Annotated in this window: 41 protein-coding genes and 2 pseudogenes; 18 read left to right on the forward strand and 25 right to left on the reverse strand. The window is 60.0% G+C overall.

Going from position 1 to position 43,238, the window contains the following annotated elements:
• Positions 1-46: 46 nt before the first annotated feature.
• From hisC to AC1DU9_RS18975, 10 genes are all read right to left on the reverse strand, one after another.
• Positions 47-1,099: a histidinol-phosphate transaminase gene (gene hisC / locus AC1DU9_RS18930; protein WP_477810614.1), complete on the reverse strand. Its 1,053-nt coding sequence runs from the start codon at positions 1,097-1,099 to the stop codon at positions 47-49.
• Between the two features lie 2 nt (positions 1,100-1,101).
• Positions 1,102-2,427 (reverse strand): histidinol dehydrogenase, encoded by a 1,326-nt coding sequence (gene hisD / locus AC1DU9_RS18935; RefSeq protein WP_223458720.1) that lies wholly within the window; start codon positions 2,425-2,427, stop codon positions 1,102-1,104.
• A gap of 126 nt (positions 2,428-2,553) precedes the next feature.
• Positions 2,554-3,189 (reverse strand): ATP phosphoribosyltransferase, encoded by a 636-nt coding sequence (gene hisG / locus AC1DU9_RS18940; RefSeq protein WP_008018703.1) that lies wholly within the window; start codon positions 3,187-3,189, stop codon positions 2,554-2,556.
• A 125-nt stretch (positions 3,190-3,314) separates the two neighbouring features.
• The gene (gene murA, locus AC1DU9_RS18945; RefSeq protein ID WP_223458718.1) at positions 3,315-4,580 is read right to left on the reverse strand and encodes a UDP-N-acetylglucosamine 1-carboxyvinyltransferase; all 1,266 of its coding nucleotides are present in this window, start codon (positions 4,578-4,580) and stop codon (positions 3,315-3,317) included.
• Between the two features lie 22 nt (positions 4,581-4,602).
• Positions 4,603-4,842, reverse strand: a complete 240-nt coding sequence (locus tag AC1DU9_RS18950; protein WP_108218211.1) for a BolA family protein — start codon at positions 4,840-4,842, stop codon at positions 4,603-4,605.
• A 114-nt stretch (positions 4,843-4,956) separates the two neighbouring features.
• Entirely contained in the window at positions 4,957-5,262 is a 306-nt protein-coding gene (locus AC1DU9_RS18955) for an STAS domain-containing protein (protein ID WP_477810615.1), read from the reverse strand.
• Complete coding sequence (locus AC1DU9_RS18960; protein WP_223458713.1) at positions 5,259-5,912, reverse strand: MlaC/ttg2D family ABC transporter substrate-binding protein; 654 nt, start codon at positions 5,910-5,912, stop codon at positions 5,259-5,261. Before AC1DU9_RS18960 ends, AC1DU9_RS18955 begins: the two co-directional genes overlap by 4 nt.
• A gap of 11 nt (positions 5,913-5,923) precedes the next feature.
• The gene (gene mlaD / locus AC1DU9_RS18965) at positions 5,924-6,391 is read right to left on the reverse strand and encodes an outer membrane lipid asymmetry maintenance protein MlaD (protein WP_007970271.1); all 468 of its coding nucleotides are present in this window, start codon (positions 6,389-6,391) and stop codon (positions 5,924-5,926) included.
• Positions 6,391-7,188 (reverse strand): lipid asymmetry maintenance ABC transporter permease subunit MlaE, encoded by a 798-nt coding sequence (gene mlaE / locus AC1DU9_RS18970; protein WP_223458710.1) that lies wholly within the window; start codon positions 7,186-7,188, stop codon positions 6,391-6,393. The genes mlaD and mlaE overlap by 1 nt, the downstream gene beginning before the upstream one ends.
• Positions 7,188-7,997 carry an ATP-binding cassette domain-containing protein gene (locus AC1DU9_RS18975; protein ID WP_108218207.1) on the reverse strand — a complete coding sequence of 270 codons (810 nt, stop codon included), beginning with the start codon at positions 7,995-7,997 and terminating at the stop codon, positions 7,188-7,190. The genes mlaE and AC1DU9_RS18975 overlap by 1 nt, the downstream gene beginning before the upstream one ends.
• Before the next feature lie 276 nt (positions 7,998-8,273).
• Between AC1DU9_RS18975 and AC1DU9_RS18980 the strand changes: the two genes are divergently transcribed.
• The 10 genes from AC1DU9_RS18980 (at position 8,274) to AC1DU9_RS19025 (ending at position 15,389) form a co-directional block, all read left to right on the forward strand.
• Complete coding sequence (locus AC1DU9_RS18980; protein WP_223458707.1) at positions 8,274-9,248, forward strand: KpsF/GutQ family sugar-phosphate isomerase; 975 nt, start codon at positions 8,274-8,276, stop codon at positions 9,246-9,248.
• Complete coding sequence (locus AC1DU9_RS18985) at positions 9,248-9,772, forward strand: KdsC family phosphatase (RefSeq protein WP_007970265.1); 525 nt, start codon at positions 9,248-9,250, stop codon at positions 9,770-9,772. Before AC1DU9_RS18980 ends, AC1DU9_RS18985 begins: the two co-directional genes overlap by 1 nt.
• 7 nt (positions 9,773-9,779) lie before the next feature.
• Positions 9,780-10,352 carry an LPS export ABC transporter periplasmic protein LptC gene (lptC, locus tag AC1DU9_RS18990; RefSeq protein ID WP_477810616.1) on the forward strand — a complete coding sequence of 191 codons (573 nt, stop codon included), beginning with the start codon at positions 9,780-9,782 and terminating at the stop codon, positions 10,350-10,352.
• Entirely contained in the window at positions 10,339-10,887 is a 549-nt protein-coding gene (gene lptA / locus AC1DU9_RS18995) for a lipopolysaccharide transport periplasmic protein LptA (RefSeq protein WP_007986700.1), read from the forward strand. Before lptC ends, lptA begins: the two co-directional genes overlap by 14 nt.
• Entirely contained in the window at positions 10,887-11,612 is a 726-nt protein-coding gene (gene lptB, locus AC1DU9_RS19000) for an LPS export ABC transporter ATP-binding protein (RefSeq protein WP_008054366.1), read from the forward strand. Before lptA ends, lptB begins: the two co-directional genes overlap by 1 nt.
• Before the next feature lie 272 nt (positions 11,613-11,884).
• On the forward strand, positions 11,885-13,378 hold the full coding sequence (locus AC1DU9_RS19005; RefSeq protein ID WP_223458703.1) for an RNA polymerase factor sigma-54: 1,494 nt from the start codon (positions 11,885-11,887) through the stop codon (positions 13,376-13,378).
• Positions 13,379-13,452: 74 nt separating this feature from the next.
• Entirely contained in the window at positions 13,453-13,761 is a 309-nt protein-coding gene (hpf, locus tag AC1DU9_RS19010; RefSeq protein WP_108218201.1) for a ribosome hibernation-promoting factor, HPF/YfiA family, read from the forward strand.
• 12 nt (positions 13,762-13,773) lie between these two features.
• Positions 13,774-14,238 (forward strand): PTS IIA-like nitrogen regulatory protein PtsN, encoded by a 465-nt coding sequence (gene ptsN, locus AC1DU9_RS19015; protein ID WP_223458700.1) that lies wholly within the window; start codon positions 13,774-13,776, stop codon positions 14,236-14,238.
• 2 nt (positions 14,239-14,240) lie between these two features.
• Positions 14,241-15,098: an RNase adapter RapZ gene (gene rapZ, locus AC1DU9_RS19020; protein ID WP_223458698.1), complete on the forward strand. Its 858-nt coding sequence runs from the start codon at positions 14,241-14,243 to the stop codon at positions 15,096-15,098.
• A gap of 15 nt (positions 15,099-15,113) precedes the next feature.
• Positions 15,114-15,389, forward strand: coding sequence for an HPr family phosphocarrier protein (locus AC1DU9_RS19025; RefSeq protein ID WP_223458695.1), 276 nt, complete (start codon positions 15,114-15,116; stop codon positions 15,387-15,389).
• A gap of 74 nt (positions 15,390-15,463) precedes the next feature.
• Here AC1DU9_RS19025 and pmbA read toward each other — a convergent pair whose 3' ends face one another.
• A complete protein-coding gene (gene pmbA, locus AC1DU9_RS19030; protein WP_008018721.1) occupies positions 15,464-16,810 on the reverse strand; it encodes a metalloprotease PmbA in 1,347 nt (448 codons plus the stop codon).
• A 108-nt stretch (positions 16,811-16,918) separates the two neighbouring features.
• Between pmbA and yjgA the strand changes: the two genes are divergently transcribed.
• Complete coding sequence (yjgA, locus tag AC1DU9_RS19035) at positions 16,919-17,443, forward strand: ribosome biogenesis factor YjgA (protein WP_108218197.1); 525 nt, start codon at positions 16,919-16,921, stop codon at positions 17,441-17,443.
• A 48-nt stretch (positions 17,444-17,491) separates the two neighbouring features.
• Here the strand turns inward: yjgA and tldD are convergent, their stop codons facing one another.
• From tldD to mreB, 8 genes are all read right to left on the reverse strand, one after another.
• The gene (gene tldD, locus AC1DU9_RS19040) at positions 17,492-18,934 is read right to left on the reverse strand and encodes a metalloprotease TldD (RefSeq protein WP_046040036.1); all 1,443 of its coding nucleotides are present in this window, start codon (positions 18,932-18,934) and stop codon (positions 17,492-17,494) included.
• A 12-nt stretch (positions 18,935-18,946) separates the two neighbouring features.
• Entirely contained in the window at positions 18,947-19,801 is an 855-nt protein-coding gene (locus tag AC1DU9_RS19045; RefSeq protein ID WP_223458693.1) for a carbon-nitrogen hydrolase family protein, read from the reverse strand.
• A gap of 70 nt (positions 19,802-19,871) precedes the next feature.
• Positions 19,872-23,675 (reverse strand): YhdP family protein, encoded by a 3,804-nt coding sequence (locus AC1DU9_RS19050; RefSeq protein WP_477810617.1) that lies wholly within the window; start codon positions 23,673-23,675, stop codon positions 19,872-19,874.
• 75 nt (positions 23,676-23,750) lie between these two features.
• Positions 23,751-25,208: a ribonuclease G gene (rng, locus tag AC1DU9_RS19055; protein ID WP_007970246.1), complete on the reverse strand. Its 1,458-nt coding sequence runs from the start codon at positions 25,206-25,208 to the stop codon at positions 23,751-23,753.
• 57 nt (positions 25,209-25,265) lie between these two features.
• On the reverse strand, positions 25,266-25,862 hold the full coding sequence (locus AC1DU9_RS19060) for a Maf family protein (protein WP_477810618.1): 597 nt from the start codon (positions 25,860-25,862) through the stop codon (positions 25,266-25,268).
• A 32-nt stretch (positions 25,863-25,894) separates the two neighbouring features.
• Positions 25,895-26,386: a rod shape-determining protein MreD gene (gene mreD, locus AC1DU9_RS19065; protein ID WP_103394147.1), complete on the reverse strand. Its 492-nt coding sequence runs from the start codon at positions 26,384-26,386 to the stop codon at positions 25,895-25,897.
• A complete protein-coding gene (gene mreC / locus AC1DU9_RS19070; protein ID WP_411740700.1) occupies positions 26,386-27,459 on the reverse strand; it encodes a rod shape-determining protein MreC in 1,074 nt (357 codons plus the stop codon). The genes mreD and mreC overlap by 1 nt, the downstream gene beginning before the upstream one ends.
• Positions 27,460-27,650: 191 nt before the next feature.
• Entirely contained in the window at positions 27,651-28,688 is a 1,038-nt protein-coding gene (gene mreB, locus AC1DU9_RS19075) for a rod shape-determining protein MreB (RefSeq protein ID WP_002555108.1), read from the reverse strand.
• Between the two features lie 211 nt (positions 28,689-28,899).
• Between mreB and gatC the strand changes: the two genes are divergently transcribed.
• The 7 genes and pseudogenes from gatC (at position 28,900) to AC1DU9_RS19110 (ending at position 36,016) form a co-directional block, all read left to right on the forward strand.
• Positions 28,900-29,187 (forward strand): Asp-tRNA(Asn)/Glu-tRNA(Gln) amidotransferase subunit GatC, encoded by a 288-nt coding sequence (gatC, locus tag AC1DU9_RS19080; protein WP_007901429.1) that lies wholly within the window; start codon positions 28,900-28,902, stop codon positions 29,185-29,187.
• Between the two features lie 16 nt (positions 29,188-29,203).
• Positions 29,204-30,655, forward strand: a complete 1,452-nt coding sequence (gatA, locus tag AC1DU9_RS19085) for an Asp-tRNA(Asn)/Glu-tRNA(Gln) amidotransferase subunit GatA (RefSeq protein WP_223458685.1) — start codon at positions 29,204-29,206, stop codon at positions 30,653-30,655.
• 146 nt (positions 30,656-30,801) lie between these two features.
• Positions 30,802-32,250 (forward strand): annotated as a pseudogene (gatB, locus tag AC1DU9_RS19090) (Asp-tRNA(Asn)/Glu-tRNA(Gln) amidotransferase subunit GatB); the annotation flags it as partial.
• A gap of 179 nt (positions 32,251-32,429) precedes the next feature.
• Entirely contained in the window at positions 32,430-32,804 is a 375-nt protein-coding gene (locus tag AC1DU9_RS19095) for a septal ring lytic transglycosylase RlpA family protein (protein WP_223458683.1), read from the forward strand.
• A 50-nt stretch (positions 32,805-32,854) separates the two neighbouring features.
• The gene (locus AC1DU9_RS19100; protein WP_477810619.1) at positions 32,855-33,916 is read left to right on the forward strand and encodes a calcium/sodium antiporter; all 1,062 of its coding nucleotides are present in this window, start codon (positions 32,855-32,857) and stop codon (positions 33,914-33,916) included.
• Positions 33,913-34,293 carry a carboxymuconolactone decarboxylase family protein gene (locus AC1DU9_RS19105; protein WP_477810620.1) on the forward strand — a complete coding sequence of 127 codons (381 nt, stop codon included), beginning with the start codon at positions 33,913-33,915 and terminating at the stop codon, positions 34,291-34,293. The genes AC1DU9_RS19100 and AC1DU9_RS19105 overlap by 4 nt, the downstream gene beginning before the upstream one ends.
• 235 nt (positions 34,294-34,528) lie before the next feature.
• Positions 34,529-36,016, forward strand: coding sequence for a PhoPQ-activated pathogenicity-related family protein (locus tag AC1DU9_RS19110; RefSeq protein ID WP_223458676.1), 1,488 nt, complete (start codon positions 34,529-34,531; stop codon positions 36,014-36,016).
• Here the strand turns inward: AC1DU9_RS19110 and AC1DU9_RS19115 are convergent.
• From AC1DU9_RS19115 to AC1DU9_RS19140, 6 genes and pseudogenes are all read right to left on the reverse strand, one after another.
• Positions 36,013-36,954: an AEC family transporter gene (locus AC1DU9_RS19115; protein WP_223458674.1), complete on the reverse strand. Its 942-nt coding sequence runs from the start codon at positions 36,952-36,954 to the stop codon at positions 36,013-36,015. The two genes, AC1DU9_RS19110 and AC1DU9_RS19115, sit on opposite strands and share 4 nt — an antisense overlap.
• A gap of 187 nt (positions 36,955-37,141) precedes the next feature.
• Positions 37,142-38,695 (reverse strand): galactarate dehydratase, encoded by a 1,554-nt coding sequence (garD, locus tag AC1DU9_RS19120; protein ID WP_477810621.1) that lies wholly within the window; start codon positions 38,693-38,695, stop codon positions 37,142-37,144.
• 11 nt (positions 38,696-38,706) lie between these two features.
• A pseudogene (locus tag AC1DU9_RS19125) lies at positions 38,707-40,104 on the reverse strand (MFS transporter); the annotation flags it as partial.
• Positions 40,105-40,240: 136 nt separating this feature from the next.
• Positions 40,241-41,686, reverse strand: a complete 1,446-nt coding sequence (locus AC1DU9_RS19130) for an aldehyde dehydrogenase family protein (RefSeq protein ID WP_477810622.1) — start codon at positions 41,684-41,686, stop codon at positions 40,241-40,243.
• 73 nt (positions 41,687-41,759) lie between these two features.
• A complete protein-coding gene (gene kdgD, locus AC1DU9_RS19135; protein ID WP_007981458.1) occupies positions 41,760-42,671 on the reverse strand; it encodes a 5-dehydro-4-deoxyglucarate dehydratase in 912 nt (303 codons plus the stop codon).
• Between the two features lie 383 nt (positions 42,672-43,054).
• Positions 43,055-43,238: FCD domain-containing protein (locus AC1DU9_RS19140; RefSeq protein WP_477810623.1), on the reverse strand; the 184-nt coding region annotated here is incomplete at its 5' end.

Here is a 43,238-nt window from a genome sequence, read left to right on the forward strand (position 1 = left end):
ACACACCATCGCGAGCAGGCTCGCTCCTACAGGGGGCAGTGGTGGTTTAGAGGTCGCCTAGTCCGTCGATCAGCGCCTGATTCTGCTCTGGCGTGCCGATGGATATCCGCAGGAACTGGGCAATCCGTTCCTGCTTGAAGTGCCGGACGATCACGCCTTGCTCACGCAACTTCGCCGCAAGCCCCGCCGCATCGTGCCGGGGGTGGCGAGCGAAGATGAAGTTCGCCGCCGATGGCAGCACTTCAAAACCCTTCTCCTCTAGCTGTGCAACGACCTTCTCGCGATTCTCGATCACCAACCGGCAGGTCTTGTCGAAATACTCGCGATCGTCGAACGCGGCGGCAGCGCCGACATTGGCCATGCGATCCAGCGGATAGGAGTTGAAACTGTTCTTGATCCGCTCCAGCGCCTCGATCAGGTCCGGATGCCCGACCGCCAGGCCAACCCGCAGACCGGCCAGGGAACGGGACTTGGACAGGGTCTGGGTCACCAGCAGGTTCGGATAACGATCGACCAGCGTGATTGCCGTCTCGCCGCCGAAATCGATGTAAGCCTCGTCGACCACCACCACCGAATCCGGGCTGGCCTTGAGAATCTGCTCCACAGCTTCCAGTGCCAACAGGCAACCGGTCGGTGCGTTCGGGTTGGGGAAAATGATCCCGCCGTTCGGTTTGGCGTAGTCCGCCGGGTTGATCTGGAACTGCTCGTCCAGCGGCACCGCATCGAACTTGATGCCGTACAACCCGCAGTAGACCGGGTAGAAGCTGTAGCTGATGTCCGGGAACAGCAGCGGCTGATCGTGCTGCAGCAAACCGTGGAAGATGTGCGCCAGCACTTCGTCTGAACCGTTGCCGAGGAACACCTGATTGCCTTGTACGCCGTAGTACCTGGCGACGGCTTGCTTGAGCAGATCGCTGTTCGGGTCCGGGTACAGACGCAGGTTGTCATTCAGTTCGGTTTGCATCGCCGCAAGGGCTTTTGGCGATGGGCCGTACGGGTTTTCGTTGGTGTTGAGCTTCACCAGCTTTGCCAGCTTCGGCTGCTCACCCGGGACGTAAGGCACCAGATTCTTGACGAACGGGCTCCAGAATTTACTCATGTTCAGTTCCCCTGCTTGTCGTCAACGATGCGATATTCGGCACTACGGGCGTGCGCGGTCAGCGACTCGCCACGGGCCAGCACGGAAGCGGTTTTGCCCAACTCGGACGCGCCCTGCTCGGAGCAGAAGATGATCGACGAGCGTTTCTGGAAGTCGTACACACCCAGCGGCGAAGAGAAGCGCGCAGTGCCGGAGGTCGGCAACACGTGGTTCGGGCCTGCGCAGTAATCACCCAGGGCTTCGGACGTGTGACGGCCCATGAAGATCGCGCCAGCGTGGCGGATCTGCGGCAGCCAGGCGTGAGGATCGGCAACGGACAATTCGAGGTGCTCCGGCGCGATGCGGTTGGCGACTTCGATGGCTTGCTCCATGTCACGCACCTTGATCAGTGCACCACGGCCATTGATCGAGGTTTCAATGATCGCGGCGCGCTCCATGGTCGGCATCAGCCTGGCGATGCTGGCGGCGACCTTGTCGAGGAACTCGGCGTCGGGGCTGACCAGAATGGCCTGGGCGTCTTCGTCGTGCTCGGCCTGGGAGAAAAGATCCATGGCGATCCAGTCCGGATCGGTCTGGCCGTCGCACACCACAAGGATTTCCGAAGGGCCGGCGATCATGTCGATTCCGACCTGGCCAAACACGTGGCGCTTGGCGGTGGCGACATAGATGTTGCCCGGACCGACCACCTTGTCGACCTTCGGCACGCTTTCGGTACCGTAAGCCAATGCGGCAACGGCCTGAGCACCGCCAATGGTGAACACGCGGTCGACACCGGCGATGCAGGCCGCTGCCAGCACAAGCTCGTTGATTTCACCGCGCGGGGTCGGCACGACCATGACCACTTCAGTGACGCCAGCGACCTTGGCTGGAATCGCGTTCATCAGCACCGACGACGGGTACGATGCCTTGCCGCCCGGTACGTACAGGCCGGCGCGATCCAGCGGCGTGACTTTCTGGCCCAGCACGGTGCCGTCGGCTTCGGTATAGCTCCAGGAGTCCTGCTTCTGTTTTTCGTGGTAGCTGCGCACACGAGCCGCGGCGACTTCCAGGGCTTCGCGTTGGGCCACGGAGATGCGGGTGAGCGCCAGTTCCAGACGCTCACGCGGCAGGATCAGGTCGGCCATGGACTTCACGTCCAGGCCGTCGAACTGACGGGTGAAGTCCACCAGTGCCGCGTCGCCACGCTCACGCACGGCCTTGATGATGTCCAGCACTCGCTGATTGACCGAGTCGTCAGACACACTTTCCCAGCTCAGCAGATGATCCAGATGATGCGCAAAATCCGGGTCAGCAGCGTTGAGTCGGCGAATTGCAGTCGGTGCGGTCATAGCGAGAGCCTCATAGGATTGGCAAAAAACTCAGGCGCCCGAAGCTAGCACTCCATCCGCTTGGGCACCTGAGAATTCTGGCTATGAGGCGGATAGACGGGCGCGACTTAACGTCGCGCGGGTGAATCAGCCGCGGTGTCGAGACTCCACTGCCTTGCGCAGGGTGTCGATCAACGCCTGGATACGGGCGTGCTGCATTTTCATCGAAGCCTTGTTGACGATCAGTCGGGAGCTGATGGCCGCGATGAAATCCTGTGGCTCCAGGCCGTTGGCCCGCAGTGTGTTGCCGGTGTCGACCACGTCGATGATCTTGTCGGCCAGGCCGATCAGAGGTGCCAGTTCCATCGAGCCGTAGAGCTTGATGATGTCGACCTGACGGCCCTGTTCGGCGTAGTAGCGCTTGGCAACGTTGACGAACTTGGTAGCGATACGCAGGCGGCCCTTGGGCTCGACCGCGCCGACCTTGCCTGCAGTCATCAGCTTGCACTGGGCAATTTGCAGGTCCAGCGGCTCGTACAGGCCCTGGCCGCCGTATTCCATCAGCACATCTTTACCAGCGACGCCGAGGTCGGCAGCACCATGTTCGACATAGGTCGGCACATCGGTGGCACGCACGATCAGCAGGCGTACATCTTCCTGGGTCGTGGGAATGATCAGCTTGCGGCTCTTGTCCGGATTCTCGGTCGGCACGATGCCCGCTTCAGCCAGAAGCGGCAAGGTGTCGTCAAGGATGCGGCCCTTGGACAGTGCGATGGTCAACATGGGAAACGTCAGTCCTTATCAAGGTACTCATGCCCGGTCGCAAATGACGCCGGACACACGTCGAGCCGAAAACGGCTCGACTTCAACAAATCAACGGGCACGTCCTTATGCCCATGCAGCGGGTACTAGCCCGGAACGCGACGGATCTTCGCGCCCAGCATCTGCAGTTTCTCTTCGATGCACTCGTAGCCACGGTCTATGTGGTAGATGCGATCGATCAGGGTATCGCCTTCAGCGATCAGTGCCGAGATGACCAGGCTGGCCGAAGCGCGCAGGTCGGTGGCCATGACTGGCGCGCCTTTGAGTTTCTCGGTGCCGGTAACGATAGCCGTATTGCCTTCGACCTGAATCTTGGCGCCCATGCGATGCAGTTCGTACACGTGCATGAAGCGGTTTTCGAAGATCGTCTCGATCACGGCACCGGTGCCTTCGGCAATGGCGTTAAGGGAGATGAACTGTGCCTGCATGTCGGTCGGGAACGCCGGGTACGGAGCGGTCCGCACGTTGACGGCTTTCGGACGCTTGCCGTGCATGTTCAGCTCGATCCAGTCTTCGCCGCAGGTGATTTCGGCACCGGACTCACGGAGTTTTTCCAGAACGGCTTCGAGGATGGTCGGATCCGTATCCTTGACCTTCACACGACCACCGGTCACCGCCGCCGCCACCAGGTAGGTGCCGGTTTCGATGCGGTCGGGCATCACTTTATAAGTGGTGGTGTGCAGACGCTCGACGCCATCGATGGTGATGGTGTCGGTACCGGCGCCGGAAACCTTGGCGCCCATGGCGTTCAGGAAGTTCGCCAGGTCGACCACTTCAGGCTCGCGAGCGGCGTTGGCCAGCACGCTACGGCCCTTGGCCAGGGCGGCGGCCATCATGATGTTTTCGGTACCGGTCACGCTGACGGTATCGAAGAAGAAGTGCGCACCGCGCAGGCCACCTTCAGGTGCCTTGGCCTTGATGTAGCCGCCTTCGACGTCAATGACCGCGCCCATGGCTTCCAGGCCACGGATGTGCAGGTCAACCGGACGCGAACCGATGGCGCAACCGCCAGGCAAGGCAACTTCGGCTTCACCGAAACGGGCAACCATCGGGCCCAGCACCAGGATCGACGCACGCATGGTTTTAACCAGTTCGTACGGTGCGACCAGGGTCTTGATGGTGCGCGGGTCGATTTCGACGGCGAGTTTCTCGTCGATCACCGGTTCAATGCCCATGCGGCCGAACAGCTCGATCATGGTGGTGATGTCGTGCAGGTGCGGCAGGTTGGCCACGGTCACCGGGCCATCGCACAGCAAGGTGGCAGCCAGGATCGGCAGGGCAGAGTTCTTTGCCCCGGAGATGCGGATTTCGCCATCAAGACGAACGCCACCGGTAATAATCAATTTATCCATAAGAATCTCGACGCCCTTGGGCTCAGGTGCGCTCGGCCCAGGCCGTGCTGCTGAAAAATTTCATAGTGACCGCATGGATGCTGCCATCGACGATCCACGGGTTCAAATGGGCATAGACCTGCTGCTGACGCTTGACCGGGCTCAATGCCGCCAGTTCATCGCTAATCACGTTCAGCTGGAAATTGCAGCCTTCGCCCTCGACTTCTACTTTCGTTCCGGGCAGCTTTCCTTCAAGAAAGCTCTTAACTTCGTTGGCCTGCATGCTCAACCTCATTCGGCGCCCTGTGCGCGCGGGTCGGACATCATACAAAAAAGCCCCGCGCCTGCGAACCCCGCCAAGCAGGACTCGGACGGGGGGCTTCTTTATAGATGCGTGTCAGGGGTGCGCCAACAGCTCGGTCATCTCGCTGACCTGAGCGATTTCACGCATGTCTTCCGGCATCCCGCGGATGCTCAGGTCCTTGCCGGCCGCCTGGGCATCGCGGATAAAGCACAGCAGCAACGACAAACCGACACTGCTGGACTTGGTCACCGCCGAGCAGTCGAGCACCAGCGCCGCGGCCGTGCTGGTCTTGATCAGCGCCTTGCCCTGCTCGCGCAGGCCAGGGCCGGTGCGGTAATCCAGCACGCCACTGAGTCGCAGCTCGCCCGCTTCGTCCATCTGGACTGCCGACTCACTCATTGGGCTGACTGCCCTGGTTTCTTGTCGGTGGCTTCCTTGGCCTTGGCGACTTCCCCGGCCCAACCATTGATGGTCTTGTCCAGGTCGTTGCCATTGCGCTGCATCGCATCGGCGAACTGATCGCGGAACAGCTTGCCGATGTTGATGCCGTTGATGATGACGTTACGCAGTTTCCACTCGCCGTTGATCTTCTCCAGCGTATAGGACACCGGATAGATCGCACCGCTGCTGCCCTTGACGGTCATGCCAACGCTGGTACGGTCGCCCGACTCATCCTTGGCCGGATCAACGGTGATGCCCTGGTTGTTGTACTCGAGCAAGGCATTGCCATAGAACTGGAACAGCCCCTTCTTGAAGTTCTCTTCAAAGGCCTTCATTTGCTCAGGCGTGGCTTTGCGCGAGTATTTGACCGTCATGATGCTCTTGGAAATACCCTCGGCATCCACGACCGGCCCGACGATGGTGTTCAGCGCCGCATAAAAGTCTTTCGGATCCTGCTTGTACTTTTCTTTGTTGGCCGCCAGATCGGCCAGCATCCGATTAGTGGTGTCCTGTACCAGATCGTGCGCGGAAGGCGCCGCCACGGCGTGGGACACCAACGGAAACACCGCGAGTATTACCAACAGGCCACGTCGCAAGGTAGAGATCATTTAACAGTTCCTCATTTAGCTTCTTTGCTAACGGTATTGAGCAGGAATTTACCGATCAGGTCTTCGAGCACCAGCGATGACTGCGTGTCATGGATGGTTCCACCATCCTTGAGCAGGGTGTCTTCCCCGCCCACGCTGATACCGATGTACTTCTCGCCCAACAGGCCAGCGGTCAGGATAGATGCAGTAGAGTCCGCCGGAAGATTATCGATGCGTTTTTCCAGCTGCATGGTCACCCGACCGGTGAAACTGTCGCGATCCAGATCGATGGCCGTGACCTTGCCGATGGTCACACCGGCCATGGTCACTTTAGCTCTGACCGTCAAACCGGCGATATTGTCGAAGTAGGCGTAAAGTTTATAGGTATCAGTGCTCGGAGTCGGGGACAGGCCACTGACCCGCAACGCCAACAAGAGCAAAGCCAGGATGCCAGCCAGCAAGAAAAGGCCGACACCGATTTCCAGGGTGCGGTTTTGCATCAGAAATCTCCAAACATCAAGGCGGTCAGAATAAAGTCCAGGCCGAGTACTGCCAACGAGGCATATACAACGGTCTTGGTAGTGGCACGACTGATCCCCTCGGAAGTGGGTTCGCAGTCATAGCCTTGGAATACGGCGATCCAGGTCACGACAAAGGCAAAGACGATACTTTTGATGATCCCGTTGAGCACATCGTCGGTGAACGTCACGCTGTTCTGCATGTTCGACCAGTAGGAACCTTCATAGACTCCCAGCCAGTCGACAGCTACCCACGAGCCGCCCCAGATACCCACCACGCTGAAAATCATCGCCAGCACCGGCAGGGAAATGAAACCGGCCCACAAGCGTGGCGCGATGATGTACTTGAGCGGGTCAACCCCGATCATTTCCAGGCTGGACAACTGCTCGGTGGACTTCATGTTGCCGATTTCGGCGGTCAACGCCGAACCTGCGCGCCCGGCGAACAGCAAGGCAGTCACCACCGGCCCCAGCTCACGCAGCAGCGTCAGCGCCACCATCTGCCCGACGGCCTGCTCCGAACCATAGCTGGAAAGAATGTTGAAGCCCTGCAGCGCCAGCACCATGCCGATGAACACCCCGGAGACCACGATGATCACCAGGGACATCACGCCCACCGAATGCAACTGCTTGATCAGCAGCCCGAAACCGCCACCGATTCCGCCCCGGCCAAGCAAGGCATGGAACAGGAACAAGCTCGAACGCCCGAACACCGCCAACACATCGATGCCGGCCTGGCCAAAGCGGCGAACGCGTTCTATCAATGAAATCCTGCGCATCAGCGCTTCCCCAGAAGATCTGCGCGGTAATCCGTCGCTGGAAAGTGGTACGGGACCGGGCCGTCGGGTTCGCCGGTCATGAACTGACGAATGCGCGGTTCATCCGAGTTCATCAACTCGTCCGGCGTCCCCTGCCCCAACACCTGACCATCGCCCACCACATAAATGTAATCGGCAATGCTCGCGGTCTCGGCCAGATCATGGGACACCACGATGCTGGTGATGCCCAGAGCATCGTTGAGCAAACGAATCAGGCGCACCAGAACGCCCATTGCAATGGGGTCCTGGCCGACAAAGGGTTCGTCGTACATGAGGATCTGCGGGTCGAGCGCAATCGCCCGGGCCAGCGCAACACGGCGTTTCATGCCGCCGGAAAGCTCGTCGGGCATCAGGTCGATGGCACCGCGCAAGCCCACAGCCTGCAGCTTGAGCAGGACGATGTCGCGGATCATTTCATCCGGCAGTTGCGTATGGACCCGCAACGGAAAGGCGACGTTCTCGAAGACATCGAGGTCGGTGAACAGTGCGCCGCTCTGAAACAGCACGCCCATATGCTTGCGTGCATCGAACAGGTCGCTGCGCGACAGTTTTGGCAGATTCTGACCGTTGACCCAGACTTCGCCCCTGGTAGGCCGCAACTGGGCACCCATCAGACGCAAAAGCGTGGTCTTGCCACACCCGGAAGGCCCCATGATGCCTGTGACCTTGCCGCGCGGGATACGGATATCGACATTATTGAAAATGCTGCGCGCACCGCGCTTGAAGGACAGTCCCTTCAGCTCGACCGCGTAGGCGTTATCGGCACTCATCTAAACTCCTTGCGATGCAGCCTCTCACTCGGACGCCTGGCTTTCTGACAAAAGCACATCCCTCCCGGGCAGGCCGAACTGGCGGCGAACTATATCACTGCAAAGGCTGCGCGCCCAAGGCCAAAGCCGGGGCATGTTCAACTGAATGACCGGTTGAAAGCCCCATTTAGAAGGTTTCCCGTAACAGGTAATAACAATGCGCGACGAACTTGCGTGAGGGATTCGATCATTACCGTTATAATCGCCGACTTTTCTTCAGGCTATACGATTTCTGACATGAGCCAATCCAGCGACCTGATTCGATCAGCACAACGCACCATCCGCCTCGAGGTAGAAGCCGTGCAAGGCCTGCTGCCCCATATCGATGCTGATTTCGTACGCGCTTGCGAGATGATTCTGGCCAGCAAAGGCCGCGTGGTCGTGGTCGGCATGGGCAAGTCGGGGCACATTGGCAACAAGATCGCCGCGACTCTGGCCAGCACCGGCACCACGGCATTTTTTGTGCACCCGGCTGAAGCCAGCCACGGCGACATGGGCATGATTACCCGCGACGACATCATTCTGGCGCTCTCGAACTCCGGCTCCACCAATGAAATCGTGACCCTGCTGCCGCTGATCAAGCGCCTGGGCATTCAATTGATCAGCGTGACCGGCAATCCTGACTCCGCGCTGGCCAAGGCCGCCGAGGTCAACTTGAATGTTCACGTCGAGCACGAAGCCTGCCCGCTGAACCTGGCACCGACCTCGTCGACCACCGCCGCCCTGGTCATGGGCGACGCCCTGGCAGTCGCGCTGCTGGAAGCCCGTGGCTTTACCGCCGAAGACTTCGCCTTTTCCCATCCCGGCGGCGCCCTCGGCCGACGCCTGCTGCTGAAAGTGGAAAATGTCATGCACGCAGGCCAGGAACTGCCGCAGGTCCAGCGCGGCACCCTGCTCAAGGATGCCCTGATGGAAATGACCCGCAAGGGCCTGGGCATGACCGTCATTCTGGAAGCCGACGGCAAACTGGCCGGAATCTTCACCGACGGCGACTTGCGCCGCACACTGGACCACGGTATCGACATCCACAACGCCATCATCGACCAGGTCATGACAGCCCATGGCAAGACCGCGCGCGCCGAGATGCTCGCCGCCGAAGCGCTGAAAATCATGGAAGACCATAAAATCAACGCATTGGTCGTGGTCGACAGCGAAGACCGCCCGGTCGGCGCCCTGAACATGCACGACTTGCTTCGTGCAGGAGTAATGTAATGAGTGCGGACCTGTTGCAACGCGGCAAACAGATCAAACTGGCGGTGTTCGATGTCGATGGCGTGTTGACCGATGGCCGCCTGTACTTCCTCGAAGACGGCAGCGAATTCAAGACGTTCAACACACTCGATGGTCAGGGTATCAAGATGCTGATGGCCGCCGGCGTGCAGACCGCCATCATCAGTGGCCGCAAGACCCCGGTGGTCGAACGGCGAGCCAGAAACCTCGGTATCCCGCATCTGTATCAGGGGCGCGAGGACAAACTGGTGGTGCTCGACGAACTGCTGGCCCAACTCAACCTGAGCTATGAACAGGTGGCCTACCTCGGCGACGACCTGCCGGACCTGCCCGTGATTCGCCGCGTCGGCCTGGGCATGGCGGTGGCCAATGCCGCCAGCTTCGTGCGTGAACACGCTCACGGCATCACCCTCGCCCGTGGTGGTGAAGGCGCCGCTCGCGAATTCTGCGAACTGATCCTGCGCGCCCAGGACCGCCTCGATGCGGCCAATGCAGCGTACCTGTGAGCCCACTATGCTGAGCAAAAAATTTCGCAACACCCTGATGTACAGTTGCATCGCGGCGATATTCGCCGCGGCTGGCTACTGGAACATCAGCCCGGAACGCTTCCTCGACAAGCCGGTAACGCCGGTCGATGAAAGCATGATCGACTATTACGCCATCAACGCCCACAGCGTGCAGTACCTGCCGGACGGCAAGCTGCAATATGATCTGGTGTCCGACAAGGTCGAGCACCTGAAAGCGACCGAGGTGACATTGCTGACCAACCCCGACCTGAATGTGTTCCGCGGTACTGAATACCCGTGGCACGTCCAGAGCCTGCACGGCGAGGTCAACCCTGATGGCACACAGGTCGAGCTGATCGATGACGTGCGCATCACGCGCTTCGACGAGAAAAACCGTAAAACCCTGATCACCAGCACCCGCATGACCGTGTTCCCGCAGCAGCAATATGCGCAGACCGAGCAAGACGTTAGAATCGACGGCGCTGGCGGTGTATCGACTGGCAAGGGAATGAAAGCGTATTTGAAAGAAAGCAGGATACACCTGCTATCGAACGTAAGAGGACAGTATGAGGCTCGTTAAAACCCTCCCGATTTTGCTCAGTCTGGGCGCAGCACTGGGAAGCGTGAGCGCCTGGGCTCTGCCGGAAGATCAACAGCAGCCTATCCGCATTCAGGCCGACGATGCCCAACTGGACGACAAGCAAGGTATTGCTACCTATAAGGGTGACGTGATCATCACCCAGGGCTCGATGAAGGTGACCGGCAACACCGTGACCATCACCCGCACCCCGACTGGCGACATCGACGTAGTGACCTCGGTGGGCAACCTGGCGTACTTCGAGCAACTGCAAACCGCTGGCGATACCAAGCCTGTTCAGGGCTGGGGCGTGACGATCCAGTATCACGCCGCGCAGAACCGGGTCGTACTGATCGACAAGGCCAAGGTTGTCGACAAGGACAACAACGTCACCCAGGGCGAAAAAATCGTCTACGACACGGTCAAGAAGCTCGCCAGCGCCGGTCGCGCCACGGGCAGCAAGGTCACCGAGGCACGTCCGCGTATCGACATGGTGATCCAGCCGAAGAAGAAAACCGACGAGAATAAGGCCCAGTAATGGCAACTCTGAAAGCTCAGCATCTGGCCAAGAGCTACAAGAGCCGCCAGGTCGTGCGCGATGTCAGCCTGTCCATCGACAGCGGTCAGATCGTCGGCCTGCTTGGCCCGAACGGCGCCGGCAAGACCACCTGCTTCTACATGATCGTCGGTCTGGTACAGGCCGACCAGGGCCGCGTCCTGATCGATGACCTGGACGTCAGCCACCAGCCGATGCACGGTCGCGCAAAGGCCGGTATCGGCTACCTGCCGCAAGAAGCATCGATCTTCCGCAAACTGTCGGTGGCCGACAACATCATGGCCATCCTCGAGACTCGCAAGGAACTCGACAAGGCCGGTCGTCGCAAGGAGCTGGAAAGCCTGCTGCAGGAATTCCACATCAGCCACATCCGCGACAACCTCGGCATGAGCCTGTCCGGTGGTGAGCGCCGTCGCGTGGAAATCGCCCGGGCCCTGGCCACCAACCCGAAATTCATCCTCCTCGACGAACCCTTCGCCGGCGTGGACCCGATTTCGGTCGGGGACATCAAGCAGATCATTCACCACCTCAAGGCCAAAGGCATTGGCGTGCTGATCACCGACCACAACGTTCGTGAAACCCTGGATATCTGCGAAACCGCCTACATCGTCAACGACGGCCAACTGATCGCCGAAGGCGACGCTGAAACCATCCTGGCCAACGACCTGGTGAAGGAAGTGTACCTGGGCCACGAATTCCGCCTGTAAGACACCGAGGCACCAGAGCAGTCGACAAGCGCTTGTCTCGATAAAAAATCAACTCTTTTTTATTGTTACAGCGCTCTAGGCAAACCCGACGCTTCAAAGATGTTCAGGAGCCAGCCGGAGCAACCTGTCAACAAAACTTTGCAGCTTTTATTGTTACAGCGCTCTAGGCAAACCCTTCAGTTTCAGGCATATAATTTGCTTAAGTTTGGCGCCCCGGCGCCCTGTAGTGGATGGCGCGTGTGCGCCGGCGAATAAGGTGTTAAGCCCCTGCCATGAAACCATCGCTAGTCTTGAGAATGGGCCAGCAGCTGACGATGACACCGCAGCTGCAACAGGCTATCCGCCTGCTCCAATTGTCGACCCTGGACCTGCAGCAGGAAATCCAGGAGGCCCTGGAGTCCAATCCGATGCTCGAACGCCAGGAAGAAGGCGACGACTTCGATAACACCGACCCCTTGGCCGACAACGCCGAACAGAAGCCCAACGCCGACATCCAGGAACCCTCCTACCAGGAAAGCGCCCCGACGGTCGATAACCTCGATGAGGGTGACTGGAACGAGCGCATCCCCAACGAACTCCCCGTCGACACCGCGTGGGAAGACGTTTACCAGACCAGCGCCAGCAGCCTGCCCAGCAATGACGACGACGAGTGGGACTTCACCACCCGCACTTCGGCCGGCGAAAGCCTGCAAAGCCACTTGCTGTGGCAACTGAACCTGGCCCCGATGTCCGACACCGATCGCCTGATCGCCGTGACCCTGATCGACTGCATCAATAATCAGGGCTACCTGGACGAAACCCTCGAGGAAATCCTCGACGCCTTCGATCCGGAACTGGACATCGAACTGGACGAAATCGAAGCGGTCCTGCACCGCATCCAGCAATTCGAGCCCGCCGGCATCGGCGCCCGTAACCTGGGCGAATGCCTGCTGCTGCAATTGCGCCAGCTACCCGCCAAGACCCCTTGGCTGGCCGAGGCCAAGCGCCTGGTCACCGATTACATCGACTTGCTTGGCAGCCGCGACTACAGCCAGCTGATGCGCCGCATGAAGCTCAAGGAAGATGAACTGCGCCAGGTCATCGAGCTGGTCCAGAGCCTCAACCCGCGCCCGGGTTCGCAGATCGAGTCCACCGAAGCCGAGTACGTCGTTCCTGACGTTATCGTGCGCAAGGACAACGAGCGCTGGCTGGTGGAGCTCAATCAGGAGTCGGTGCCACGGCTGCGGGTCAACGCCCAGTACGCCGGTTTCGTGCGCCGCGCCGACACCAGCGCCGACAACACGTTCATGCGCAATCAGTTGCAGGAAGCCCGCTGGTTCATCAAGAGCCTGCAAAGCCGCAATGAAACCCTGATGAAGGTTGCCACCCAGATCGTCGAGCATCAGCGTGGTTTCCTCGAATATGGCGACGAAGCCATGAAGCCGCTGGTCCTGCATGACATCGCCGAAGCGGTCGGCATGCATGAGTCGACGATTTCACGGGTGACCACCCAGAAGTTCATGCATACCCCCCGGGGCATTTATGAACTGAAGTACTTTTTCTCCAGTCACGTCAGCACCTCCGAAGGCGGCGAATGCTCGTCCACGGCGATCCGCGCGATCATCAAAAAACTGGTTGCCGCGGAAAATCAGAAAAAGCCATTGAGTGACAGCAAGATCGCTGGTTTACTGGAGGCACAAGGCATTCAGGTGGCTCGCCGCACCGTCGCCAAGTACCGCGAATCCCTCGGGATCGCGCCTTCGAGCGAACGCAAGCGGTTGATGTAGGGCCACGCCACAGCGTTCCAGTGGCAGATCATCTGATCTGCCGCTTTATGCACTGGCAACGAAGGAGAAGCTGTATGCAAGTCAACATCAGTGGACACCAACTGGAAGTGACCGAACCTCTTCGCACCTACATCGGCGAAAAACTCGAACGATTGGAGCGACATTTCGACAGGATCACTAATGTGCAGGTCACGATGACCGTCGAAAAACTGAAGCAGAAAATCGAAGCCACGTTGCATATTCCCGGGAATGAAGTGGTCGCCAACGCGGAACATACCGATATGTACGCCGCGATCGACGCACTTACCGACAAGCTGGATAAACAACTCAAAAAGCATAAGGAAAAGACCCAGAGCCTCCTCCAGGGCGCAACCGGTCGTTAACACTCCCAACCCATGATCCGACTTGAAAGTATCCTGACCCCCGGCCGTTCCCTGGTGAACGTGCCGGGCGGCAGTAAAAAGAAAGCCCTCGAACAAATTGCCAATCTGATCGCCCGCGAAGTGCCGGCCCTGGAGATGCAAGATGTCTTCGAGGCGCTGATTGCCCGTGAAAAACTCGGCTCCACCGGTTTTGGCAACGGCATCGCTATTCCACACTGCCGTCTCAAGGGCTGTGTTTCGCCCATCAGTGCTTTGATGCACCTGGACGCCCCTATCGACTTCGACGCCATCGACGGCGCGCCGGTTGACCTGCTGTTCGTATTGCTGGTCCCGCAAGCTGCCACCGATGCGCACCTTGAGCTGCTGCGACAGATCGCCAGCATGCTCGACCGCAAGGAAGTTCGCGAAAAACTGCGTCATGCTGCAAGCAACGAAGCCCTGTATCAGGTTGTCCTGGACGAGCAAAACGGTCAGTAATCATGCGCTTGATCATCGTCAGTGGCCGTTCCGGCTCAGGTAAAAGCACCGCCCTCAACGTTCTTGAGGACAACGGCTACTACTGCATCGACAATCTGCCTGCCGGTCTGCTGCCGGAACTGGCCGAACGAGCCTTGATTCATACCGAGCTGCTACAGCCGCTGGTCGCCGTTTCCATTGACGCGCGCAACCTGCCCAGCCACCTGTCACGCTTCCCCGAGCTGCTCGAAGAAGTCCGCAACCGCCATATCCAGTGCGATGTGCTGTACCTGGATGCCGACGAAGAAACCCTGCTCAAGCGCTTCTCGGAAACCCGCCGACGTCACCCCCTGACCAACGCGAACCGCTCGTTGGCCGAAGCCATCAGCGTCGAGAGCGACCTGCTCGGGCCGATTGCCGACCTCGCCGATCTCAAGATCAACACCACCAGCCTGAACCTGTACCAGCTGCGCGACGCCATCAAACTGCGTCTGTTGAATCAGCCCGAGCCGGGCACTGCGTTCCTGGTGGAGTCCTTCGGGTTCAAGCGTGGCATGCCGGTGGACGCCGACCTGGTGTTCGATGTGCGTTGCCTGCCCAACCCTTACTGGAAACCGGAATTGCGCGAGCAGTCCGGGCTCGATCAACCGGTTGCCGAATACCTGGCGGCACAGCCGGATGTCGAAGAGATGTTCCAGGACATTTCCACATACCTGCTAAAGTGGCTGCCTCGTTTTGCCGCCAGCAACCGCGCCTACGTCACCATTGCCATTGGCTGCACTGGCGGACATCACCGTTCCGTCTACCTGACCGAGCGTCTGGGGCAGGCGCTGCAAAAAACCCTGAAGAACGTCCAGGTTCGCCACCGCGACCTCAGCTAAAGGATTCACATCGCGATGCCTGCTCTGGAAATCGAAATCATCAACAAGCTGGGCCTGCATGCCCGAGCGTCTGCAAAATTCGTCGGGGTCGCCGGCCAGTTCAAGGACTGCACGATCAGGGTAGGACGCACACCTGAATCCACAGTAGATGGCAAAAGCATCATGGCCATGATGATGCTCGCTGCCGGCAAGGGCACCAAAATCTATCTGAGCACGGAAGGCGAGCAGGAACAGGAAGCGATGGACGCGCTGGTAGCCCTGATCAATAACTACTTCGACGAAGGCGAATAAACATCAAAAGTTCCACAAAAAAAGGCGCGCCACCCGGATGGGTGGCGCGCCTTTTTTTTGTGTAACGGGAAGGCTTAGCTACCCGCCACCGTCATCCGCTCGATCAGCACCGAACCTGTGCGAATGTTGCTGCGCAACTCCAGATCATTACCCACGGCCACGATCTGCTTGAACATGTCGCGCATGTTCCCGGCGATGGTCACTTCCTGGACCGCGAACTGGATTTCGCCGTTCTCGACCCAGTAACCCGCCGCGCCACGGGAATAGTCGCCGGTGACCATGTTCAGCCCCTGGCCCATCAACTCGGTGACCAACAGCCCGCGCCCCATGCGCCGCAGCAAGGCTGCCTGGTCTTCATCGCCATGGGTGACGAACAGGTTGTGCACGCCGCCGGCATTGGCCGTGCTCGGCATGCCGAGCTTGCGGCCGGAGTAGGTGCCGAGGATGTACGACACCAACTCGCCTTTTTCGACGAACGGTTTGGCGTAGGTTGCCAGGCCATCGCCATCGAACGCCGCGCTGCCCAAGGCTCGCATCAAGTGCGGACGCTCGTCGATGGTCAGCCACTCAGGAAACAGCTTCTGACCGAGAGTGCCCTCAAGGAACGAAGACTTTCGATACAGGCTGCCGCCGGAAATCGCCGACAGGAAACTGCCGAACAGCCCCCCTGCCAACTCTGCGGAAAACAGCACCGGCACCTCGCAAGTCGGCACCGGCCGCGCGCCCAGTCGGCTCGCCGCCCGTTGCGCAGCGCGCTGGCCGATGCTCACCGGATCGGCCAGCAAATTGCCCTGGCGGTTCACGTCGTACCAGTAATCGCGCTGCATCTGGCCATCGGCCTCGGCGATCATCACGCAGCTCAGGCTGTGACGAGTCGATGCGTAACCGCCGATAAACCCGTGGCTATTGCCATAAACGCGGCAACCCTGATGGGTACTGAGGGTGGTGCCGTCGGCATTCTTGATTCGGCTGTCGGCAGCAAACGCCGCGGCTTCGCAGGCCAGGGCCTGTTCGATGGCTTGTTCCGGAGTGATGTCCCATTGGTGGAACAGGTCGAAATCCTGAATATCCCGCGCCATCAGCGCGGCATCCGCCAGGCCCGAGGCTTCGTCTTCCGAAGTGTGTTTGGCGATGGCCAGTGCAGCGGCGACGGTTTCGCGAATCGCTTCCGGACCACTGGCCGATGTGCTGGCCGAGCCTTTGCGCTGACCGACGTACAAGGTGATGCCAAAACCCTGATCGCGGTTGAATTCTACCGTTTCGACTTCACGCTGACGCACCGTGGTCGACAAGCCCTGCTCCAGTGACACCGCCACTTCACAGGCGCTGGCCCCCTGGCGCCTGGCTTCAGCGATGATCTGCTCGACTTGTTCCTGCAGTGCCGGCAACGCTTGTGGGCCGACGCTTTCAACTGCACTCATGCTGTTCTCCACTCAAATTCTGCTTTCGGTAACGGTCATCGAGCGACCGGGCCGGACAAGCGGCCCCCGACTGGTTATCATGGCGGCGTTTCTTTGCGGACGGCCACCATGGTTGATTCTTACGACGACTCCCTCGATACGGGAGAAAAAAGCAAATCCCAGGTTAAACGCGAGCTGCATGCTCTGGTTGACCTTGGCGAGCGCCTTACAACACTCAAGCCTGACTTGCTGGCAAAACTGCCCTTGACCGACGGAATGCGTCGGGCTCTGGCCGATGCGCCCAAGCACACCGCGAACATCGCGCGTAAACGGCACCTTCAGTTCATCGGCAAACTGATGCGCGATCAGGACACTGCCGCCATTCTGGTTCTGCTCGATCAACTCGATGCCTCCACCCGTCAATACAACGAACGTTTCCATAACCTGGAGCGCTGGCGCGATCGTCTGATCGCCGGCGACGATGCCGTTCTGGAAAAATTCGTCGTCGACTACCCGGACGCGGACCGCCAGCAATTGCGCTCCCTGATCCGTCAGGCCCAGCATGAGGTGGCGCAAAACAAGCCTCCTGCTGCCAGCCGTAAAATCTTCAAGTACATCCGTGAGCTGGACGAGACTCAACGCGGTCTGCGTTAATTCTCGAACCGGGTGAGCTGCCTCGCAGCTCACCCGCAGCCTCACCTCTTACGAACCCGTGCCACCCACGGTGATCGCATCAATCTTCAGCGTTGGCTGGCCGACACCCACCGGCACCGACTGCCCATCCTTGCCACACGTGCCCACGCCGCTGTCCAGCGACAGGTCATTACCGACCATCGACACCTTGCTCATGGCTTCCGGCCCGTTGCCGATCAGGGTCGCACCCTTGACCGGAGCGGTGATCTTGCCGTCCTCGATCAGGTACGCCTCGCTGGTGGAGAACACGAACTTGCCGCTGGTGATGTCCACCTGACCGCCACCCAGGTTGGCGCAGTAGATGCCGCGTTTTACCGAGGCGATGATTTCCGCCGGGTCGCTTTCGCCGGCGAGCATGTAGGTGTTGGTCATGCGTGGCATCGGCAGGTGCGCGTAGGATTCGCGACGGCCGTTACCGGTGCGCGCCACGCCCATCAGGCGGGCGTTGAGCTTGTCCTGCATGTAGCCTTTGAGCACGCCGTTTTCAATCAGCGTGGTGCACTCGGTCGGCGTACCTTCGTCGTCGACGCTCAACGAGCCGCGGCGACCGGCCAGGGTGCCGTCATCGACAATGGTGCACAGCTTCGACGCAACCATCTCGCCCATGCGCCCGCTGTAGGCCGAACTGCCCTTGCGGTTGAAGTCGCCTTCCAGACCATGACCGACCGCTTCGTGCAACAGCACGCCTGACCAGCCGGAACCGAGCACTACCGGCAAGGTGCCAGCGGGTGCCGGGATGGCTTCTAGGTTGACCAGTGCCTGGCGCAACGCTTCACGGGCATAGCCCATGGCGCGGTCTTCGCCGAGGAAATAACGGTAATCGGTCCGCCCGCCACCGCCATGACCGCCGCGCTCGCGGCGACCGTTCTGCTCAACGATCACACTGACGTTGAACCGCACCAGCGGGCGCACATCCGCCGCCAGACCGCCGTCGGTGGAAGCCACCAGAATCCGCTCCCAGACACCGGCCATGCTCACGGTGACTTGCTGGATGCGTGGGTCGAGGGCACGGGTCGCGGCGTCAACTCGCTTGAGCAAATCGACTTTCTCGGCACGGGTCAGCACCTCCAGGGGATTGTCCGGTGCATATAACTGCGCGACGTCCTGGCTGGTGAATGCCTGTACGGTGCCGTGCTGCCCGGCCCGGGAAATCGAACGGGCGGCACGCGCCGCCGCGCCCAAGGCTTCAAGTGTGATGGCATTGCTGTAGGCAAAACCGGTTTTTTCACCCGATTGCGCACGCACACCCACACCTTGGTCAAGGTTGAAGCTGCCTTCCTTGACGATGCCGTCTTCCAGCGCCCAGGACTCGGAGATCTGCCCCTGGAAATACAGGTCGGCGGCATCGATGCCTGGCCCGGCCAAGTCGCCGAGCACGCCTTGCAGGCTCTCGATCGTGACGCCACCGGGCGCCAGCAGGTGTTCACTGACTGAGGACAACAACTCGCTCATATGCTTTACGCCTTAAATTCGTCGTTCTGATGCAGGTCGCTGGGCGCCCTGCGAGAAAAATCGCCGGTGACTGGACACCGGCATCCGCGCCCGGATGGACGCCTGTTCGCTGCTATCGCGTTCGGCCAGTAGTACGGCCTCGCCTTGATCCTGTTGCGCCAGCACACGCCCCCAAGGGTCGACGATGGCGGCATGGCCAAAGGTTTCCCGTGGCCCCGGATGCGTCCCGCCCTGGGCCGCGGCGAGCACATAACATTGCGTCTCGATGGCCCGCGCACGTATCAGCACATCCCAATGCGCCGCGCCGGTCACCGCGGTGAAGGCCGAAGGGGCGGTAATCAGTTCCGCGCCGGCCGCGCGCAATTCACTGTACAGCTCGGGAAAGCGCAGGTCATAGCAGACCGTCAGGCCAACCCGGCCGACGGGCGTGTCTGCCACGACCACTGCGTTGCCATAAGCATAGTCATCGGATTCGCGATAACGGCCACGATTGTCCGCCACGTCCACATCGAACAGGTGCAGCTTGTCGTAGCGCGCCACCGTTTCGCCCTGGTCATCGACCAGCAACGAACAGGCATGGGCTTTCGCCGTTGGCTGATCCACCGGCGGCAATGGCAACGTGCCGGCCACAATCCATAACTTGAGGTCGCGTGCGGTCTGTTTCAACCAGGGCAGGATCGGGCCTTCGCCCAAGGCTTCGGCGCGCCCGATGTCGGCAACGTCGCGCCGGCCCATGGCGGCAAAGTTTTCCGGCAATACCGCGAGCTTCGCGCCACCGGCGGCCGCTTGTTCGAGCAGTCGACGGGCCTGGGCCAGATTAGCCAGCACATCGCTCTGGCTGACCATTTGAATCACCGCTACAGACATGGCGCACTCCTGGAATCGTATGCGGCCATGCTACTCCATAGACTTGCCGAGTGCCTTTTGAAAAAGGACCTCAAAAAGCCTTGTCGAAGGTGATTTTCGGCTCTTTCCACGGCCCTTGGACCCTGTACTTCACACTGGCGAAACGGGAGACCCGGTCGCCGATCAGCTTGTCGATCAGGAACAGTGCCCCGCCGACCGCGGGTGCACCGACGATCAGTGCGGCAATCGGCAGGTTATTGGTCACCGGCAAGGTCACCATCAGTTTCGCATCGATCTGATCGGCCACCATGTTCAGGGTGCCGTCCAGTTCAATAGTGCTCGAAGGGCCGGTCAGCCGGATCGGCTCCTGGGTGACATACACGCCATTGGTCCCAACCAGCAGCCCTTTGACCCGGTCATAACTCAGACCTTTGCCGAACAGGTCGGAGAAGTCCAGGCGCAGGCGCCGGCCGATGGAGTTGAAGTTGAGTAAACCAAATACCCGCAGCGCCTGGGCACTGCCTTCGACTTCGACGAACTGGCCCTGATTAAGCGTCGCATCGAGCGAGCCGGAGAAACGCTTGGTCGCCACCCAGGCTGGCGAGCCGGGCCAGCGGCCATCGACATCCATATAAAAGTCCTTGCTGGTGACGCTCGGCGCAAACCCCCAGCCCTTGAGCACATCGGCGAGGTTCTTGCCACTGATGCGTCCCTTGTACCAGCTGTTGCTGGCGCCGGGCATGCCTTCCCAGCCACCGCTGCCCACCAACAGTATGCCCTTGAGGCCCAGGTCCAGCGAGTTGAACACGATGCCTTTGGGCGTAGGACGAATCTTCAGCGACCAGCCCCCTACCAGATCCTGCCCCTGGAATAACTGATTGATGGTGATGTCCATCGCGGGGATTTTCGTCGGGTCCACCGACGCCAGCGGATCCGGCGAGTTTTCATCGGCCAGCACGGCCGGGTCCGGTGCCGGCAGACGCACGGTTTGCAGATTGATCGTGATCGGCGAGGCTTTCGCATCGGGCAAGCTCGCGCTGCCCTTGATCTGCTGGCTGTCGAGTTGCAGCGCCCAGGCGGAAGGTTTGCGCATCAGCTGAATCGAGGCCTGGTCGAGCGTGGTGCCGATACCGCTAAGCTTGTCCACCTTGAAGTCCGCGCCGCTGAGCAATTGCCTGGCGCTGCCGCCGGGGTCCTCTCCGGCGTATTTATCCGCCAGATCCTTCCACGGGCCAACGTCCAGCTCCGATAATACGCCCCGTATCCGCAGGCCTTTGGCGTCAGGCAACACGGCCTCGCCGCCACCGAGGGACAATTCCCCGCGACCGTCGGCGAAATTGCTGGCCGGTGCGGCGAACGTGAAACTCGCCAGGTCCCCGTAGTTGACCCAATAGCGCCGCTCGTCGCCCTGCAAGGTCATGCGGAACGTCGTGTCGCGACCAGCCTCGGACGTCATGCCGAACGGTGCAGGCAAATCGACGGCCACACCCTTGAGGCTGGAATTGACCCTCAACTGGCTATTGGCACCATCCAGGGTCAGTTGCAGTTGATACGGGATCACGCCACTCACCGGCAGAGGCTGGGTCACCTTCAGCCAGTCGGTCAGCTTCCTGACCTCGACCTGGCCCGACGCGGTCACCCGGGTATTGAGCTTACCCGGGCTGCCGTCGGCAAAAATCTGTGCGGTGACTGGCTTGTCGAACGCCCGTGCGCTGATGCCCTGTCCACTCAGGCCCTTGGCACTGTCGAAACGGAAATCACCTTTGAGCTGGGTCAACTCCAGCACAGGTTCAGCCAGTTTCAAGCGCGCCTTGGCGGTCTTGAAGTCGACGAGGATCTTCGGCTCCTCGCCTTTCGCCAGCGGAATATCCAGCTTCAACTTACCTTGCAGATCACCCTCGCCTTCCCACCCGGCAAAGGTTGCCCCGGTACCGATCGGCGCTTCCTGGAGGATTTTCAGGCCATCGCCCAAACCGCCGGCAAATCCGCCATCGAGGAACAAATGGACGTTCTGCCCGGCAGGCACATGGGGAATGTCGACGTAAACATCGTTGACCTGGGTATCGAGCAACTGGCCCTTGCTGGCCAGAATCCGCACGCCGCTGTCTTCGACAAACACATCGCCGCTGACCTTGCTGACATGGGGCCAGCCCGGCTGGAAGGCCAGTTCGGCATCGTGAACCTTGAAGTACAGGCTGATGCTGCGATCCTCGTCTGCGGCACCGTGGCTGAGCGACCCTTGATACTGGAAGAAGCCTTGATCCACCGCGCCCTTGAGAATCGCGGTACGCAGCCATTCGTCCAGCGCCGGGCTGAGGACTGCCGGCAGGTACTTGGCGGTGTAGCGACCGTCTCCGTCCACCATGCCAACCCGCAGGTCCATGTAGTCTTCCTGGGTGTGATCGAAATGCAGGCGAATCAGGAAGTCGCCGGCGATCTTGCCTTCCTCGCCCAGCACCTTCAGGTACGGCGCAATCAGGGTGAAACCTTCTTTATCGAGCTTCCAGGTCAGCCGCGCATTGGCCTGAATGTACTGCCATGGCTTGGCGAAAATAGGGTCCAGATGCAGCATGAAATCCTTGCTGTCCATGCGCAATTCGCCGCGCCCCAGATCACCACTGATGCTGCCGCTGACATTTCGCGCCGCCGGCGCACCGTGATAGGCATCGAAGCCTACCTGGTCGAGATTGGCGGCAAAGCCGAACTTGCTGTCGTCTGTGGCATTGGGGCGCAAGTCGACCAGCACGTTACGCAGGCTGCCCGTGACTTTGAGCCGCTCGACGACCGTGGCAAAACCTTCTGGCAACGGCGCCATAGCGTTGAGCAGCGGGGTCAGCGGAGTGAGATCGACCCGGTCGGCTTGCAGGTGCCAGAGCTCTTCGGTTTTATCAGTGGCCGCGGTTTGCTTGAGCTGCAAATGCGTTTCCCAGCGGGTCTCGCCGAGGTTCATCGCCAGGGAATCGAGAGTCACTGACGCGCCTTCGGCACTGCGCTGGAAGTAGCCGTTCAGGGCCAGATTGTTGATCTGGATCTGTTTGCGCTCGGCATAGGCACCCTTGAGTTGTGGCGCATTCAAACGCACCGCAGCGCTTTGCAAGGTGCCTTTGCCCCAGGTCAGCCAAAGCTCGCCACCGGCTTTGATCTCAGAGAAACTCCACTCTTGGGTCACTCGCTCGGGCAGCCACTTCGACCAGTCGCTTTGCGGCAGGCTCAGGTAAAACTCGGCTTCAGAGTCCTGCCATTGGCTGGCACGAATGCGGGTACGCAGGCTCATGGCCACGGGCTGGCCGTCGGGCAGCGTCAGCCGCGCGTCGAGCCGCTGCCGCGACGCCCCGGTTTTCAGATTGAGGCCGACGTAGGTCAGGGTCAGCGGCGACTGTGCAAACGGCTGCAAGGTCACCTGGCTGTCCAGCACCGACAATTGCTGGATCATCTGCATGCGATTGAGCAACTGTTCCGGATCGGTTGGCTGGTCCTGCTGCACCGGCAAACCTTCCAGTGCCCATTGACCGTCGTTACCCTCCTTGACGCTGATCTTCAGGCCGCTGAGCTCCAGATGAGCGATGCGTACCTGACGGGCCAGCAGGCTGGCCCAAAGGTCAGGCACCGCACGCACCTGATCCAGGTGCAAGGCATTGGCGCCCTCGCCGACAGTCACGTCATGCGCCATCAGTATGGGGGCGAATCCACTCCAGTTGCCTTCGAGCTCGCCGATCTGCAACGGCATGCCCAAGGCATCGCTGGCTTTGGTTTCTATGTCGGCACGGTACTCGGCGACTAACGGCGTCAGCTCCCGGCCCAGGCTGACGTAGAGCGCCATCAACACCAAAACCAACGCGCACAGGCCCAGACCCCAGCGGGTCAGTGCGGCCAAAATGCGTGTCAGACGGTCCATGTCAGGTGGCCCCCATGGCAAAATTTTTGCAAAAAGCTGAGGCCAGCCATTCTCGAACAATCAAAACGATACGCTTCAGAGCAGCACCACGTCGTATTGTTCCTGGGAATACATGGTTTCGACCTGAAAGCGGATGGTGCGCCCGATAAACCCTTCCAGCTCGGCGACGTTGCCCGACTCTTCGTCGAGCAGGCGGTCCACCACTTTCTGGTTTGCCAATACACGATAGCCTTCCGCTTGATAGGCGCGCGCTTCACGCAGGATTTCGCGGAAGATTTCGTAGCAAACGGTTTCCGGGGTCTTGAGCTTGCCGCGCCCCTGACAGGCATTGCACGGCTCGCACAACACTTGTTCAAGGCTTTCGCGGGTGCGCTTGCGGGTCATCTGCACCAGGCCCAGTTCGGTGATACCGATGATGTTGGTCTTGGCGTGATCGCGCTCCAGTTGCTTTTCGAGCGTGCGCAGCACCTGGCGCTGGTGTTCTTCATCTTCCATGTCGATGAAGTCGATGATGATGATTCCGCCGAGGTTGCGCAGGCGCAATTGACGAGCGATGGCTGTCGCGGCTTCGAGGTTGGTCTTGAAAATGGTTTCTTCGAGGTTGCGATGGCCGACGAACGCTCCGGTGTTGACGTCGATGGTGCTCATGGCTTCCGCCGGGTCGACCACCAGGTAACCGCCGGACTTGAGCGGGACCTTGCGCTCGAGAGCCTTCTGGATTTCGTCTTCGACGCCATACAGGTCAAAAATCGGCCGCTCGCCCGGGTAATGCTCCAGACGGTCGGCAATCTCGGGCATCAATTCGGCGACGAATTGCGTGGTTTTCTGGAAGGTTTCCCGGGAGTCGATGCGGATCTTCTCGATTTTCGGGCTCACCAGATCACGCAGGGTGCGCAGCGCCAAACCGAGGTCTTCGTAGATCACGCTGGGCGCGCTGATGGTTTTGATCTGGGCGCTGATCTGATCCCAGAGCCTTCGCAGGTAGCGGATGTCCATGAGGATTTCATCGGCGCCGGCGCCTTCGGCTGCCGTGCGCAGAATGAAACCGCCAGCTTCCTTGATCCCTTCCTTGGCCACGCAATCGGTGACCACTTGCTTGAGTCGCTCGCGCTCGGCCTCGTCTTCGATCTTCAGGGAAATGCCGACATGGGCCGTGCGTGGCATGTACACCAGGTAACGCGAAGGGATCGACAGCTGAGTGGTCAGGCGCGCGCCCTTGGAACCGATCGGGTCCTTGGTCACTTGCACCACCAGGCTCTGGCCTTCGTGCACCAGTGCACTGATGCTCTCGACCGCCGGGCCTTCGCGCAGGGAAATTTCCGACGCATGAATGAATGCAGCACGATCCAGGCCGATATCGACGAATGCTGCCTGCATCCCCGGCAATACCCGCACGACTTTGCCTTTATAGATGTTGCCGACGATCCCGCGCTTTTGCGTGCGCTCGACATGGACCTCTTGCAGGACACCGTTTTCGACCACCGCCACGCGTGATTCCATCGGCGTGATGTTGATCAGGATCTCTTCACTCATGGCAGGGTCTCGTTCAGGCATGTTCACGATAATGGCCGCATCTGTTCAGGACGACGCTTAAAGCGCGTTCCGGGGTTGCCAACAGGGTATGCCGAAATGGCCGAGCAGTTCCGCGGTTTCGCAAAGCGGTAGTCCGACTACCGCTGAATAACTTCCATTGAGCCCGGCGACAAACACCGCACCCAGTCCTTGAATGCCATAACCGCCCGCCTTGTCCCGTGGTTCGCCGCTGGCCCAGTAGGCCGCGGCTTCATCGCGACTGATAGCACGAAATCGCACCCGACTGGTGACAACCCGGGACTCGCAACGTTCGCCATCGAGCACTGCAATCGCGGTCAGGACCTCATGCTCACACCCTGACAACATCATCAGCATGGCGCACGCATCCGCTTGATCAACCGGTTTGCCGAGAATTTTTCCGCCCTGCACCACGGCGGTATCGGCGCCGAGCACGCAGAACGGTTCGTCAGACACGACGCCGCCGCGCCCGGCCTCGGCCTTGCCGCGCGCCAGGCGCTCGACGTAGGCCGATGGGGATTCTTGAGCTATAGGGGTTTCATCGATGTCCGCACTGACGGCGGAGAACGGAACGCCGATCTGCGTGAGCAATTCACGCCGACGCGGCGAGCCAGAGGCGAGGTACAACCGTTTCATCAAGACCTCTCCCTGTCTAATGCCTGAGCGAATCAATTGATTTTGTAGCGTCGACGCAATCCGCGCAAACCGAAACTGATCCAGGGCCAGAGCAATGCACTGACCAGTGCCGGCAGCACCAGCGCCAGCGTCGGCTGACGATTGCCGGTCAAGGCACTGAGCCATAGTTGTACAAGCTGGGCGAGGCCGAAGATCACCAGGATCACCAGGCTCTGTTGCCACATCGGGAACATCCGCAGACGTTGCTGCAGCGCCAGCACCAGGTAGGTGATGAGGGTCAGGATCAAGGCGTTCTGCCCCAGCAAGGTACCGTAGAGCACGTCTTCAGCCAGCCCCAGGCAAAACGCCGTCACCATCCCGACGGTCTGAGGCAGGTTCAACGCCCAGAATGCCAGCAACAAGGCCAGCCACAGCGGGCGCAGGATTTCCATGAATTGCGGCAGAGGCGAAACGCTCAACAGCAGACCGACGGCGAACGTCAGCCAGACTATCCAGCCGTTTCGGGATGCTTTTACACCGGCCATTATTCTCTTCCCACAGGAGTGGCCGGCGCAGAGGCCGGCGGCTTGGCGGCAGGCTTCGCAGCAACGGGCTTGGTGGCCGGCGGTTTAGCGGCCGCCGGTTTGGCTGGCGTGGTGGCCGGTTTTGCCGGCGCAGCGGTTGCCGGGGTCGCCGTGGCAGGCGCCGCGGGTGCAGCGGCCGGCACAGCCGGGGCTGCCGGATTGACCAGTTTCGGCACCGTCGCCGGAATGATCGGCCCACCGCCCTGCGCGTCCAGGCTTTCCTGAGCCTGGGCGGCGTCGTTGGCGCGCTCTTCGGCAGTCCGGTTGTCGCTGAACACCAACAGCAGGTAACGGCTACGGTTCAAGGCGGCGGTCGGAATGGCGCGGACAATGGCAAACGGCTGGCCGGAATCGTGAATCACTTCCTTGACCGTCGCCACCGGATAACCGGCCGGGAAACGTTGGCCGAGACCGGAACTGACCAGCAAGTCGCCTTCCTTGATGTCGGCGGTATCGGCCACATGCCGCAACTCGAGACGTTCCGGGTTACCGGTGCCGCTGGCAATCGCCCGCAAACCGTTACGGTTCACCTGCACCGGAATACTGTGGGTGGTATCGGTCAGCAGCAAGACACGGGAGGTGTAGGGCATCAACTCGACCACCTGGCCCATCAGGCCACGGGCATCGAGCACTGGTTGGCCGAGGACCACGCCGTCACGCTCACCTTTGTTGATGATGATGCGATGGGTGAAGGGGTTGGGGTCCATGCCGATCAACTCGGCCACTTCGACCTTCTCGTTGACCAGTGCCGACGAGTTGAGCAACTCGCGCAGCCGAACATTCTGCTCAGTCAGGGAGGCAAGCTTCTGCATGCGCCCCTGCAACAGCAGGTTTTCGCTTTTGAGTTTTTCGTTTTCGGCGACGAGTTCGGTCCGGCTGCCAAACTGACTGGCAACGCCTTCCCACAGTCGTCCAGGCAGGTCAGTGATCCAGTAGGCGTCCATCAGCACCAGCGACATCTGGCTGCGTGCAGGCTTGAGCAGACTGAAACGGGCATCGACCACCATCAGCGCGACCGATAGCACGACCAGCACCAACAGGCGCACGCCCAGTGAAGGGCCCTTGGTGAAAAGCGGTTTAATAAGCCGCTCCTTCCAGGCAAATGTTCTGTTTATTCATACGGCGGCAATCCGGCCTGGATGCAGACTGACAGAAGATAAACGCGAACAGGCAGCACTGCAAAGTGCCGCCTGCGCGCTCAACAGCATAGAGGCGATCCGGCGACTTATTCGCTGGAAAGCAGGTCCATGGTGTGTTTATCCATCATTTCCAATGCACGGCCACCGCCGCGAGCAACGCAGGTCAGCGGGTCTTCGGCAACGATCACCGGCAGACCGGTTTCCTGGGCCAGCAATTTGTCCAGGTCACGCAGCAAGGCGCCACCACCGGTCAGTACCAGGCCACGCTCGGCGATGTCGGAAGCCAGTTCCGGAGGCGATTGCTCCAGGGCGCTTTTCACGGCCTGAACGATGGTCGCCAGGGACTCTTGCAGAGCTTCCAGCACTTCGTTGGAGTTCAGGGTGAATGCGCGCGGAACGCCTTCGGCCAGGTTACGGCCACGAACATCGACTTCGCGAACTTCGCCGCCCGGGTAGGCCGTACCGATTTCCTGCTTGATGCGCTCGGCGGTGGATTCGCCGATCAGGCTGCCGTAGTTGCGACGCACGTAGGTGATGATCGCTTCGTCGAAACGGTCGCCGCCAACGCGTACGGATTCGGCGTAAACCACGCCGTTCAGGGAGATCAGCGCGATTTCAGTGGTACCGCCACCGATATCCACGACCATCGAACCGCGAGCTTCTTCAACCGGCAGGCCGGCACCGATCGCAGCGGCCATTGGCTCCTCGATCAGGAATACTTCACGGGCACCGGCGCCAAGGGCCGATTCACGGATGGCACGACGCTCAACCTGGGTGGATTTGCATGGAACGCAGATCAACACGCGAGGGCTAGGCTGCAGGAAGCTGTTTTCGTGAACCTTGTTGATAAAGTACTGCAGCATTTTTTCGCACACGCTGAAGTCAGCGATCACGCCGTCCTTCATCGGACGAATGGCAGCGATGTTGCCCGGTGTACGGCCGAGCATGCGCTTGGCTTCGGTGCCGACAGCAACGACACTTTTCTGGTTACCGTGTGTCCGAATGGCCACAACGGAGGGCTCATTCAGGACGATACCGCGCTCGCGCACGTAAATAAGGGTGTTGGCAGTGCCCAGGTCAATGGAAAGATCGCTGGAAAACATGCCACGCAGTTTCTTGAACATGGGAAAGGGACCCTAGGCAACGCGTGGGTAAAAAAGTGCGGCAAACTCTAACAACGACAGGGATTTTGGGCAAGGCGCCAATATGTTAAATTGGCCGCTTTTCTGTGCACCAAGCCCCACAATCGCGGCCTTATGACCGTAGAAGTGCGGTAGTGTTCCGACAATCTAACACACGGACGCGGTCCGTTTTGTTTTCCACTGGAGAATCCCAATGGCGCTAGAACGCTCCGACGTGGAAAAAATCGCTCATCTGGCCTGCCTTGGCCTCAATGATGCCGATCTTCCACACATCACTTCGGCCCTCAACAGCATTCTCGGGCTGGTCGACGAAATGCAGGCGGTCAATACCGACGGTATCGAACCGCTGGCCCACCCACTGGAAGCCAGCCAGCGCCTGCGTGCAGACGTCGTGACCGAGACCAATCACCGCGAGGCCTACCAGTCCATCGCACCAGCGGTCGAAAACGGCCTGTACCTGGTTCCGAAAGTCATCGACTAAAGGGAAAGAGCCTGCAATGCATCAATTGACTCTGGCCGAGATCGCCCGCGGACTCGCCGATAAAAAGTTTTCCTCCGAAGAGCTGACCAAAGTCCTGCTGGCGCGCATCGCCCAGCTCGATCCGCAGCTCAACAGTTTCATCAGCCTCACCGAGGACCTGGCGCTGACGCAGGCGAAAGCCGCTGACGCCCGCCGGGCCAATGGTGAGAGCGGCGCCCTGCTCGGCGCGCCGATCGCCCACAAGGACCTGTTTTGCACCCAGGGCATTCGCACCAGCTGCGGCTCGAAGATGCTCGACAACTTCAAGGCACCGTACGACGCCACTGTCGTCGCCAAACTGGCCGCTGCCGGGGCCGTGACCCTGGGCAAGACCAACATGGACGAATTCGCCATGGGTTCGGCCAACGAGTCGAGCTACTACGGCGCGGTGAAAAACCCGTGGAACCTGGAACACGTGCCTGGCGGTTCGTCCGGCGGCTCCGCTGCGGCGGTTGCCGCTCGTCTGTTGCCAGCGGCCACCGGCACCGACACCGGCGGTTCGATCCGTCAGCCAGCAGCACTGACCAACCTCACCGGCCTGAAACCGACCTACGGTCGCGTTTCGCGCTGGGGCATGATTGCCTACGCGTCCAGCCTCGATCAGGGCGGCCCATTGGCCCGCACCGCCGAAGACTGTGCGATCCTGCTGCAAGGCATGGCTGGCTTCGATCCAAATGACTCCACCAGCATCGACGAACCCGTGCCTGATTACAGCGCCGGCCTCAACGGTTCGCTGCAAGGCCTGCGCATCGGCGTGCCGAAGGAATACTTCAGCGCCGGTCTCGACCCACGCATCGCCGATCTGGTCATGGCCAGCGTTGAAGAATTGAAAAAGCTCGGCGCGGTGGTCAAGGAAATCAGCCTGCCGAACATGCAGCACGCGATCCCTGCGTACTACGTGATCGCCCCGGCGGAAGCCTCTTCCAACCTGTCGCGTTTCGACGGCGTGCGTTTCGGCTACCGCTGCGAAGACCCGAAAAACCTGGAAGACCTGTACAAGCGCTCCCGTGGCGAAGGCTTCGGCCCGGAAGTTCAGCGCCGGATCATGGTTGGCGCCTATGCGCTGTCCGCCGGTTACTACGACGCCTACTACCTCAAGGCGCAGAAGATTCGTCGCTTGATCAAGAACGACTTCATGGCGGCCTTCAATGAGGTCGACATCATCCTCGGCCCAACCACGCCGAACCCGGCCTGGAAGCTCGGCGCCAAGAACAGCGACCCGGTCGCTGCGTACCTGGAAGACGTCTACACCATCACCGCCAACCTCGCCGGTCTGCCGGGCTTGTCCATGCCTGCAGGTTTTGTCGATGGCCTGCCGGTCGGCGTGCAGTTGCTCGCCCCGTATTTCCAGGAAGGCCGCCTGTTGAACGTTGCCCACCAGTATCAGTTACACACTGACTGGCACACCCGCACCCCGCAGGGGTTTTGAAACTGCTGCGCTCGGTAATGCTGCGTTGAAAACTGGCTCGTAATGCTCATTGACTAAAGTCAACTCCGCTTACTCGCCAGTTTTCGCCTTGCCTTACCTTCGCTCGCGACGTTTCAAAATCCCCAGCAAAGGCTTCTGAGGAGACACACATGCAATGGGAAGTCGTGATCGGGCTGGAGATTCACACCCAGCTCACCACCCGGTCGAAAATCTTTTCCGGTAGTTCAACTACTTTCGGTTCCGAGCCGAACACCCAGGCCAGCCTGATCGACCTGGGCATGCCTGGCGTATTGCCGGTGCTGAACCAGGAAGCGGTGCGCATGGCGGTGATGTTCGGTCTGGCGATTGACGCCGAGATCGGCCAGCACAACGTGTTCGCCCGTAAAAACTATTTCTACCCGGATCTGCCGAAGGGCTATCAGATCAGCCAGATGGAATTGCCGATCGTCGGCAAGGGCCACCTGGACATCGCCCTCGAAGACGGCACGGTCAAACGCGTCGGCATCACCCGCGCGCATCTGGAAGAAGACGCCGGCAAGAGCCTGCACGAAGAATTCAGCGGCGCCAGCGGCATCGACCTGAACCGTGCCGGCACGCCGTTGCTGGAAATCGTCTCCGAGCCGGACATGCGCAGCGCCAAGGAAGCCGTGGCTTACGTCAAGGCGATCCACGCGCTGGTGCGCTACCTGGGTATCTGCGACGGCAACATGGCCGAAGGTTCGCTGCGTTGCGACTGCAACGTGTCGATCCGTCCGAAAGGCCAGGTCGAATTCGGCACCCGCTGCGAGATCAAGAACGTCAACTCGTTCCGTTTCATCGAGAAGGCGATCAACTCCGAGATCCAGCGTCAGATCGAGCTGATCGAAGACGGCGGAAAAGTGATCCAGCAGACCCGCCTGTACGATCCGAACAAGGACGAAACCCGTCCGATGCGCAGCAAAGAGGAAGCCAACGACTACCGTTACTTCCCCGATCCGGACCTGCTGCCGGTAGTCATCGAGAACTCGTTCCTTGACGAGGTGCGCGCCACCCTGCCGGAATTGCCACCGCAGAAACGCGAGCGCTTCCAGGAGCAATTCGGCCTGTCGGTCTACGATGCCAGCGTCCTGGCCACCAGCCGTGAGCAAGCCGACTACTTCGAAAAAGTCGCGAGCATTGGCGGCGATGCCAAACTGGCGGCGAACTGGGTGATGGTCGAGTTGGGTAGCCTGCTCAACAAGCAAGGCCTGGACATCGAAGAGTCGCCGGTTTCCGCCGAGCTTCTGGGTGGCATGCTGTTGCGCATCAAGGACAACACCATCTCCGGCAAGATCGCCAAGGTGGTGTTCGAAGCGATGGCCAACGGCGAAGGCAGCGCGGACGAGATCATCGACAAGCGCGGCCTCAAGCAAGTGACCGACACCGGCGCCATCTCGGCGGTACTGGACGAAATGCTCGCGGCCAACGCCGAGCAGGTCGAGCAATACCGTGCGGCAGACGAAGCCAAGCGCGGCAAAATGTTCGGCTTCTTCGTCGGTCAGGCCATGAAAGCCTCCAAAGGCAAGGCCAACCCGCAACAGGTCAACGAACTGCTGAAAAGTAAGCTCGAAGGCTGATGAGGATGGAGCCAGCTCTAAAATCTGGCTCCATTCCCTGCGGGAGCGACGGTGCGACGATTCGACCTGCTCGCGGTTGCGGTCCGGCACTCAACGATGAGTTGACTGTCAGAATGTCAATCGCGACCAAGTCGGACCGCCGCACCGTCGCTCCCACATTTGTTTTCGGAAGCTTTCAAATGAAGCGTCTACTTGGACTTTGCGCCCTCCTCTCGCTCCTGGCCGGTTGCGCCAGCACCGACACTGTCGATCCACACGGCTACGACAAAACCGGCGTGGCTTCGTATTACGGCGCCAAACACCAAGGCAAACGTACCGCCAGCGGCGAACGTTTCAACAAGAATTCCATGACCGCCGCCCATCGTCAGTTGCCTTTTGGCACGCGGGTGAAGATCACCAATCTGAACAACGACAAGTCCTGCGTGGTCCGCATCAATGATCGCGGCCCGTACAGCCGTGGACGCCTGATCGACCTGTCCCATGAAGCCGCCGAACGTTTGGGCATGCTCAAAAGCGGCACCGCACGGGTTCGCGTACAAGCCCTCGACGACTGACCGATGGAGCCCCGACCATTTTCGGATTAGCCGATTTACCCCTGATCAGCGTGATCGAATTGCTCAGCGGATTGCTCCTGCTGATTGTCGGCGCCGAATTGATGGTGCGCGCCGCCGTACGCATTGCCGCACGGTTGCACATACGCCCGCTGATCATCGGCCTGACCATCGTCGCCCTCGGCAGCAGCGCCCCGCAGATGGCGGTCAGCCTGCAAGCCACCCTGGCGCACAACGCCGACATCGCGGTCGGCAGTGTGATCGGCAGCAGCATTTTCAACATCCTTGTCACCCTCGGATTGTCCGCGCTGATCATTCCGCTGCGGGTTTCCCGGCAACTGGTGCGCCTGGATATTCCGTTGATGATCGGTGCCAGCCTGTTGGTTTTCGTACTCGCCTGGAATGAAGAACTGACCCGGGCCGACGGCGTGATATTGCTTGCCGCTCTGGCGATTTACCTGGGCTTGTTGCTGCGCCAGTCGCGACACTCGGCACGGCCGGTATCAAGCCATGACCACCACCCGCAAGCGCCATGGCTGAGCAGCCTGCTGATGATCGTCGCCGGACTGGCGATGCTGGTGTACGCCGGGCACTTGTTGCTGGGTGCAGCGGTTGCGGTCGCCACCGATTTTGGGTTGTCGGAGCGGATCATCGGCCTGACCATCGTCGCTGTCAGCACGTCACTGCCTGAGCTCGCCACTTCGTTGATCGCCGCAATGCGCGGCGAGCGCGAGATTGCCGTGGGCAACGTGATTGGCAGCAACCTGTTCAACCTCTTGGGCGTGCTCGGCATTACCGCACTGGTGGCGCCGTCGCCGCTGTCGGTGTCGCCCAACGCCCTGGATTTCGACCTGCCGGTGATGCTCGGCGTCGCGGCGCTATGCCTGCCGGTGTTTTACTCCGGCTACCGGGTGACCCGCGCCGAAGGCCTGCTGTTTCTGGGTTTGTACCTGGCCTATGGACTGCACGTGGTGTCGTTCACCACCGGCATGCCACTGGCCGGCAAGCTGGAACACTTGATGCTGCTTTTCGTCCTGCCGGCGTTGGTGGCGTTTTTACTGTTCACGTCGCTACGCGCATGGCGTCGCCAACACCATAAGAGGGAAGTCCCATGACCGAGAATAAAAAACCCGGCGTTGAAGTTCGCCGCCAAGTGATGGGTGACGCCTTCGTCGACCGCGCACTGGGCAACGCCACCGAGTTCACCCAGCCGTTGCAGGATTTCGTCAATGAACATGCCTGGGGCGCAGTCTGGAACCGTGAAGGTCTGCCGTTGAAAACCCGCAGCCTGATCACCCTTGCCGCCCTGACCGCACTGAAGTGCCCACAGGAATTGAAAGGTCACGTGCGCGGTGCACTGAACAACGGCTGCACTGTGGATGAGATTCGCGAGGCGTTGTTGCATTGCGCGGTGTATGCCGGTGTGCCGGCGGCGATCGATGCGTTTCGGGCGGCGCAGGAAGTGATCGAGCAATACCAGCAGCCTCAATAACGCAAAAACACTCATTCAACGGAGAGACTTTTGTTTCTCCGTTGAATCTGCACAACCAGTAAAAATCATTGAATTTACATTTATACTTGCAACTTCCAAATACAAATATCCCGACAAACAATACCCATTAAAAAACACTTTCAATATCAACACCACAAAGACAAACTTTTCCGACCGCAGATATCCCCGCAAAAAAACAAATAAAATATAATTTGAAACAAGCGAGAGCCAATCCATGCGATCCAGTCTTTGTGTCATTCTTTCGAGCACCTGCATTTCTCTTGCACTTGCAAGTCTTACCGTACAAGCCGAAACTTCCGCGAATGCCTGCCTGGGCAGCCCTTACAACTTCAGTGAAGTATTGAACTGCTACAAAAAAGAGGAAGCCTCCAAGCCATTACTCTACGTTGCAAAAGGCACCGAAACCTTTCCAGGTGTCGAAAAGCGCAGCTTTGAGCTCTCCTCCCAGCGCTGGTCACCTGATGGACTGGTCAGCCCGGAACAATGGAAACATGACGTGGATATCTATATCCCCCACAATGCCGCTCGCGGACAGGCAGTGTTAGTCGCGAATAACGGAACCAACATCCCCGCCGGCAAAAAAGCGGCATCTGACCCCACAGACTTCACTCAAGCCATGGCACTGGAAGTTGCGCGCAAAACCGGCACCATTGTCATTTCGCTCAGCAACATCCCCAACCAATATTTGACGTATGCCGATGACGGTCGCGCCCGTACAGAAGATTCAAGTGTTGCCCATAGTTGGAAGCTGTTTCTGAACAATCCCGAAGCGCGCCCATACATGTCGGTGCATGTTCCGATGATGGCATCGCTGGTCAAGACCATGGATCTCGCCCAGAAGGAACTTGGGCCATGGCAAGTTGACCAATTCATTGCCACCGGGGCATCGAAACGCGCCTGGGCAGCCTGGCTTTCGGCAATTGCCGATGAGCGAATCAATGCCGTCGTGCCGTTTGTCATTGATGGTCTCGGTACAGACAAAGTACTCGAGCATACCTATCAAACCTTTGGAAAAAACTGGCCGCTGGCCTTCTATGACTATCATGGCGAAGGCGTTCTGAGTCAGCGACACAGTGAAAACTTCAAAAAACTGATGAAAATCGAAGATCCGATGACCTACCTGGACAGTGCCTACGCAGAGCGATTGTCGATCCCGAAATATATCGTGAACGCCAGCAGCGATGATTTTTTCGCGCCCGACAACTCGGACTTCTATTTTGACCAGTTGCCAGGACCGAAGAGCTTGCGCGTCGCCCCTAATGCCAGTCACACCGGGATCAGGCAATTTGTCGAGAATTCGCTGATTTCAGTGGTCAACCGGTGGCAGCAGGATCGCCCACTACCCACCATCACGACCAACGCAACCACACTTGCAACGGGCAAAACGGTTTCGCTGCAGTTCACCGAAGCGCCGGTTCAGGTCACTCAGTGGACCGCGGTGAATCCGATGGCGCGAGACTTCCGCGATGCCTGCGCAATTCGCTACGAGCCGACAAACATCACCCCTTCCTCGCCTTTGAGCGCCCAGGTACAGATTGATACGCCCGAGCAGGGCTGGGCAGCGAGCTTTGTCGAGGCGACCTTCGCCGATGGTTTTGTCACCACCACACCGGTGCAGATCACGCCTGATCGCTACCCGAATGCAGCACCTCCAGAGACCGGGCCCATGTGCAAAACCTTGCCCGATGTGGCCAGCCGCTAAATCCAGCCGCCCCACTGCAACAAAAAGATCCCGATATTCGTGGTCACGGCAGCCATCAACGTGGTGATCACGATGATGGCTGCCGCCAATTCATGATTGCCTTCGGCGGCACGGGCCATCACAAAGCTGGCCGCTGCCGTCGGGCTGCCGAAGTACAGAAACAGAATCCCCAGTTCCGCCCCACGAAAGCCCCACAGCCATGCCCCCAGCGTCGCCAGCACCGGCAGGCCGATCATCTTCATCAGGCTTGAACTCAGCGCCATGTTGCCGCTTTTGCGCAGTGCCGCCAGGGACAGCGTGCCGCCAATGCAGATCAGCGCCAGCGGCAGCGTGGTTTGCGCCAGATACTGGCCGGAGGTCTCCAGCCATCCCGGCAAACCGATCTTGAACCAGGCGAACGGTGCGGCCGCAATCACGCTGATGATCAGCGGATTGCTGAAAACGCTTTTGCAGATACTCCACGGATCGGACTTGATCACCGGGCTGTAGACCGCCAGCACAATGGTCGAGAGCGTGTTGTAAAACAGGATCACCAGCGCCGCGAGAATCGCCCCGAGGGAAATCCCGTAAGCACCGTACATGCTCGCCGCCAGCGCCAGGCCGATGACCCCGTTGTTACCGCGAAAGGCGCCCTGGGTGTAGATCCCGCGATCTTCCCGCGGACACTTCCAGATCGCCCAGCCCCAGGCAATGGCAAAACACACCAGGGTCGCCACGGAGAAATAGATCAACAGCGCCGGCTGCAATGCCGCGTGCAGGTCGGCATGCAGGATGCCCAGAAACAGCAACGCCGGCATGGTGACGTTGAACACCAGTGCCGACGCGGTGTGGATGAAATTATCGTTGATCCAATCGATGCGCTTGAGCAGCACCCCCAGAAACAGCATGGCAAACACCGGCGCGGTGATGTTCAGGGTTTCGAGGAAAATTGCCAGCATGCCGGGAGGACCTTGGGGTGGGCGTCGTTAGGGGGCTAATGATAAGCCACCGGACACATCGGCGCCTGCTGGATCGCTATCGCGAGCAGGCTCGCTCCTACATTTGTCCAGTGTCGAACACAAAATCCGTGTACGAAGAAGATCCATTGTAGGAGCGAGCCTGCTCGCGATGAACGATAACGCGGTCTTATGTGATCGGCGCCGGGTTGAACAGGGTGATGTCGTTATGCAGTTTGTGCTGCTCGGCCCACGTCTGTTTCTTGCCGCTGGCCACATCCAGGTAGTAGTGGAACAGCTCCCAGCCCAGTTCCTCGATCGATGCGCGGCCGGTGGCAATACGCCCGGCGTCGATGTCGATCAGGTCCGGCCAGCGTTGCGCCAGTTCGGTCCGGGTCGAGACCTTGATGACCGGGGCCATGGCCAACCCGTAAGGCGTACCACGACCGGTGGTGAATACATGCAGGTTCATCCCCGCCGCCAGCTGCAACGTCCCGCAGACAAAGTCGCTGGCCGGGGTCGCGCAGAAGATCAGGCCTTTGCGCTTGAAACGCTCGCCAGGGCCAAGCACGCCATTGATCGCGCTGCTGCCGGACTTGACGATCGAGCCCAGGGACTTCTCGACAATGTTCGACAACCCGCCCTTCTTGTTGCCCGGCGTGGTGTTGGCGCTACGATCCGCTTCACCCTTGGCCAGGTAGCGGTCGTACCAGTCCATTTCCCGCACCAGTTCCTGGGCGACGCCCTGGTTTTCCGCGCGGGAGGTCAGCAGGTAAATGGCATCGCGCACTTCGGTGACTTCGGAAAACATCACCGTCGCGCCGGCCCGCAGCAACAGGTCCGAGGCATAACCGAGTGCCGGGTTGGCGGTGATACCGGAGAACGCATCACTGCCGCCGCACTGCATGCCGAGGATCAGCTCGGACGCCGGTACGGTTTCCCGACGGCGCTGATCGAGCTTCTTCAAGCGCGTCTCGGCCAGTTCCATGATCTGCTCGATCATCTCGGTGAAGCCGTGGCTGGAATCCTGCAAGCGGTACAACCAAGGCTCGCTGAGATCCACCGAGCTGTCGTTGTCGTGCATCACCTGCCCGGCTTGCAATTTCTCGCAGCCCAGGCTGATCACCAGGGCTTCCCCGCCCAGGTTCGGGTTACGCGCCAGGTTGCGCACGGTGCGGATCGGGATGTAAGCGTCGGTGGCGGTGATGGCCACGCCGCAGCCGTAGCTGTGGGTCAGCGCCACCACGTCATCGACGTGCGGGTACTTGGGCAGCAACTCGTCCTTGATGCGTTTGACCGCATGATCGAGCACGCCGGTCACGCATTGCACGGTGGTGGTGATGCCGAGAATATTGCGCGTGCCGACGGTGCCGTCGGCGTTGCGATAACCCTCGAAGGTGAAGCCTTCCAGCGGTGCTTGCGCGGCCGGCACATCGGTGGACAGCGGCAGGCTGTCCAGCGGCGGCGCGGTCGGCATGCGCAGTTGATCTTCCTTGACCCAACTGCCGCGGGGAATCGGCTGCAAGGCATAGCCAATGGTCTGGCCGTAACGAATCACCTGGCCACCTTCGGGAATGTCCTCCAGGGTGACCTTGTGACTCTGCGGCACGAAGTCCACGGTGACCAGGCCGTCCGAAAATTCGGTACCGGCTGGTACGCCCTGATCATTGACCACGATGACCACGTTATCCCGCTCGTGCAGGCGGATGTAGCGCGGCGAGTCGGAATGTTCAATCAACTGCATGACGCCGCTCCTCAGGAATGCGCTTGAGACAATTTGCCAGGGGCTTGAGAACCGTTCGCTGGTGGCTCTTTGAGCACCACACGCTTGATCGGGCCCACGATCACCAGATAGCTGAACACCGCGACCAGTGCGTTGCAACCGACGAACACCAGTGCCCATTTGAACGAACCGGTGGAACTGATGATGTAGCCAATGACGATCGGGGTGGTGATGGAAGCGAGGTTACCGAATGTGTTGAACAGGCCACCGCTCAGGCCGGCGATCTGCTTCGGCGAGGTGTCGGACACCACCGCCCAACCCAGTGCACCCACGCCTTTGCCGAAGAACGCCAGGGCCATGAAGCCGACCACCATCCATTCAACATCCACGTAGTTGCAGGCCACGATGCTGCTGGAAACCAGCAGCCCGGCAATGATCGGCGCCTTGCGGGCGAAGGTCAGGGAATGGCCTTTGCGCAGCAGGTAATCGGAAATCACCCCGCCCAATACACCACCGATGAAGCCGCAGATCGCCGGCAAGGACGCAATGAAACCGGCCTTGAGAATGGTCATGCCGCGTTCCTGCACCAGGTACACCGGGAACCAGGTCAGGAAGAAGTAGGTGATGCCGTTGATGCAGTATTGGCCCAGGTATACGCCGAGCATCATGCGGTTGGTCAGCAACTGCCGGATGTAGTCCCACTTCGGACCATCGGTCTTCTTGCCTTTGCCCTTGTCCTGGTCCATGTCGACCATGCCGCCGTTGTCGGCGATGTGCTTGAACTCGGCATCATTGATCATCGGGTGCTGACGCGGGCTGTGGATAACCTTCAGCCAGATCCCGGAGAAGATGATGCCGATCACGCCCATGACGATAAACACGTGCTGCCAGCCGAAGCTGTAGACGATCCAGCCCATCAGCGGTGCGAACAGTACCGTGGCGAAGTATTGCGCCGAGTTGAAGATCGCCGAGGCAGTGCCGCGCTCAGCGGTCGGGAACCAGGCCGCTACGATACGTGCGTTGCCGGGGAAGGATGGCGCTTCAGCCAGGCCTACCAGGAAGCGCAGCATGAACAGCGCAACCACTGCCGTGGACATGCCGAACTCGCCGACATAACCCTGCAGCACGGTGAACAGTGACCAGGTGAAGATACTCAACGCGTAGATTTTTTTCGAACCGAAACGGTCCAGCAGCCAGCCACCGGGGATTTGCCCGGCCACGTAGGCCCAACCGAATGCGGAGAAGATGTAGCCAAGGGTAACGGCGTCGATGCCCAGGTCTTTCTGCAGGCTGGAGCCGGCGATTGCGATGGTAGCCCGGTCGGCGTAGTTGATCGTGGTCACCAGAAACAGCATGAGCAGGATCAAATAGCGGACGTGAGTCGGCTTGGTCGATTGCATGTAGATGTACTCCCACTGATTATTTTTATGCGCGGGTGAATCTTTAGTTGCTCCCCTGTAGGAGCGAGCCTGCTCGCGATGATGGTCAACGATGACGCGGGGCATCAGGTGTACAGCCGCGACCTCGAGACCATCGCGAGCAGGCTCGCTCCTACAGGTGTTGCGTTTACGAACCGATGTAGCTGGTCTTCACGACCGTGTAAAACTCTTGCGCATAGCGACCTTGCTCACGTGATCCATAGGATGAACCTTTACGCCCACCGAACGGAACGTGGTAATCCACACCGGCGGTCGGCAGGTTGACCATCACCATCCCGGCCTGGGAGTGGCGCTTGAAGTGGTTGGCGTACTTCAGCGAGGTGGTAGCGATGCCCGCCGACAGCCCGAACTCGGTGTCGTTGGCCATGGCCAGGGCTGCTTCGTAATCGGCGACGCGGACGATGTTGGCCACCGGGCCGAAGATCTCTTCACGGCTGATGCGCATCGAGGCTTCGCTGTCGGCAAACAGGGTTGGCGCGAGGAAGTAACCCTCGGTGTCGCACGTCACCAGACCACCGCCGCTGACCAGACGCGCACCTTCGGACTGGCCGATGTCGATGTACTTCATGTCCTGTTCAAGTTGTGCTTGCGAGACCACCGGACCGATATCGGTACCCGCCTTCAATGCATGGCCGACCTTGATCGACTTCATGCGCTCGGCCATGGCTTCGACGAACTGGTCGTGGATGCCGGCGGTGACGATAAAGCGGCTGGAAGCGGTGCAACGCTGGCCGGTGGAGTAGAACGCGCTCTGTACCGACAGTTCGACCGCTTGCTTGAGGTCGGCGTCGTCAAGAATGATCTGCGGGTTCTTGCCACCCATTTCCAGCTGAACCTTGGCCTGGCGCGACACGCAGTTGACGGCGATCTGACGACCCACGCCCACGGAACCGGTGAAGCTGATGCCATCGACTTTCGGGCTGTTGACCAGCGCATCGCCGACCACGCGACCACTGCCCATCACCAGGTTGAACACACCGGCCGGGAAGCCTGCGCGGGAGATGATTTCGGCCAGGGCCCAGGCGCAACCCGGAACCAGGTCCGCCGGCTTGAGCACGACGCAGTTGCCATAGGCCAGGGCCGGAGCGATTTTCCATGCAGGGATGGCAATCGGGAAGTTCCATGGGGTGATCAGACCGACCACGCCCAGGGCTTCGCGAGTGACTTCAACGTTGACGCCCGGACGCACCGACGGCAAGTAGTCGCCGGACAGGCGCAGGCACTCGCCGGCGAAGAACTTGAAGATATTACCGGCGCGGGTCACTTCGCCGATGGCTTCAGGCAGGGTCTTGCCCTCTTCCCGGGCCAGCAAGGTGCCGAGCTCTTCACGACGGGTGAGTATCTCGGTACCGACTTTGTCCAGGGAATCGTGACGCGCCTGAATGCCGGAAGTGGACCAGGCCGCAAACGCGGCACGGGCGGCGTCGATGGCGGCGTGGACCTGAGCCAGATCAGCCTTGGCGTAGTCGCCGATGCCGTCGGTCAGTTCGGACGGGTTGATGTTGGTCGAATAGTCGCCACCGGCAACCCATTCGCCGTTGATGTAGTTATCGAAACGCTTTGAATCAGCCACGGCTTGCCCCTTTTACAAGAAGTCCTAACGCAAAAAGCCGCCGATTGCTCAGCGGCCCTGGTTTTATCGGGTGTTACTGCGCGCCCTGCTTGTCGATCAGCGCGGCGAGCATTTCGTACTCTTCACCGGTCAGATCGGTCAGCGGCGCGCGCACAGGACCTGCGTCGTAGCCGGCAATTTTTGCCCCGGCCTTGACGATGCTCACGGCATAACCGGCCTTGCGGTTACGGATGTCCAGGTACGGCAGGAAGAAGTCGTCGATGATCTTGCCGACGGTGGCGTGATCTTCGCGAGCGATCGCGTGGTAGAAGTCCATCGCGGTTTTCGGGATGAAGTTGAACACCGCCGAGGAGTAGACCGGTACGCCCAGGGCCTTGTAGGCCGCGGCGTAGACTTCGGCGGTCGGCAAGCCACCCAGATAGCTGAAGCGATCACCGAGGCGGCGACGGATCGACACCATCAACTCGATATCACCCAGGCCATCCTTGTAACCGATCAGGTTCGGGCAGCGCTCGGCCAGACGTTCCAGCAGCGGCGCGGTCAGGCGGCAGACGTTACGGTTGTAGACCACCACGCCGATGTTGACCGATTTGCACACGGCTTCGACGTGAGCGGCAACGCCGTCCTGGCTGGCTTCGGTCAGGTAGTGCGGCAGCAGCAACAGGCCTTTGGCGCCCAGGCGCTCGGCTTCCTGAGCGTATTCGATGGCTTGACGGGTCGAACCGCCCACGCCGGCCAGGATCGGCACGCTGGTGGCGCAGGTGTCGACGGCGGTCTTGATGATTTCCGAATATTCGCTGGCCGCCAGAGAGAAGAACTCACCGGTGCCGCCCGCGGCGAACAAAGCCGAGGCGCCGTATGGGGCCAGCCATTCGAGACGCTTGATGTAACCCGCGCGATTGAAGTCGCCCTGAGCATTGAAATCGGTGACCGGGAAGGACAGCAGACCGGCAGAGAGGATGGACTTCAGTTCTTGTGGATTCATTATTCGAACACCCTGGATAGCGACGTTATGTGAGAAAACCGTTCAGCCCGCGCTGAAGTTGTAGGTCATCGTACAACTTAAAATACAACCGTCAACTGCATTTCATCGCTGGGGGTGAAAATTGTTCGACAAGAAAGGCTGTCTGCCTGAGTTTTAGCGGGTTTCAGCGGAGGAAGGACAGTTGCGAGCACCGTGATAAACGGTCGTTTGAGAGATACGTTGTCGGAAGATAGGGGAAAGCTGCTGGATTTGTTTTATGGCTTACGGCCCTATCGCGAGCAGGCTCGCTCCTACAGTGATCTTCAGTGTTGCGAGATCCACTGTAGGAGCGAGCCTGCTCGCGATAGCGGTAGTTCAGACGATGGAGGACAAGGGCAGATTACTTACCCCCGCTGCGCCTCAGCCTCTTCATGGGCATGACGCAACCGCTCACGGCTGTTGGTMAGGTGCAAACGCATGGCGGCCCGCGCCGCATCGGAATCCTGACGGGCAATGGCGTCGTAGATTTCCTCGTGCTCACGGCTCAGGCGACTCATGTAGTGCTGCTGGTCGTCATGGGCCAGGCGC

The organism is Pseudomonas sp. P4_C1 (genome assembly GCF_056402155.1).

Excerpts from the sequence above, each read along its gene's own strand:
- hisC (WP_477810614.1), bottom strand. The coding sequence starts at position 1,099 with ATGAGTAAATTCTGGAGCCCGTTCGTCAAGAATCTGGTGCCTTACGTC.
- hisD (WP_223458720.1), bottom strand. The coding sequence starts at position 2,427 with ATGACCGCACCGACTGCAATTCGCCGACTCAACGCTGCTGACCCGGAT.
- hisG (WP_008018703.1), bottom strand. The coding sequence starts at position 3,189 with ATGTTGACCATCGCACTGTCCAAGGGCCGCATCCTTGACGACACCTTG.
- murA (WP_223458718.1), bottom strand. The coding sequence starts at position 4,580 with ATGGATAAATTGATTATTACCGGTGGCGTTCGTCTTGATGGCGAAATC.
- AC1DU9_RS18950 (WP_108218211.1), bottom strand. The coding sequence starts at position 4,842 with ATGCAGGCCAACGAAGTTAAGAGCTTTCTTGAAGGAAAGCTGCCCGGA.
- AC1DU9_RS18955 (WP_477810615.1), bottom strand. The coding sequence starts at position 5,262 with ATGAGTGAGTCGGCAGTCCAGATGGACGAAGCGGGCGAGCTGCGACTC.
- AC1DU9_RS18960 (WP_223458713.1), bottom strand. The coding sequence starts at position 5,912 with ATGATCTCTACCTTGCGACGTGGCCTGTTGGTAATACTCGCGGTGTTT.
- mlaD (WP_007970271.1), bottom strand. The coding sequence starts at position 6,391 with ATGCAAAACCGCACCCTGGAAATCGGTGTCGGCCTTTTCTTGCTGGCT.
- mlaE (WP_223458710.1), bottom strand. The coding sequence starts at position 7,188 with ATGCGCAGGATTTCATTGATAGAACGCGTTCGCCGCTTTGGCCAGGCC.
- AC1DU9_RS18975 (WP_108218207.1), bottom strand. The coding sequence starts at position 7,997 with ATGAGTGCCGATAACGCCTACGCGGTCGAGCTGAAGGGACTGTCCTTC.
- AC1DU9_RS18980 (WP_223458707.1), top strand. The coding sequence starts at position 8,274 with ATGAGCCAATCCAGCGACCTGATTCGATCAGCACAACGCACCATCCGC.
- AC1DU9_RS18985 (WP_007970265.1), top strand. The coding sequence starts at position 9,248 with ATGAGTGCGGACCTGTTGCAACGCGGCAAACAGATCAAACTGGCGGTG.
- lptC (WP_477810616.1), top strand. The coding sequence starts at position 9,780 with ATGCTGAGCAAAAAATTTCGCAACACCCTGATGTACAGTTGCATCGCG.
- lptA (WP_007986700.1), top strand. The coding sequence starts at position 10,339 with ATGAGGCTCGTTAAAACCCTCCCGATTTTGCTCAGTCTGGGCGCAGCA.
- lptB (WP_008054366.1), top strand. The coding sequence starts at position 10,887 with ATGGCAACTCTGAAAGCTCAGCATCTGGCCAAGAGCTACAAGAGCCGC.
- AC1DU9_RS19005 (WP_223458703.1), top strand. The coding sequence starts at position 11,885 with ATGAAACCATCGCTAGTCTTGAGAATGGGCCAGCAGCTGACGATGACA.
- hpf (WP_108218201.1), top strand. The coding sequence starts at position 13,453 with ATGCAAGTCAACATCAGTGGACACCAACTGGAAGTGACCGAACCTCTT.
- ptsN (WP_223458700.1), top strand. The coding sequence starts at position 13,774 with ATGATCCGACTTGAAAGTATCCTGACCCCCGGCCGTTCCCTGGTGAAC.
- rapZ (WP_223458698.1), top strand. The coding sequence starts at position 14,241 with ATGCGCTTGATCATCGTCAGTGGCCGTTCCGGCTCAGGTAAAAGCACC.
- AC1DU9_RS19025 (WP_223458695.1), top strand. The coding sequence starts at position 15,114 with ATGCCTGCTCTGGAAATCGAAATCATCAACAAGCTGGGCCTGCATGCC.
- pmbA (WP_008018721.1), bottom strand. The coding sequence starts at position 16,810 with ATGAGTGCAGTTGAAAGCGTCGGCCCACAAGCGTTGCCGGCACTGCAG.
- yjgA (WP_108218197.1), top strand. The coding sequence starts at position 16,919 with ATGGTTGATTCTTACGACGACTCCCTCGATACGGGAGAAAAAAGCAAA.
- tldD (WP_046040036.1), bottom strand. The coding sequence starts at position 18,934 with ATGAGCGAGTTGTTGTCCTCAGTCAGTGAACACCTGCTGGCGCCCGGT.
- AC1DU9_RS19045 (WP_223458693.1), bottom strand. The coding sequence starts at position 19,801 with ATGTCTGTAGCGGTGATTCAAATGGTCAGCCAGAGCGATGTGCTGGCT.
- AC1DU9_RS19050 (WP_477810617.1), bottom strand. The coding sequence starts at position 23,675 with ATGGACCGTCTGACACGCATTTTGGCCGCACTGACCCGCTGGGGTCTG.
- rng (WP_007970246.1), bottom strand. The coding sequence starts at position 25,208 with ATGAGTGAAGAGATCCTGATCAACATCACGCCGATGGAATCACGCGTG.
- AC1DU9_RS19060 (WP_477810618.1), bottom strand. The coding sequence starts at position 25,862 with ATGAAACGGTTGTACCTCGCCTCTGGCTCGCCGCGTCGGCGTGAATTG.
- mreD (WP_103394147.1), bottom strand. The coding sequence starts at position 26,386 with ATGGCCGGTGTAAAAGCATCCCGAAACGGCTGGATAGTCTGGCTGACG.
- mreB (WP_002555108.1), bottom strand. The coding sequence starts at position 28,688 with ATGTTCAAGAAACTGCGTGGCATGTTTTCCAGCGATCTTTCCATTGAC.
- gatC (WP_007901429.1), top strand. The coding sequence starts at position 28,900 with ATGGCGCTAGAACGCTCCGACGTGGAAAAAATCGCTCATCTGGCCTGC.
- gatA (WP_223458685.1), top strand. The coding sequence starts at position 29,204 with ATGCATCAATTGACTCTGGCCGAGATCGCCCGCGGACTCGCCGATAAA.
- AC1DU9_RS19095 (WP_223458683.1), top strand. The coding sequence starts at position 32,430 with ATGAAGCGTCTACTTGGACTTTGCGCCCTCCTCTCGCTCCTGGCCGGT.
- AC1DU9_RS19105 (WP_477810620.1), top strand. The coding sequence starts at position 33,913 with ATGACCGAGAATAAAAAACCCGGCGTTGAAGTTCGCCGCCAAGTGATG.
- AC1DU9_RS19110 (WP_223458676.1), top strand. The coding sequence starts at position 34,529 with ATGCGATCCAGTCTTTGTGTCATTCTTTCGAGCACCTGCATTTCTCTT.
- AC1DU9_RS19115 (WP_223458674.1), bottom strand. The coding sequence starts at position 36,954 with ATGCTGGCAATTTTCCTCGAAACCCTGAACATCACCGCGCCGGTGTTT.
- garD (WP_477810621.1), bottom strand. The coding sequence starts at position 38,695 with ATGCAGTTGATTGAACATTCCGACTCGCCGCGCTACATCCGCCTGCAC.
- kdgD (WP_007981458.1), bottom strand. The coding sequence starts at position 42,671 with ATGAATCCACAAGAACTGAAGTCCATCCTCTCTGCCGGTCTGCTGTCC.